51 protein-coding genes and 1 tRNA gene (1 of these 52 cut by a window edge) are annotated in these 56071 nt (G+C 70.4%); 21 read left to right on the top strand and 31 right to left on the bottom strand.

Annotated elements, in window-relative coordinates; translation table 11 throughout:
- The 25 genes from rfaE1 to BLR95_RS03205 form a co-directional block, all read right to left on the bottom strand.
- A protein-coding gene (rfaE1, locus tag BLR95_RS03325; RefSeq protein WP_281241282.1) for a D-glycero-beta-D-manno-heptose-7-phosphate kinase crosses the window boundary here: on the bottom strand, window positions 1–232 show its 5' portion. The gene continues 1232 nt to the left of window position 1, outside the view; only the first 232 of its 1464 coding nucleotides appear in the window; its start codon is at window positions 230–232; the stop codon falls past the left edge of the window.
- Window positions 225–1010 (bottom strand): ABC transporter permease, encoded by a 786-nt coding sequence (locus BLR95_RS03320; RefSeq protein ID WP_092615425.1) that lies wholly within the window; start codon window positions 1008–1010, stop codon window positions 225–227. Before BLR95_RS03320 ends, rfaE1 begins: the two co-directional genes overlap by 8 nt.
- Window positions 1007–2014 (bottom strand): ABC transporter ATP-binding protein, encoded by a 1008-nt coding sequence (locus BLR95_RS03315; protein ID WP_092615422.1) that lies wholly within the window; start codon window positions 2012–2014, stop codon window positions 1007–1009. Before BLR95_RS03315 ends, BLR95_RS03320 begins: the two co-directional genes overlap by 4 nt.
- 79 nt (window positions 2015–2093) lie before the next feature.
- A complete protein-coding gene (locus BLR95_RS03310; protein WP_092615419.1) occupies window positions 2094–3470 on the bottom strand; it encodes a cobyrinic acid a,c-diamide synthase CobB in 1377 nt (458 codons plus the stop codon).
- A gap of 8 nt (window positions 3471–3478) precedes the next feature.
- On the bottom strand, window positions 3479–4480 hold the full coding sequence (locus BLR95_RS03305) for a glycosyl transferase family protein (protein ID WP_245689224.1): 1002 nt from the start codon (window positions 4478–4480) through the stop codon (window positions 3479–3481).
- 24 nt (window positions 4481–4504) lie between these two features.
- Complete coding sequence (gene nrfD / locus BLR95_RS03300; RefSeq protein ID WP_092615413.1) at window positions 4505–5758, bottom strand: NrfD/PsrC family molybdoenzyme membrane anchor subunit; 1254 nt, start codon at window positions 5756–5758, stop codon at window positions 4505–4507.
- 6 nt (window positions 5759–5764) lie between these two features.
- Window positions 5765–6502, bottom strand: coding sequence for a sulfate reduction electron transfer complex DsrMKJOP subunit DsrO (gene dsrO / locus BLR95_RS03295; RefSeq protein WP_092615410.1), 738 nt, complete (start codon window positions 6500–6502; stop codon window positions 5765–5767).
- A complete protein-coding gene (locus tag BLR95_RS03290) occupies window positions 6499–6858 on the bottom strand; it encodes an Hdr-like menaquinol oxidoreductase cytochrome c subunit (RefSeq protein WP_143130920.1) in 360 nt (119 codons plus the stop codon). Before BLR95_RS03290 ends, dsrO begins: the two co-directional genes overlap by 4 nt.
- Before the next feature lie 230 nt (window positions 6859–7088).
- Window positions 7089–9065: an NAD(P)-binding protein gene (locus BLR95_RS03285; RefSeq protein ID WP_092615404.1), complete on the bottom strand. Its 1977-nt coding sequence runs from the start codon at window positions 9063–9065 to the stop codon at window positions 7089–7091.
- 23 nt (window positions 9066–9088) lie between these two features.
- Window positions 9089–10597, bottom strand: coding sequence for a sulfate reduction electron transfer complex DsrMKJOP subunit DsrK (gene dsrK / locus BLR95_RS03280; RefSeq protein WP_218119475.1), 1509 nt, complete (start codon window positions 10595–10597; stop codon window positions 9089–9091).
- Window positions 10598–10601: 4 nt separating this feature from the next.
- Window positions 10602–11327: a respiratory nitrate reductase subunit gamma gene (locus tag BLR95_RS03275; RefSeq protein WP_092615401.1), complete on the bottom strand. Its 726-nt coding sequence runs from the start codon at window positions 11325–11327 to the stop codon at window positions 10602–10604.
- 27 nt (window positions 11328–11354) lie between these two features.
- Window positions 11355–11687 (bottom strand): TusE/DsrC/DsvC family sulfur relay protein, encoded by a 333-nt coding sequence (locus BLR95_RS03270; protein ID WP_092615398.1) that lies wholly within the window; start codon window positions 11685–11687, stop codon window positions 11355–11357.
- Between the two features lie 40 nt (window positions 11688–11727).
- Window positions 11728–12036, bottom strand: a complete 309-nt coding sequence (gene tusB / locus BLR95_RS03265) for a sulfurtransferase complex subunit TusB (protein WP_092615395.1) — start codon at window positions 12034–12036, stop codon at window positions 11728–11730.
- Between the two features lie 32 nt (window positions 12037–12068).
- A complete protein-coding gene (gene tusC / locus BLR95_RS03260; RefSeq protein WP_092615392.1) occupies window positions 12069–12458 on the bottom strand; it encodes a sulfurtransferase complex subunit TusC in 390 nt (129 codons plus the stop codon).
- 11 nt (window positions 12459–12469) lie between these two features.
- Complete coding sequence (gene tusD / locus BLR95_RS03255; RefSeq protein WP_092615389.1) at window positions 12470–12829, bottom strand: sulfurtransferase complex subunit TusD; 360 nt, start codon at window positions 12827–12829, stop codon at window positions 12470–12472.
- Between the two features lie 71 nt (window positions 12830–12900).
- Entirely contained in the window at window positions 12901–13971 is a 1071-nt protein-coding gene (gene dsrB, locus BLR95_RS03250; protein ID WP_092615386.1) for a dissimilatory-type sulfite reductase subunit beta, read from the bottom strand.
- A gap of 73 nt (window positions 13972–14044) precedes the next feature.
- Window positions 14045–15343, bottom strand: a complete 1299-nt coding sequence (gene dsrA, locus BLR95_RS03245) for a dissimilatory-type sulfite reductase subunit alpha (RefSeq protein ID WP_218119474.1) — start codon at window positions 15341–15343, stop codon at window positions 14045–14047.
- 813 nt (window positions 15344–16156) lie between these two features.
- On the bottom strand, window positions 16157–17170 hold the full coding sequence (locus BLR95_RS03240; RefSeq protein WP_092615383.1) for a dipeptide ABC transporter ATP-binding protein: 1014 nt from the start codon (window positions 17168–17170) through the stop codon (window positions 16157–16159).
- Window positions 17167–18177, bottom strand: a complete 1011-nt coding sequence (locus BLR95_RS03235; protein WP_092615380.1) for an ABC transporter ATP-binding protein — start codon at window positions 18175–18177, stop codon at window positions 17167–17169. Before BLR95_RS03235 ends, BLR95_RS03240 begins: the two co-directional genes overlap by 4 nt.
- Before the next feature lie 17 nt (window positions 18178–18194).
- Complete coding sequence (locus tag BLR95_RS03230; RefSeq protein WP_092615377.1) at window positions 18195–19112, bottom strand: ABC transporter permease subunit; 918 nt, start codon at window positions 19110–19112, stop codon at window positions 18195–18197.
- A 14-nt stretch (window positions 19113–19126) separates the two neighbouring features.
- On the bottom strand, window positions 19127–20134 hold the full coding sequence (locus BLR95_RS03225; RefSeq protein ID WP_092615374.1) for an ABC transporter permease subunit: 1008 nt from the start codon (window positions 20132–20134) through the stop codon (window positions 19127–19129).
- Window positions 20135–20245: 111 nt separating this feature from the next.
- On the bottom strand, window positions 20246–21862 hold the full coding sequence (locus BLR95_RS03220) for an ABC transporter substrate-binding protein (RefSeq protein WP_092615371.1): 1617 nt from the start codon (window positions 21860–21862) through the stop codon (window positions 20246–20248).
- A 311-nt stretch (window positions 21863–22173) separates the two neighbouring features.
- Window positions 22174–24012: an asparagine synthase (glutamine-hydrolyzing) gene (gene asnB, locus BLR95_RS03215; protein WP_092615368.1), complete on the bottom strand. Its 1839-nt coding sequence runs from the start codon at window positions 24010–24012 to the stop codon at window positions 22174–22176.
- A gap of 57 nt (window positions 24013–24069) precedes the next feature.
- Complete coding sequence (locus BLR95_RS03210; protein ID WP_092615365.1) at window positions 24070–24468, bottom strand: hypothetical protein; 399 nt, start codon at window positions 24466–24468, stop codon at window positions 24070–24072.
- A gap of 66 nt (window positions 24469–24534) precedes the next feature.
- Window positions 24535–25254: an ABC transporter ATP-binding protein gene (locus BLR95_RS03205; protein WP_245689220.1), complete on the bottom strand. Its 720-nt coding sequence runs from the start codon at window positions 25252–25254 to the stop codon at window positions 24535–24537.
- A 70-nt stretch (window positions 25255–25324) separates the two neighbouring features.
- On the opposite strand from BLR95_RS03205, the gene BLR95_RS03200 reads away from it, so the two are divergent.
- Window positions 25325–30190, top strand: coding sequence for an NAD-glutamate dehydrogenase (locus tag BLR95_RS03200; protein WP_092615362.1), 4866 nt, complete (start codon window positions 25325–25327; stop codon window positions 30188–30190).
- Between the two features lie 171 nt (window positions 30191–30361).
- On the opposite strand, the gene BLR95_RS03195 is transcribed toward BLR95_RS03200, so the two are convergent.
- Window positions 30362–31126 carry a pyrimidine 5'-nucleotidase gene (locus BLR95_RS03195; RefSeq protein ID WP_092615359.1) on the bottom strand — a complete coding sequence of 255 codons (765 nt, stop codon included), beginning with the start codon at window positions 31124–31126 and terminating at the stop codon, window positions 30362–30364.
- A gap of 248 nt (window positions 31127–31374) precedes the next feature.
- Here BLR95_RS03195 and BLR95_RS03190 point away from each other — a divergent pair, with 248 nt between their 5' ends.
- From BLR95_RS03190 to BLR95_RS03155, 8 genes are all read left to right on the top strand, one after another.
- Window positions 31375–31590: a hypothetical protein gene (locus BLR95_RS03190; RefSeq protein ID WP_092615357.1), complete on the top strand. Its 216-nt coding sequence runs from the start codon at window positions 31375–31377 to the stop codon at window positions 31588–31590.
- A 274-nt stretch (window positions 31591–31864) separates the two neighbouring features.
- A complete protein-coding gene (locus tag BLR95_RS03185) occupies window positions 31865–32686 on the top strand; it encodes a class I SAM-dependent methyltransferase (RefSeq protein WP_176787578.1) in 822 nt (273 codons plus the stop codon).
- Between the two features lie 259 nt (window positions 32687–32945).
- Complete coding sequence (locus BLR95_RS03180; RefSeq protein WP_092615351.1) at window positions 32946–33449, top strand: peroxiredoxin; 504 nt, start codon at window positions 32946–32948, stop codon at window positions 33447–33449.
- Between the two features lie 157 nt (window positions 33450–33606).
- Window positions 33607–33876 (top strand): glutaredoxin 3, encoded by a 270-nt coding sequence (grxC, locus tag BLR95_RS03175; protein WP_092615349.1) that lies wholly within the window; start codon window positions 33607–33609, stop codon window positions 33874–33876.
- A gap of 50 nt (window positions 33877–33926) precedes the next feature.
- Window positions 33927–34811 (top strand): TIGR01459 family HAD-type hydrolase, encoded by an 885-nt coding sequence (locus tag BLR95_RS03170; protein WP_092615346.1) that lies wholly within the window; start codon window positions 33927–33929, stop codon window positions 34809–34811.
- Window positions 34812–34920: 109 nt separating this feature from the next.
- Window positions 34921–36201 (top strand): GGDEF domain-containing protein, encoded by a 1281-nt coding sequence (locus tag BLR95_RS03165; RefSeq protein ID WP_176787576.1) that lies wholly within the window; start codon window positions 34921–34923, stop codon window positions 36199–36201.
- A 121-nt stretch (window positions 36202–36322) separates the two neighbouring features.
- The gene (locus tag BLR95_RS03160; RefSeq protein WP_092615341.1) at window positions 36323–37756 is read left to right on the top strand and encodes a DUF3422 family protein; all 1434 of its coding nucleotides are present in this window, start codon (window positions 36323–36325) and stop codon (window positions 37754–37756) included.
- A gap of 123 nt (window positions 37757–37879) precedes the next feature.
- Window positions 37880–37956: transfer RNA gene (locus tag BLR95_RS03155), tRNA-Pro, on the top strand.
- A 58-nt stretch (window positions 37957–38014) separates the two neighbouring features.
- Here BLR95_RS03155 and BLR95_RS03150 read toward each other — a convergent pair.
- Complete coding sequence (locus BLR95_RS03150; RefSeq protein WP_092615338.1) at window positions 38015–39817, bottom strand: GmrSD restriction endonuclease domain-containing protein; 1803 nt, start codon at window positions 39815–39817, stop codon at window positions 38015–38017.
- A 240-nt stretch (window positions 39818–40057) separates the two neighbouring features.
- Here BLR95_RS03150 and BLR95_RS03145 point away from each other — a divergent pair, with 240 nt between their 5' ends.
- Both BLR95_RS03145 and BLR95_RS03140 read left to right on the top strand, forming a co-directional pair.
- Entirely contained in the window at window positions 40058–40738 is a 681-nt protein-coding gene (locus tag BLR95_RS03145) for a DUF1810 domain-containing protein (RefSeq protein ID WP_092615336.1), read from the top strand.
- Window positions 40739–40872: 134 nt separating this feature from the next.
- Window positions 40873–42111: a glycerophosphodiester phosphodiesterase family protein gene (locus BLR95_RS03140; protein WP_092615333.1), complete on the top strand. Its 1239-nt coding sequence runs from the start codon at window positions 40873–40875 to the stop codon at window positions 42109–42111.
- 238 nt (window positions 42112–42349) lie between these two features.
- On the opposite strand, the gene BLR95_RS03135 is transcribed toward BLR95_RS03140, so the two are convergent.
- Both BLR95_RS03135 and BLR95_RS03130 read right to left on the bottom strand, forming a co-directional pair.
- A complete protein-coding gene (locus BLR95_RS03135; RefSeq protein ID WP_092615330.1) occupies window positions 42350–44464 on the bottom strand; it encodes a hypothetical protein in 2115 nt (704 codons plus the stop codon).
- A 12-nt stretch (window positions 44465–44476) separates the two neighbouring features.
- The gene (locus tag BLR95_RS03130) at window positions 44477–45307 is read right to left on the bottom strand and encodes a ComF family protein (RefSeq protein WP_092615327.1); all 831 of its coding nucleotides are present in this window, start codon (window positions 45305–45307) and stop codon (window positions 44477–44479) included.
- Between the two features lie 85 nt (window positions 45308–45392).
- Here BLR95_RS03130 and BLR95_RS03125 point away from each other — a divergent pair, with 85 nt between their 5' ends.
- The 7 genes from BLR95_RS03125 to BLR95_RS03095 all read left to right on the top strand — a co-directional run bounded on the left by BLR95_RS03125 (window position 45393) and on the right by BLR95_RS03095 (window position 50608).
- Window positions 45393–46304, top strand: coding sequence for a methyltransferase domain-containing protein (locus BLR95_RS03125; protein ID WP_092615324.1), 912 nt, complete (start codon window positions 45393–45395; stop codon window positions 46302–46304).
- A gap of 7 nt (window positions 46305–46311) precedes the next feature.
- The gene (gene sfsA / locus BLR95_RS03120) at window positions 46312–47019 is read left to right on the top strand and encodes a DNA/RNA nuclease SfsA (protein ID WP_092615321.1); all 708 of its coding nucleotides are present in this window, start codon (window positions 46312–46314) and stop codon (window positions 47017–47019) included.
- A 131-nt stretch (window positions 47020–47150) separates the two neighbouring features.
- The gene (map, locus tag BLR95_RS03115) at window positions 47151–47903 is read left to right on the top strand and encodes a type I methionyl aminopeptidase (protein WP_092616437.1); all 753 of its coding nucleotides are present in this window, start codon (window positions 47151–47153) and stop codon (window positions 47901–47903) included.
- Between the two features lie 14 nt (window positions 47904–47917).
- The gene (gene radC / locus BLR95_RS03110; protein ID WP_092615318.1) at window positions 47918–48685 is read left to right on the top strand and encodes a RadC family protein; all 768 of its coding nucleotides are present in this window, start codon (window positions 47918–47920) and stop codon (window positions 48683–48685) included.
- A 117-nt stretch (window positions 48686–48802) separates the two neighbouring features.
- On the top strand, window positions 48803–49423 hold the full coding sequence (locus tag BLR95_RS03105) for a Maf family protein (protein WP_092615315.1): 621 nt from the start codon (window positions 48803–48805) through the stop codon (window positions 49421–49423).
- Entirely contained in the window at window positions 49410–50432 is a 1023-nt protein-coding gene (locus BLR95_RS03100) for a ribonuclease E/G (protein ID WP_176787574.1), read from the top strand. The genes BLR95_RS03105 and BLR95_RS03100 overlap by 14 nt, the downstream gene beginning before the upstream one ends.
- Complete coding sequence (locus BLR95_RS03095; protein WP_092615309.1) at window positions 50429–50608, top strand: DNA gyrase inhibitor YacG; 180 nt, start codon at window positions 50429–50431, stop codon at window positions 50606–50608. Before BLR95_RS03100 ends, BLR95_RS03095 begins: the two co-directional genes overlap by 4 nt.
- Before the next feature lie 214 nt (window positions 50609–50822).
- On the opposite strand, the gene purN is transcribed toward BLR95_RS03095, so the two are convergent.
- Both purN and purM read right to left on the bottom strand, forming a co-directional pair.
- Window positions 50823–51485, bottom strand: coding sequence for a phosphoribosylglycinamide formyltransferase (gene purN / locus BLR95_RS03090; protein WP_092615306.1), 663 nt, complete (start codon window positions 51483–51485; stop codon window positions 50823–50825).
- The gene (purM, locus tag BLR95_RS03085; protein WP_245689259.1) at window positions 51485–52594 is read right to left on the bottom strand and encodes a phosphoribosylformylglycinamidine cyclo-ligase; all 1110 of its coding nucleotides are present in this window, start codon (window positions 52592–52594) and stop codon (window positions 51485–51487) included. The genes purN and purM overlap by 1 nt, the downstream gene beginning before the upstream one ends.
- A gap of 145 nt (window positions 52595–52739) precedes the next feature.
- Between purM and BLR95_RS15975 the strand changes: the two genes are divergently transcribed.
- The 3 genes from BLR95_RS15975 to BLR95_RS03070 all read left to right on the top strand — a co-directional run bounded on the left by BLR95_RS15975 (window position 52740) and on the right by BLR95_RS03070 (window position 55710).
- Window positions 52740–53831 (top strand): DUF2066 domain-containing protein, encoded by a 1092-nt coding sequence (locus tag BLR95_RS15975; RefSeq protein ID WP_245689219.1) that lies wholly within the window; start codon window positions 52740–52742, stop codon window positions 53829–53831.
- 92 nt (window positions 53832–53923) lie between these two features.
- On the top strand, window positions 53924–55039 hold the full coding sequence (locus BLR95_RS03075) for an AI-2E family transporter (protein ID WP_092615300.1): 1116 nt from the start codon (window positions 53924–53926) through the stop codon (window positions 55037–55039).
- On the top strand, window positions 55036–55710 hold the full coding sequence (locus tag BLR95_RS03070; protein ID WP_092615297.1) for an HdaA/DnaA family protein: 675 nt from the start codon (window positions 55036–55038) through the stop codon (window positions 55708–55710). The genes BLR95_RS03075 and BLR95_RS03070 overlap by 4 nt, the downstream gene beginning before the upstream one ends.
- Window positions 55711–56071 lie beyond the last annotated feature (361 nt).

Here is a 56071-nt window from a genome sequence, read left to right as displayed (position 1 = left end):
GGAAGTGGGGCACGGCACCCAGGGCGGCCAGATTGCGGGCCACGTTGCCGGCTCCGCCCAGCATGGAGGTGCGCCGCTCGATGGCCAGCACGGGGATGGGCGCTTCCGGGCTGATTCGCCCGACCGAGCCGTAGACGAAGCGGTCCAGCATGAGGTCGCCGACGCAGACCACCGGCGCCCCGGCGAGGCGGCCGAGCAGCTCACCCAGATCGGCGGCGGGGGTGTCAGCCAAGGGGGGCGCCCTCCTCGCGCACCCCGACCCGCTGCGCCGAGGCGATCATGCCGGCGATCACCCAGGCGGCGGTGATGCCCAGGGCGGAGAGCACCCCGGGCTGGGCCAGGGCCTCGGCGGCGGGGGCATAGAAGCCGGCGCGCAGCAGGGTCATGGCGTGGGTGACCGGGTTCAGGGTGGTGATGACATCCAGCCAGCCGGGCAGGTTGCTGAGCGGGAACATGGCCCCGGAGAGGATCCACAACGGCATCAGGAAGATCATCATGAAGGCGTGAAAGCCCGAGGTCGAGCGCATCCCCCAGCCGAAGGCAAAGCCCAGGGTGGTGAAGCCCAGGCTGCACAGGATCATCGAGCCGATGACCAGGGCGCTGCCCGAGACGGTCAGCGGCAGGCCCAGGAAGGGGGCGGCGAGCAGCAGCAGGAAACTTTGGAACAGGGCGATGCCGGCGCTGCCCAGCACCTTGCCCAGCACGATGGCCAGGCGCGGCACCGGGGCCACCACCACGCCCTGCAAAAAGCCCTGGTCGCGGTCCTCGATGACGGTGATGACCGAGAACACCGAGGTGAACAGCATCATCATCATCAAAACGCCGGGGTAGAAGTACTCGAGGTAGGTCATCTCCGACAGCCCCGGCCCCTGGAAGCTGGGGGTGAAGCCCGAGCCCAGGAACAGCCAGAACAGCACCGGCTGGCCCAGGCTGCCGGCGACCCGGTGCGGCTGGCGCACGAAGCGGATGAACTCGCGCCGGGCCAGGGTGAGGATGGTCGAGGTCATCATGCGGCGCGCTCGTCTTGACTGGTCGGGGGGCTGTCCGGAGCGTCGGGCAGGCCCTTGCCGGTGACGTGGACGAAGACGTCCTCGAGGCTCGGCTCGCGCACCGCCACCCCGGCGATGCAATGGCGGTGGTTTTCCAGGATGGTCTTGATGAGGGCCACCGAGCGCCCGGGGGGCAGGTCTTCCAGGCGGATTTCCTCGCCGTAGACGCGCGGCGGGATGTCGGGCGCCGAGGCCGCCAGATCGCCGGCCAGGGCCTGAAGGTCGCAGCCCTCGGCCGGCTCGACGACGACCATTTCGCGCCCCACCCGGCTTTTCAGGTTGCGCGGGGTGTCGTGGGCGAGCAGGCGGCCATCGCACAGGATGGCCACGCTGTCGGCCTCGCCGGCCTCGGAAAAGACGTGGCTGGTCATCAGCACGGTCAGGCCGCGCTCTTCCTTCAGCGTGGTCAGGGCCTTGATGAAGGCGCGCCGGCTGGCCGGGTCGAGGCCGCTGGTCGGCTCGTCGAGCAGCAGCACGGAGGGCCGGGTCATCAGCACCTTGGCCAGCTCGACCTGCCGCATCAGCCCGCCGGAAAGGGTTTCGACGCGCTCGTTCAGGCGGTTTGCGAGGTCGGTCCAGGCCAGCGCCTCGTCGCGGCGGGCCTGCCGCTCGGCGCCCTTCAGGCCATAGAGGTCGGCGTGGATGGCCAGGTTCTCGGCGACGCTCAACTGGCGGTCCACGGCCGGGCTCTGGAAGACCACGCCGAGGTGGGCCCGCGCCGCCGCCGGGTCGGCCGCGATGTCGATGGGCTGGCCCTCGGGCAGGGTCAGCCACAGCTTGCCGGCGCTTGGCCGGGCCAGCCCGCAGAGCAGGCGGAACAGGGTCGACTTGCCGCTGCCGTTGGGCCCGGAGAGGACGCAGAACGCCCCGGCCGGCACCTCCATCGACAGCGCGTCCAGGGCCAGCCGCCCGGGCTGACCCCGGCGCCCGGTGTAACGGTGGGAGATATCCTCGATACGGATCATGAGGCGACCGACGCAGATTGGAATGGGCCCCATCCATGCCACGCTTCGCGGACGGCCACAAGGGAGGGGGCGGGAGCGCCTATCCCCGCCGGCTGCGGGCGAAGGCCACGAAGGCGTCGACCCAGCGCACCGGGCCGGCCTGGCGCAGGTGGCAGTAGGTGGCGGTGGTGTTGTGGACCACCAGGCCATCGTGGGCGCCGTCGATGCCGGTCCCGCGCGCCACCTCGAAGGCGAAGCGGGGGGTGAAGGTGGGGTCGATCTCGCGCAGGCTTGAGTGGTGGAACTCGTGAGCCGGGAGGCTGTCCGGCTCGGCGTCGGGGGCCAGCGGGCTCCACAGGGCCTGGGCGGTGGGGCGCAGGCGGGCCAGACCGTGCCCCTGGGGCCTGGGGTGCATCACCGCGCTGGCCGGGATGACGCCGGCCATGGGGAAGCGTTCGCCCTGCCAGACGATGTCGCGGCACAGCAGCATCAGGCCGCCGCATTCGGCATGGGTGGGCAGGCCGGCGGCGATGGCCCGCGCGATCTCCTGGCGCAGGGGGGCGTTGGCGGCGAGATGGGCGGCCTGGGTCTCGGGGAAACCGCCGGGCAGCACCAGGGCGTCGATGTCCGGCGGTAGGGCGGGGTCGCTCAGGGTGTCGACGGGCACCAACTCGGCCCCGGCGGCGGCGAAGGCGGCCGCGTCGTCGGGGTAGGTGAAGGCGAAGGCGGCATCGCGGGCGATGGCGATCCTGAGGTCGGGCGCCGGGCGGGGCGTCGCCGGTGGTGGCGCCGGCAGCGGCGGCGCGGGCCGCGCGAGCAGGGCGTCCAGGTCGACGCCGTCGCCGACCACCCGCCCGATGCGCGCGACGGTGGCGGCGGCCTCGGGCGCCTCGCTGGCCGGGATCAGGCCCAGGTGGCGTTCCTGCATGGCCAGCTCGGGGGCCTCGCGCACCGCGCCCAGCACCTTGAGGTCGGTGAAGTGCTCGATGGCGGCGATCAGCTTGCCTTCGTGGCGTGCCCCGCCGGTGCGGTTGAGGATCACCCCGGCGATGGGCAGGTCGGGCTCGAAGGCGCGGTAACCCATCAGCAGCGGGGCGATGCCCCGGGTCATGCCCCGGCAGTCGACGATGAGCACCACCGGGGCGGCCACGGCGCGGGCCAGCGCGGCGTTGCTGTCGCTGCCGTCCAGGGCCATGCCGTCGAACAGACCCTTGTTGCCCTCGATCAGGGATACCTGGGCCTCGGCGGCGTGGGTGGCGCACAGGGCGCCGATCTCACCCCGGCTCTGGGTGTTGAAGTCGAGGTTGAAGCAGGGCCGGCCGCTGGCCCGGGCGAGCCACAGGGGGTCGATGTAGTCCGGCCCCTTCTTGAAGGTCTGCACGACCAGCCCGCGCGCCGTCAGGGCGGCGGCCAGCCCCAGGCTGATGGTGGTCTTGCCCGAGCTCTTGTGGGCGGCCGACAGGAACAGGCGGGCCATGGCGGCGCTCAGGTGGTCTGGCCGGGCAGGGCGGGGGGCCGCTCGGCCCACAGGGTGCGGGCCAGGGCGTCGGCCTCGGCCGGCGAGTCGGCGCGGCCCAGCAGTTCCAGGGCGATGGCGGCGCTGCCGATGACGGCGGCCTCGCCCAGCGGGTTGGACTCCTGGCCGCGCCACAGGGCGGCCAGGCGGGCCGGGTCCATGTCCGCCTCGGGGCCCGGCGGGGGGCCGTCGAGCAGGGGCGGCCAGTCGGTCTCGAAGGTGGCGCCGTCGCTCAGGCGGTGCACGGTCTGGGTCTTGTGGGGGCGCCGTTCGGCCTCGCCGCCCTCGCCCTTGAAGATGGCCATCCGGGGCTGGCCGAGCAGCGCCGCCGCCTTCATGTGGACGGCGATGTAGGGCGGGTGGGAGACCGAGAGCATCTGCGCCCGGGCGCCCAGCGGGTTGAGCTTGCGGGCCACCGTGTGCAGCGGCGAGCGCAGGCCGAGCAGCGGCTTCAGGGCCATGATCTCGTCGAGCCGGGGGCTCAGGGCGGGCAGCGGCAGGTAGGCGAAGTTGTGGGCCGCCACCTGGGCGGCGGCGGCGTCCAGCGAGGCGGCCGGGGCGAGGCCGAGGGCGGGCAGGGCGTCGGCCACGTAGAGGCGGCCGGCGGTATGGCCGGCCGCGCCGTGCATCAGCACCTTCACCCCGTGGCTGGCCAGCAGCAGGGCGGCGAGCAGGAACCACGGCAACTGGCGCCCCTTGCCGGCGTAGGTGGGCCAGTCGAGATCGACCCGCACCGCGGCCAGGGGGCGGGCCAGGGTGGGGCGGATGCCTTCGACGAAGCCGGCCACCTCCTCCGGGGTTTCGGTCTTGACCCGAAGCAGGCACAGGAAGGCGCCGAGCTGCACCGGCTCCACCTCGCCGCGCATGACCATGCCCGCCGCCTGGGCGGTTTCCGCCTGGCTCAGGGGGCGCGACAGGTGCGGCCCCTTGCCGAGGGCGCGCACGAAGGGGGCAAAGGGATGCTCGTCCATCATTGGGCCTTGGCTGGCGGGAGGTCAGGTGGTGCCGGCCAGGGCCCCGTCCTGCTCATCCAGGGTGTCGGCCACATGGTCGGGATCGATGGCGGCGTCGGACAGGTCGGCCGGCAGGATGGGCAGGGCGGCGCAGCCGACCACGGCGACCACAAGCCCGATGGCCACCCCGGCGAGGCCGAGCAGAACCTCCCACGGGCTGGGCACATAGCTGGCCACTACGCCATCGGCGAAGGCCGAGGATACCTCGAAGCCGGGGAAGAGGACCAGGGGGGCGCTCTGCCCGCCGATGATCAACCCATAAACCTGGGTCAGCCCGCCGAGGATGAGCAGGACGGCGGCGGCACTCAGGGCGCGGCGGTTGCCGCCGAGGCGGGGGGCGAGCAGCAGATAGAGCGGCACCAGCCCGCCGAGCAGCACATGGCCGCCCCAGAACAGGGTGGTCAGGGGGCCGCCGTCGCGCAGCAGGAAGGCTTCGATGCCGTGGTGTTCGCTGGCATAGAGGTTGGTCAGGTGATGGACGGCGACGAAGTACAGCATGGCGCCGAGCACGATGCCCATCAGCCGTTGCAGGCGGCGCAGCACCACCCCGCCCAGGGGCCGCCCGCTGGCCCGGCAGACGGCCATCAGGAAGAGCACGAAGATGGCCTTGCCGTAGACCAGCGACATGGCGATGAACAGCGGCGCCAGGATGGCCGCGTCGTAGGCCTGCCGGGCGACCAGGAAGCCGAAGATGGCGCCGGTCCCGGTGGTCAGCACCAGCCGCCAGACAAAGGCCCCGTAGGCCGCCGGCTTGTAGACCCGGGCTCCGGCGCGGTCGATCATGGCCCACAGGTAGGCCCCGACCAGGACCAGGAAGCCGGTGTAGAGGAAGATGTTCCAGGCGAAGATGCTTTTGAAGTTGTAGTGGGTCATGGCCACGGTCAGCCGGTCGGGCCGGCCCAGGTCGAGCACCAGCACCGACAGGCCGCCGATCAACAGGGCCATGGCCAGCAGGGCGGACAGCCGGGCCAGGGGTTTGTACAGCGGGCGCTCGAAGACGGCGCCGATGGAGGCCACGTTGAGCGCCCCGGAGGCGGCGACGATGAGGAACACCGCGAAGACATGCGGCAGGCCCCAGACCACTTGGTTGGTCATGCCGGTGATGATGTGCCCCTCGTGATGCATCAGGTGGGCGGCGCCCAGGCCGCCGGCGATGGCCAGCCCGAGCAGGCCGAGCACCAGCCAGAAGCCCCGGGCGTGGCCGTTCAGCGGACGGTAGGGAACAGCGTGCGGCATGTCGGCTCAAAGCCCCTGGTAGTAGACGCCGGTATCGAGGCCCAGGTCGGCCCGGATGCGGTGGCCGCCGGCCTCGGCGAGGCGGCGGTTGAGGTCGCTGTTGGGGTCGGCCAGATCGCCGAAGACCATGGCCCCGCCGCCGTCCCTCTGGCAGGCGGCGACGCAGGCCGGCGGCTCCCCCCGGTCGATCCGGTGGACGCACAGATTGCAGCTTTCCACGCAGCCCTTGCCGCGCGGGTTGTGCGGCTTCTGGTCGGTCAGATCCTGGTGGACGAAGGATCGCGCCTTGTAGGGGCAGGCCATCATGCAGTAGCGGCAGCCGATGCACAGGTGCTTGTCGACCTGCACGATGTGGTCGGCCCGCTGCATCGAGGCGCCGGTCGGGCAGACATCGACGCACGGCGGCTTGGCGCAGTGCTGGCACATCACGGGCGGGGCGGTGGTGTGGCCGGTGTCGGGGTCGCGCAGGGTGACCTTGCGGATGTACTGGGCGTCGTGGGCCGGGTCGAAGTCGGGGTCGGTGGGCTGTTTCAGGCCCATTTCCCGGTTGCAGGCATCGACGCAGGCGGCACAGTCGACCTTGCAGGCCCGGGTGTCGACGAGCAGGGCCCAGCGGGTCGCCGGGTCGGCCGGCTGGCCGGGCGGGCGGGGGGCGAGGGCGTGCGCGACAGGACCGACGATCAGGGTCAGGCCGCCGCCCAGGGCGAGGCTTTTCAGAACGTCGCGGCGCGCGGGCTGGCTCATCGCGGGGCGTCCTCCGGGCGGCTGGCGTGGCACGAGAAGCAGTCCACGGTGACGGCGGCGAAGTCGTGGCATTCGCGGCAGAAGTGGCGCGGGTCCTCGGCCGTGACCACCTGCCCGTGGGTGTCGGTGACGGCGTGGCAGGACAGGCAGCGGGTCAGGCTTTCGGCCGGCTGGCGGATGCCGGCGCGGACCGCCTCGGTGCGCCGGTGGGTGAGCCGGTCCATGTGGGTGCGGCGCATCTCCCCGGGCGGGGCGAGGCACTCGGTGCCCGGGGCGGCGGCCGGCACCTGGGGGAACAGCTCGGCGGCGGCGGCCGGGGTGGCCAGCACCGGAAGGGCCAGCGCGAGCGCGAGCAACAGGGCGGCCAGCGCCAGGGCCGGTCGCCGCCTTTGGGGCCAGGCCGACAAAGCCGGTGTCCGCCCTTGATCCGATGGTCGGCAGCCTTCCGCTCCCCGGACCCCCGTCAAGGGCGCGAAGCGCCGGCTCCGCCGGGTGAACCCCTTGACGGGGGTCCGGGGAGCGGAACCAGGGTCGACAATCGGATCAAGGGCGGGCCATCGTCCCCGGTCCGTGCGCCCGCGCCCCCTCATTCCTCGCCCAGCCCCATCTGGATGTAGCCCGTCGGGCACACGTCGTGGCAGATGTGGCAGCCGACGCAGCGGTTGTAGTCGGTCTCCACATAGCGGCCCACCGCGCGCTCGGCCTTGCGTACCCGGTGCACCGCGTCCTGGGGGCAGAAGATCACGCAGTTGTCGCACTCGAAGCACAGGCCGCAGCTCATGCAGCGCTTGGCCTCGGCGATCGCCGCGTCGTCGCCCAGCGCCTTCAGGCGTTCGTCGAAGTGGCCGATCACGGCGGCCTCGTCGACCTGCATCTCGTCGCGGCGGTGGCGCTCGACGTCCGGGAAATGGCCCAGGAACAGCCCCTCGTGGGTGATGATCTCCTTGGCTGCCCGGTCCTCGAAGTTGTGCACCGCGAAGGTCGCCTCGTTGGTGCCGCGCACCGCCTCGGCCGGCGCCGGCTCGGGGGCCCGGCCCTGGGCGCGCAGCAGCGCCAGCAGGTTGAAATGGTGCACGTCCACCTTGGGCCGGCGGCCGGCCGGGGTGCCCGCCAGCATCCCGTCGATGGACTGGGCGGCGACCCGGCCATGCCCGACGGCGGTGGTCAGCAGGTGCGGGCGGACCACGTCGCCGCCGACGAAGTGCCTGTCGCGCCCCTTCACCCGATAGGTGCGGTCGGCGTCGATGAAGCCCTTGCCGTTGTCCAGCTCTTCCAGGCCCTCCATGTCGCCGCCCTGGCCGATGGCCGAGACGATCAGGTCGGCCTCCAACTCGAACTCGGTGCCCGCCACCGGCACCGGGCGCGTGCCGTCCATGGTGCATTCGCACAGCCTCAAGGCCCGGGCCCGGCCGTTCCCATCGTGCAGCACCGCCAGCGGCATGATGCCGCCGCGGATGCTGACCCCTTCGTGGGTGGCGTCGCGCACCTCGCGCTCGGCGGCGGTCATCTGCTCGACCGGGAACAGCGAGGTGAGCACCACCTCGGCCCCCTGGCGGCGCGCCGAGGTGGCCACATCATGGGCGGTCTGGCCGAGGATCACGTTCTCCGGACGGTCCTTCTCGTGGACCTCGGTGATGTGGCCCAGGCGGCGGGCCACCGAGGCGACGTCGATCGAGGTGTCGCCGCCGCCGACCACGATGATGCGCCGGCTGACATGCTTCAGGCGGCCTTGGTTGAAGGCGCGCAGGAAATCCACCCCGCTGATGCAGTTGGGGGTGTTGGCCCAGCCCTCGATGGGCAGCCCCCGGCCGCGCTGGGTGCCGATGCCCCAGAAGACGGCGTCGTACTCGGCCTCCAGGGTGGCGAGCGGGATGTCGCGGCCGATCCGCACCCCGGTCTTGGCCTCGATGCCATCCAGCGCCAGGATGCGCCCGATCTCGGCATCGAGCACCTGGCGCGGCGTGCGGTAGCCGGGAATGCCGTGGCGCATCCAGCCGCCCAGGGTTTCCTCGGCCTCGAAGATGGTCGCCGCGTGGCCCTTTTGGCGCAGATGGTAGGCCGCCGCCAGACCGGCCGGGCCACCGCCCACCACCGCCACCTTCTTCCCCGACAGGGGCGGCGGCTCGGGCAGCTTCAGGCCGTGCGCGATGGCCCAGTCGCCGACCATGTGCTCGACCGCGTTGATGCCGACGAAGTCGTCCACCTGGTTGCGGTTGCAGCCGTCCTCGCAGGGCGCCGGGCAGACCCGGCCCATGATCGCCGGGAAGGGGTTGGCGGCGACCATCTTGAGGAAGGCGTATTCCTGCCACGGCATGGGGCTGCCGTCGGCCCTGGCCGGCGGCTTCTCCAGGCCGCGCACCACCTGGAGCCAGCCCCGGATGTCGTGCCCCGAGGGGCAGCCGGCCTGGCACGGCGGGGTGCGGTGGACATAGGTCGGGCACTTGTGGGAGCTGTCGCCGACGAAGATCTGCTCGGTCCAGCGCTTGAAGGCGGTCTCGCCCTCCTTGAAGCGGCGCCAGCTGCGGCCCTGGGGTGGCGTGTCGGCGAGGGTCTGGCTGCTCATGGTGAGACGTCTCTCCCTGGGTTTCAGTCGGGGGCCGCGCCGAGCCGGATGGCCTGGCTGACCAGCCCGTGCACCGACTGGACCATCTCCATGTCCAGCCCGTACAGCGGCAGGACCTTGGCGAACTGGGTCTTGCAGATGGCGCAGATGGCGGCCATGTGGGTGACCCCCTGGGTCTCGACCACATGGTTCAGCGCGTTGACCCGGGGCAGGGCGCCCTTCATCCGCAGCTCCATCAGATCGTCGGTCAAAAGGCCGCCGCCGCCGCCGCAACAGAAGGTCCTGTCGTGGATGGTGCCGTCGGCCATGTCGACGAAGCGCGGCACGCTGGCCTGGATGACCGCCCGGGGCAGGGTGAACTGGCCGCCCGGTCCCTCGCCCATGCGCGAGGCCCGGGCCACGTTGCAGGAATCGTGGAAGGTGACCACCTTGCCGGCGTTGCCCTCGGGGTCGAGCCGGATGCCGCCCGTCTCGATGGCGGCGTTGGTCACTTCCAGGATGTGCTGCGGCACCGGCCAGCGCGGATCGAGGAAATCCCACGGCCCGGCCAGTTTGGTGAGAAAACTGTAGGCGACCCGCCAGGCATGGCCGCACTCGCCGAAGACGAGGCGTTTCACCCCCAGGTCGCGCGCCGCCTGATGGATGCGCTGGGCCACCTTGGCCATCTGATCGCGGCTGCCGATGAACATGGCGAAGTTGGCGGCTTCCGAGGCGTGGCTGGACAGCGTCCAGGACAGCCCCAACTGGTGGAACACCTTGGCGTAGCCGATCAGCCCGTCGACATGCGGCTCGGCGAAGAAATCGGCCGAGGGGGTGATCAGCAGCACGTCGGCCCCGGCCACGTCCAAGGGCAGCTTGACCGCCTGCCCGGTCTCCTCCTCGATGTCCTCTTCCAGGCCCTCCAGGGTGTCGGCCAGGGCCGGCTCGGGCAGGCCCAGGTTGTTGCCCACCTTGTGGACCTTGCCGAGGATCTCGTTGCAGTACTTCTGGCCCAGGCCGATGCGGTCCATCACCTCGCGCGCCGCCATGGAAATCTCGGCGGTGTCGATGCCGTAGGGGCAGAACACCGAACAGCGCCGGCACTGGCTGCACTGGTGGAAGTAGCTGTACCACTCCTCCAGCAGCCCTTCGGTGAGGTCGGCGGCGCCGACCAGCCCGGGGGCCAGCTTGCCGGCCGGGGTGAAGTGACGGCGGTAGACCCGACGCACCAGGTCCTGGCGGGCCACCGGCATGTTGTTGGGATCGCCGGTGCCCAGGAAGTAGTGGCACTTGTCGGCGCACGACCCGCACTTGACGCAGGAATCGAGATAGACCTTGAGGGCCCGCGAGGAGTCGACCAGCTCGCCCAGGGCCTGGATGGCCTTGGCCTGCCAGTCGTCCACCCGCTCGCCGGGGTAGCCCAGGGCCTCGTTGTGGGCCGGCTGGGCGACGTAGGGCTTGCTGTGCGCCATGGCCCCGGGGGCCAGCGGCGGCGGCTCGATCTCCGGGCGGTCGGACAGCGGCGGCGGGGTGAGGGCGGGACCACGGGCCATCGGCTCAGCCTCTCCCCTGGGCCGCCGGGAAGGCGCGTCGGTCGACCTGGTTGCGGCCCGGGCTGAAGAACACCCCCGGCGCATGCAGCAGCTTGCTGAACGGGAACACCGCCATCAGAAGGGCGACCAGCAGCAGGTGGCCAAGCAGCAGCGGATCAGCCGGCAGAGGCTGCCAGTCGAAGGTGACAAGGCCAAGGAAGAAGGCCTTCACCGCCACGATGTCGGTATGCACGGCGAACTTCATGGCCAGCCCGCTGGCCCCGATGGCGATCAGAAGCCCCAGCATCAGAAAGTCCGAGCCGCGGCTGATCGCCTTCACCCGGGGCAGCATCAGCCGCCGCCCGAGCAGGCCGAGCAGCCCCACCGCCATGGCCATGCCGCCGTAGATGCCGAACGGCTGCACCAACACCACCAGCTCCCACAGCGGCCCCAGGGTCCCTTCCGGCAGCAGGTAGCGCAGGTGGCGCAGGCTGACCAGCAGCAGCCCGACATGGAACAGCATGGCGAACAGCCACAACGCCTTCTGCGAGCGCCACAGGCTTTCGAACAGGGTCACCTCGCGGGCCATGCGCAGCACCACCCCGCCGCGCGTCATCGGCGCCGGGGTGGTGGGGATGGGCAGCGGCACCGGGGTGCGCCCCCAGCCGAGCAGCCGCGCCCCCAGCCCACCGACCAGGATCAGGGCGGTGGCGTAATAGAGCACGGCGAAGACGGGGCCGGGGGCGAACATGGCGAACGGTTCCCTGATCGCGGCCGCTCAGACGCAGCCGGTCGGCTTGGGCAGGCCGGCGATCTTGCAGGCCTGCTTGGCCGGGCCGTAGGGGAACAGCTCGTAGAGGTACTTGTTGTTGCCCTTCTCGGGGCCGAGCTTCTTGCCCACCGCCTTGGTCAGCACGCGCACGGCCGGGGCGATCTGGTATTCGTCGTAGTACTCGCGCAGGAAGTTGACCACCTCCCAGTGCTCCTCGGACATCTCGATGTCCTCGGTCTTGGCGATCATCTCGGCCAGTTCCTCGTTCCACTGGCTGAGGTCGGTCAGGTAGCCTTCCTCGTCGTGCTCGATTTCGCTGCCGTTCACCTGATAGGCCATGGGGGTTCTCCTTTTCTCTCTCGGAAAGGGCTCTGGGTGTTCAGAGCCAGCTGACAACGGTGGAACTGTCGGCCGCCAGATCGACGAAGCCATCATAGTCGACCACCTTGACGCCGGGCACCAGGGGCCGCCCGGCCAGCCCGCGGGCCGCCAGATCGGGCCCCAGCACGGCCAGCGAGAAGCGCCCGGCGGCGGCAGTCAGGGTGGGGGCGTGGCGGGTCCCGGCCAGGGCGGCGGTGACCCCGTCCTCAATCAGAAGGATGGTGCTGCCCTCGGCGGCGCGGGCCAGACAGGCGGTGAGCGCGTCGCGCTCGAAGGGCGACTTGTTGACGGTGTGAAGGGCGGGCATGGGGCGGGTTCCCTAAAGTCAGGCGGGGCGGATCAGGCGCTGAACACCACGTCCATGGTGTCGATCAGCTCGGTCATGGCGTCGCGGCCGATCACCTCCACGTCGACCAGCAGGTCGTCGGCGCTCAGGCCGCGTTCCTCCAGCGACTCCTGATCGACGTACAGCTTCTCGATGTCGTAGCCTTCCAGGGCCCGATAGGTCTTGGCGAAGTTCTTGATCTCCAGCGCCGAGGGGTCCTGCCCCTTGACGATCTGGAAGACCCCGTCATCGAGGAAGGCCAGGTGCACGTCCTGATCGAAGGCGGCCGAGATGAGGATCATCTCCAGCACTTCCAGGGCATAGATGGTGCCGTGCGGCGCCTTGCGGTTGACGAACATCAGCCGCTTGACGACGCCGCTTTCGAATTCGGTCTCGTCGTTCATCGGGGGGCCTCCTAGTCGCCGAAGGTCAGGGTGCGGTCGGCCTGGATGCCCACCTCGATGAGCTGCCCGAGGCCGGAGATGCGAAAGCCCTCGGCCAGCAGCTCGTCCTTGATGCCCCGGCGCAGCCCGGCGGCGACGCAGACCACCAGATCGACCCCGTGATCCCGGGCCAGCTCCGACCAGCGGCGGACCACGTTGCGGTCGTCGGCCTGCGGCTCGGACAGCCGGTTGGCGTTGTGCACGCCGTCGTAATAGAAGAACACCCGGGCCACCGTGTGGCCCTTGCCGATGGCCGCCTTGCAGAACTGATAGGCGCTGTCGGCGGCCTGATGGTTGAACGGCCCCTCGTTGACCAGAATGCCGAATTGCACGGCCTTGCCTCCCTCTCTCGCGTGCCATCGGCCCGCCGGCTCTTGCTGGCCGGTCGGGCGCAATTATCCCCTTAAAAGCGCACCTGCGCCGAGGTGTTCAGGCTGGCCCGGGCGCCGCGCCAAGTATCGATGTGGTACTTGGTGAAGGGCAGGCCGGTCTTCTCGAAGAAGCGCGGCCAGCCGATGCGCTCGACCCACTCGCCCATGCGTTCCCAGGGACGGGCGTCGGCCTGATAGGCGTACAGGATGGTCTTCACCACCTCGGCCGCCTCGGGCCAGCGCGGCGGGTTGTTGGGCAGCCCGGCGGCGACCAGCTTGTGGAACATCGGCCGCGAGCGGGTCGAGGAATGCTTGCCGCCCACCCAGATGGCCAGCTTGGTGTGCACCGGGTCGTTGATCTGCATGGGCGGGCAGGGCGGATAGCAGGCCCCGCAGCAGACGCACTTCTTCTCGTCCACCTCCAGGGTCGGCTTGCCGTTGACCAGGGCCGGGCGGATGGCGGCGACCGGGCAGCGGGCGACCACCGCCGGGCGCTCGCACATGTTGGAGACCAGCTCGTGGTTGATGCGCGGCGGCTTGGTGTGCTGCACGTTGATGGCGATGTCGCCCTGGCCGCCGCAGTTGATCTGGCAGCACGAGGTGGTGATCTTCACCTTGTTGGGCATGCGCTCGTGCAGGAACTCCTGGTGCAGCTCGTCCATCAGCGCCTTGACCACGCCCGAGGCATCGGTGCCCGGGATGTCGCAGTGCAGCCAGCCCTGGGTGTGGCTGATCATCGACACCGAGTTGCCGGTCCCGCCGACCGGGAAGCCGGCCTCGGCGAGGGCGCCGATCAGCGGGTCCACCTTGGCCGGGTCGGCGACCATGAACTCGATGTTGGAGCGCGCCGTGAAGCGCACATGGCCGTCGGCATAGGTGTCGGCGATGTCGCACAGGGTGCGCACCGTGTAGACGTCCATCTGGCGCTGGGTGCCGGCCTTGACGGTGTGGATGGTGTCGCCGCTTTTGGCGACATGGCGCAGCACGCCCGGGCGCGGCCGGTCGTGCCAGGCCCACTGGCCGTAGTTCTTGACCATCACCGGATGCATTTCCGGGAAGGGGTCGGGAACGCCGCTTTCGATCGGCTGGCGGGGCTGGGACATGTCTCTCTTCCTCGGCGGTCGGCGGGGGATGGCGGGGCGGGTGGCGGCTTGGCGGCCTGTTTTGGGCGGCCTGCTATTCCGCCGCCTGGGGCCCCTTGCGCTGGGTCCACTTCTCGGCCTCGGCCTCCCAGCCGTCGGTGCGCACGTAGGAGTTGGTGCGCGGGTGGGCGATCATGTTGGGGTCGATCTCAAGGCCGAGCCCCTCCAGGAAGTTGACCAGCCCGATGCGCTCGATCATCTCGCCGATGCGCTCGTGGTCGAGCGCGTTCTCGGCGAAGAAGTCGACCATGCGGGTGGCCAGATCGAGCAGGGCGGCGAAGTCCTCGTCGCTCTCGAGCCTCATGAAGGGCACCACCATGATGCCCATCAGGTCGCCGATCTTGAGCGTGCGCTTGCCGCCGACCAGGATGCTGGCACCCCGCTCGTCGCCCGGCGACAGGGCCTTGGTCAGCACGTTGATGCAGTGCATGCAGCGCACGCAGCTGTGGTTGTCCACGGTCAGGGTGTCGTCGTCCTTCAGCGACACCGCGTTGGTCGGGCACAGGGTGACCACCTGATCGATCATCCACTGGCGGCCGTGCTGGGCGAGGTAGGCCTTGATGCCCTCCTGGTCGATCTTGATGTCGTCGCGCCAGGTGCCGATGATCGCCATGTCCGAGCGGTGGATGGCGTTCACACAGTCGTTGGCGCAGCCGGAAAACTTGAACTTGAACTTGTAGGGCAGGCTGGGCCGGTGCATGTCGTCCAGCGTGCCGTTGATGATGGTGCGCAGGGCGCGCTGCTCGTCGTAGCAGCTCTGCTCGCAGCGCGCCGAGCCGACGCAGCTCATCGAGGTGCGGATGCCGGCCCCGGCGCCGCCCAGGTCGAAGCCCATCTCGTTGAAGGCGTCGAAGGCCGGCTGCACCTGCTCGGTGCTGGTGCCCTGAAACATGATGTCGCCCGACTGGCCGTGGAAGGCGATCAGGCCCGAGCCGTGTTCCTCCCACACGTCGCACAGCTTGCGCAGGGTCTCGGTGCGGTAGTGCATGCCCGCCGGGGGCTGGATGCGCAGGGTGTGGAATTCCTTGGATTCCGGGTACTTGTCGGCGACCTCGGAAAACCGCGGGATGACCCCGGCGCCGTAGCCGAAGACCCCCACCGTGCCCCCCTTCCAGTAGCCGGTGCGGGTCTGGTAGCTGTGCTCGAGCTGGCCCAGCAGCGACTTCATCATGTCGGCGTAGGGCTTGTCCTCGCTGGTGGCGAGGCGCTTCAGCCCGGTCACGAAGCTGGGCCAGGGGCCGTCCTCGAGCTGGTCGAGCAGCGGCGTGCTGGGCATCTCCTTGCGCGGCTTGTTCTGGGTCTTCGGGGCTTGGGCTTTCGGGTCCTGGGCCATCGGGGCCTCCTTCTCACCACCAGAGCGTTGTCGGACCCGGACAGCCCGGGCGCGCCTGTCTTGAAGCGCCGGCCTCAAGGCACCAGCAAGCCTGACGGTGAGAAGCACAAGGGACGAGCCTTGGCCCGATGCCGGCGCGCACGCCGCCACAGGCGGAGTCCGGGCCTTCGGCGAGGGCCTTTGGCGCCGGCCGAAGCCGGCGGTCTCGTCCGGACGAATCCGGTCCCTGGGGTCTTCCCCGTCCCCGGCGCGGTGGCGTCCGGGGGCTCCCTGGCGCCCGGGGGCGCTGATCGATGCCGCGACCCTTTGGCGGGTCGTCTGGTCGTTGTGGTCTTGGGCGCGGCCTTCGTCGGTGGGCCGCGTTTGTTTATGACAATACCATAATATAAGCGTTGGCTTAAAACCAAATAAATTTTCCGGCGCCCCCGGAAGCCGGCAACATTCAGATGTTGCGAGGTGTTCGCAGTGGCTTGTCAGGGCAAGGCCGTTGATTTCGCCCGAATTGCTGCGCCGCACGATAGTGTGCAGGCGCACGCGGGATTGGGAGTAATACTTAGATGCATTTCAAGCCGCCCCGACTCGGCAGCCTGCCGACTGAGCCTGGGGCGCCCAGCCAAGGGGGCGCTGCCCCCTTGGAACCCCCGCCGGGGGGACCAGGGACCCCCCCGGACCCCCGCCGTGACTTAAAACCCCACCCAGGGGGGCTTGCCCCCCTGGGTGGGGTTTTGACTCAAGGGTGGGGTCTGGGGAGGCCCCCGGCCTCCCCAGCGGGGGTTCCAAGGGGCAGCGCCCCCTTGGCCTGGCGCCCCAGGCTCAGCCGTCGCGGCCTTCCTCGACGGCGTGGCAGGCGGCGAGGCCGTGGCCGGGCACGTCGAGGGCGGCGGGGATTTCCTGGTGGCAGCGTTCGTTGGCCAGCGGGCAGCGGGGGTGGAAGGGGCAGCCCGGGGGCGGGTTGAGCGGCGAGGGCAGCTCGCCCGACAGGCGGATGCGTTGGCGGCGCTGGTCGGGATCGGCCGAGGGGGTGGCCGAGAGCAGGGCCCGGGTGTAGGGGTGGCGCGGGTTGCCGAACAGGGCGTCGCGCGGGGCGTGTTCCACCGGCCGGCCGAGGTACATCACCATCACCTCGTCGGCGATGTGGCGGACCACCGACAGGTCGTGGGAGATGAACAGGTAGGCCAGTTGCAGGCGCTCCTGCAGGTCGGCCAGGAGGTTCAGCACCTGGGCCTGGATGGAGACGTCGAGCGCCGACACCGGCTCGTCGAGCACCAGGATGCGCGGATCGAGCATCAAGGCCCGGGCGATGGCGATGCGCTGGCGCTGGCCGCCGGAGAACATGTGCGGGTAGCGGTCGAAGAACTCGCGGCGCAGGCCGACCTGATCCATGATCTCGACCACCCGCTGGCGGCGCTGGTCGGCCGTGAGGTCGGTGTTGATCTTCAGGGGCTCGGCCAGGATGTCGCCCACCCGCTGGCGCGGATTGAGCGAGCCGTAGGGGTCCTGGAAGACGATCTGCACGGTGCGCCTGAGGGCGGCGCGCTCGGCCTTGCCGGCCTTGGTCAGGTCGAGGCCATCGATGACCAGACGGCCCGAGGTGGGCGGCTCGATCATGGTCAAAAGGCGGGCCAGGGTCGACTTGCCGCAGCCCGATTCGCCGACCACCGCCAGGGTCCGCCCGGGGGTCAGGGTGAAGCTGGCGCCGTCCAGGGCGTGCACGGTGGCCGGCTTGCCGAACAGGCCCTGGCCGCGCACCTGGTAGTGGCGGGTCAACTCGCCTGCTTCGAGAACCGGCGCTTCAAGAACCGGTGCTTCAAGAACGGCATCACTCACGAGGCGGCCCTCTCGGCAAGATCGCGGCTGGCGGTCGGCTGGCCGGCGGCGTCCAGCGGGCCGTGGCAGCGCGCCGCCCGGCCCTGGGCGTCGGCCAGCAGGCGCGGCGGCTCGGCCCGGCAGAGGTCGCCGGCGAAGGCGCAGCGGGGGTGGAACAGGCAGCCCTTGGGGCGGTCGAACTGGCCGGGCACGACGCCGGGGATGGTCGGCAGGTGGCGCTCGGTGGCCCGCTCGGGCAGGGCCTTCAAAAGGGCGTGGGTGTAGGGGTGGCGGGGGGCGGCGAACAGGCTGTCCACCCGGTCGCGCTCGACCACCTGGCCGGCGTACTGGACGCTGACCGCGTCGGCGGTTTCGGCGACCACCGCCATGTCGTGGGTGATCAGCACCAGGGCCATCCCGGTCTTTTTCTGCAGGTCGAGCAACAGATCGAGAATCTGCGCCTGGATGGTGACGTCGAGCGCCGTGGTCGGCTCGTCGGCGATCAGAAGGCGCGGGTTGCAGGCGATCGCCATGGCGATCATCACCCGCTGGTTCATGCCCCCGGAAAGCTGGTGCGGAAAGGCCGACAGACGCTTTTCCGGGGCCGGGATGCCAACCAGCCCGAGCAGCTCGACGGCCCGGGCGCGGCGCTCGCTGGCGGTGCCGCCCAGGTGGGTCTTGAGGCTCTCGGTGATCTGGAAGCCGACCGTGAAGCAGGGGTTGAGGCTGGTCATCGGCTCCTGGAAGATCATCGCCAGATCCTTGCCGATGATCCGCCGTCGGGCCCTCGGCGACAGGGCCAGCATGTCCCAGCCGTCGAAGGTCAGGCTGTCGGCGCTGACCGTGGCGGTCCACGGCAGGAGGCCCATCAGGGCCAGCATGGCGACCGACTTGCCGGAGCCCGACTCGCCGACCACGGCCATCACCTGGCCGGCTTCAACGGCCAGATCGATGCCGTCCACGGCGCGGAAGGCGCCATGGGCCGTCTTGAACTCGACCGACAGGTTGTTGATCTCAAGCAGGGCCATGGGGCAGGCGGGCTCCTTCAGGTGCGCTTGAGTTTGGGGTCAAGGGCGTCGCGCAGGCCGTCGCCCATCAGGTTGAAGGCCAGCACGGTGACCAGGATGGCCAGCCCCGGGAAGGTCACCACCCACCAGGCGCGGGTGATGAACTCGCGCGCCTCGGCCAGCATGGTGCCCCATTCCGGGGTCGGGGGCTGGGCGCCCAGGCCCAGGAAGCCCAGCGCCGCGGCATCCAGGATGGCGGTCGAGAAGCTCAAGGTGGCCTGGACGATCAAGGGCGGCATGCAGTTGGGCAGGATGGTGATGACCATCAGGCGCAACGGTCCGGCGCCCACGGTGCGGCTGGCGGTGACGTAGTCCTGGGCCGCCACCGACAGCACCTGGGCCCGGGTCAGGCGCACGAAATGGGGCTGCAACACCACCGCGATGGCGATCATCGCGTTGACCAGCCCGGGGCCCAGGATGGCGACCAGGACCAGGGCCAGCAGCAGGCTGGGGAAGGCCAGGATGACGTCCATCACGCGCATGATGGCGGCTTCCACCCAGCCCCGGAAATAGCCCGCCATCAGGCCCAGCGAGATGCCCACGGTCAGCGAGATGGAAACCACGATGAGGCCGACGAACAGCGAGAAGCGGGCCCCGTGGATGAGCCGCGACATCAGGTCGCGCCCCACCGCGTCGGTGCCCAGGGGGAAGGCCCAGGTGCCGCCCTCCTGCCAGGCCGGCGGGATCAGAAGGTGGTCGCGGAACTGTTGGGTCGGGTCGTGCGGGGCGATCAGGTCGGCCCCGATGGCCATCAGGATCAGCAGCACGACCAGCACCAGACCGCCGACGGCGCCCCGGTTCTCGCTGAAATAGAACCAGAAGTCGGCCAGCGCCTGGCGGCGCGGCGGGGCGCCTTCGGTTTCGGCGGTGGCGGTGGTTTCGGCGGAAGCACTCATGATCGGCAGGTATCCTAACGGCGCCGGACACGCGGGTTGATCAGGCCGTAGAGCAGATCGACGGTCAGGTTGACCAGCATGACGATGGCCGCGATCAGCAGAAGGCCACCCTGGACCACCGAGTAGTCGCGGCGCGAGATGGAATCGACCATCCACTTGCCGATGCCGGGCCAGGAGAAAATGGTCTCGGTGAGGATCGCCCCGGCGAGCAGCACGCCGACCTGAAGGCCGATGGTGGTGACCACCGGGATCAGCGCGTTGCGCAGGGCGTGCAGGCCGATCACCCGGGCCGGCGGCAGGCCCTTGGCGCGGGCGGTGCGCACGTAGTCCTCGCCCAGCACCTCGAGCATGGCCGAGCGGGTCTGCCTTGCGATCACCGCCATGGGGATGGTGCCCAGCACCACCGTGGGCAGGATCAGGTGCGCGGCGGCCGAGCGGAAGGCGCCCTCCTGGCCCGACAGCAGGCTGTCGATCAGCATGAAACCGGTGACGTTGTCGAAGTAGTACATCACCGAGATGCGCCCCGAGACCGGGGTCAGCCCGAGCCAGCCGGAGAACACCATGATGGCCAGCAGGCCGAGCCAGAAGATGGGCATGGAATAGCCGGTCAGCGACACCGTCATCAGCGTCTGGTCGAACCACGAGCGCCGCTTCACCCCGGCCAGCACCCCGGCCGGCAGGCCCACGGCGACGGCAAAGACGATGGCGCACAGGCCCAGTTCCAGGGTGGCCGGGAACAGGGTCAGGAACTCATCGAGCACCGGCCGGCGGGTGACGAACGAGGTCCCCAGGTCGCCCGAGGCCAGATTGGTCAGGAACTTCAGGTACTGGTCCCACAGCGGCAGATCGAAGCCGTAGCGGGCCATCAGCTCGGCGTGGCGCTCGGGCGAGATGCTGCGCTCGCCGGCCAGAAGCTCGATGGGGTCGCCGGGCAACACCCGGATGAAGCCGAAGGCCACCACGCTGACCCCGAGGAAGGTGGGGATCAGCAGCAGCACGCGGCGCAACAGGAAGCTCAGCATGGGCACAGGCCGCTCTGGAGGCGAAGTAGAGGCGAAGGATCAAACACCGAAGGGAGGGCACGGCCGTGCCCTCCCCCCTGAACCGATGTGATACCTGGATGACAGGTCGGGTCAATCCTTAAGATCGACCCCGTAGAAAACATGCCCGCCGAACGGATCGATGCGGAAGTCCTCGACCTCGGCGCGCACCGGCTGGAAAACCACCGAGTGGGCGATGGTGGCCCACGGCGCCTGCTCCTTGAAGATCACCTGGGCCTCTTCGTAGAGCTTGGTGCGCTCGGCCTTGTCGGAGACCACCTTGGCCTTCTGGATGACCTCCTCGAAGGGCTTGTGGCAGAAGCGGGCGCGGTTCGAGCCGCCGACCGCGTCGCAGCCCAGCAGCACGGCCAGGAAGTTGTCGGGGTCGCCGTTGTCGCCGGTCCAGCCCAGCAGCACGGTGTCGTGCTCGCCGTCCTTCGAGCGCTTGAGGTACTCGCCCCATTCGAAGGAGACGATCTCGGCATCGACGCCGACCGCCTTCCAGTCGGCCTGGATCAGCTCGGCCATGCGCCGGGCGTTGGGGTTGTAGGGGCGCTGCACGGGCATCGCCCAGATGTTGGTTTCAAGGCCGCTCACCCCAGCCTCGGCCAGCATCGCCTTGGCCGCCTCGGGATCGTAGGGGTCGTCCTTGATGTCGTTGTTGTACGACCAGATGGTCGGCGGGATGGGGTTCTTGGCCACCTTGCCGGCGCCCTGGAACACCGCCTCGATGATGGCGTCCTTGTTGATCGCCATGTTCAGGGCCTTGCGGACCTTGGCCTGATCGAACGGCGGCTTTTCGGTGTTGTAGGCCAGATAGCCCACGTTCAGGCCTTCCTGGCTCATCAGGTTGATGGCCGGGTCGGCGTCCATCGATTCAAGGTCGGCCGGGTTGGGATAGGGCATGACGTGGCATTCGCCAGCCTTCAGCTTCTGGTAGCGCACCGAGGCGTCGGGCGTGATGGCGAACACCAGGTTGTCGATCGGCGCCTCGCCGGCCCAGTAGTCGGGGTGGGCCCGGAAGCGGATCACGGCGTCCTTCTGATAGGCCACGAACTGGAACGGCCCGGTGCCGATGGGCTGCTGGTCGAACATCTCCGGGGTGCCGGCATCGAGCATCGCCTGGGCGTACTCGGCCGACAGGATGGAGGCGAAGGGCATCGCCATGTTGGCGATGAACGGCGCCTCCGGCCGGTTGAGCACGAACTTCACGGTATGGTCGTCGACCTTCACGATGTCCTTCAGAAGGTCGGTCATGCTCATGGCGTTGAAGTACTCGTACGAGCCGCCCGAGACGTTGTAGTAGGGGTGGTCTTCCTTCCACTGGCGATTGAAGGTGAAGAGCACGTCGTCGGCGTTGAAGTCGCGGCTCGGCGTGAAGAAGCCGGTGGAATGGAACTTCACGCCGTCACGCAGATGGAAGGTGTATTCCAGGCCGTCGTCCGAGACCTCCCAGGACTCGGCCAGACCGGGCACCACCTCGGTGCTGCCGCGCTTGAAGTTGACCAGCCCGTCCATGACGTTGCGGGCCGAGGCGTCGAAGGTGGTGCCGGAGGTGAACAGCGAGGGCTGGAAGCCTTCCGGGCTGCCTTCCGAGCAGAAGACCAGGGTCTTGGCCTCGGCGGACGCCGGGGCCAGGGCGGCGCCGCCGGCGACCACGGCCAGCGAAAACGCCAGGCCCGCCGAAAGGGCACGTCGGGATGTCTTCATGTGAGACCTCTACGGTTGGTGGACGAAGGTCCGGCAAGGGACCGGGGAAGCGGGCGCCGCCCGCCGCGGGAGCGTGGTGGGGGACGCAGGCAGAAGGTTCCCCCTTCAAGGGCGCGCTGGCGGGTGGGTCTTGACGGTGCCCCCGATCCAGGGGCGCGCGCTCAAGAGCCGGGTGCCGAGGCGCGGCCGGGCTCGGCAAGGGCGGGTATGGCGGTCAGGCTTCCCGTGCCGGTATGGTGGCCCGGCTGTCATGAAGGGGCAACAGGAAAGCACCCTGCCGGGCCACCGAGAGGCGTACAACCCCGCAGTTCTTAAGGGTTAATCCGGTTGGGTTCGGGGCTTTGCGCACCCCCCAGGGTGCGCAGCCACTGGTCCAGGTTGATCAGGCGGAAGCTCTGGCGGCGGACCAGGGGATCGCCGTCCCGGAAGCGCTCGACCCAGCGGCCGAGGGCACCCGGGGCGGCGTAGGCGGCCAATGGGCCGCTCGGCAGATCGTCCAGGTAGCGGCCCAGCGCCTTGGGATCGGCGCACCAGTCGCCATAGGGCAGGGTCAGGCCAACCTTGCGCCGGTGCAGCAACTCGTGGGGCAAGAGCGGGCCGGCGATGCGCTTGAGCAGCGGCTTGGTCTCGCCGCCGGGCACGCGCAGGCTGTGCGGCAGGCGGTTCAGGCGCTTGGCCAGCGGCAGGTGGACGAAGGGCACCCGGGCCTCGACCGAGGCGGCCATCGACATCTTGTCCTGGCGCACCAAAAGGCTTTCCAGATAGCAGGTCTGGTCGACCGCCAGCAGGCGGTCGCGGAAGTCGGCGAAGCGGGCGCTGGCCGCCTCGCGGGCGCCGGGGACCGGGACCAGATCGGGGAAAGCCTTGAGCAGCGGCGCCGGATCGGCATAGACCGAGGCCCAGGCGGCCCCATCCCGCCCGGCCAGCCGGCGCATTCCCTTGAAGGGCCAGCGGTCGGGCAGCAGCCCCGCCGGCAGGCGCTGGCCCAGGGCCTCCTGGCGGGCCAGCTTGTGCCAGTCGCCATAGCGCGCATAGCCGCCGAAGAACTCGTCGGCCCCCTCGCCGGTCAGCACCACCTTGGTGCGCCGGGCGATGTGGTCGCACAGCTTCATCAGCAGCACGCAGCCGCCGTGCGGCACCGGGCCCTCCATGTGGCGCACGGCGCGGGGCAGGGCGTCGGCGAAGGCGACCCCGTCGAAGGCGATCTCGTGGCGTTCCAGGGCCAGCCGCCCGGCCACCTGATCGCGCCACGGGCGTTCGTTCTGCGGCAACTCGCCGAGGTCGATGGCGTAGGCGTGCAGGCCGCCCTTGTCGTGGCGTCGGGCGAGCGCCGCGATGAGGCTGGAATCGACCCCGCCGGACAGTTGCAGGGCATAGCCGACGTCGCTTTGCAGGTGGTCGGTCAGGCTGGCTTCCAGGGCCTCGGCCACCTCGGCCTCGGTGCGCTCGGGGTGGGCCGCTGGCTGGGCGGCCAGGGTGTCGAGCAGGTCGAACCAGCGGCGCCGGGTGACCGTGCCCAGATCGAGGTCGATGCTGAGCGCCGTGCCCGGGGGCAGCCGCTCGATGCCCTGAAGGTTCGACAGGCTGCCCGCCGCGAAGCCGAAGACCAGCAGCTCGGCCAGCGCCGCCGGGTCGGGCTCGGCCGGGCCGAAGCGCAGCAGCGGGCGCATCTCGCTGGCCACCGCCAGCCCGTCCTTGAGCGGGCGCACGTAGAGCGGCTTGATGCCCAGGCCGTCGCGGGCGACCAGGGCGCGGCGCAGCCGGTGGTCGATCAGCACGAAGGCGAACATGCCTTCCAGACGCTCCAGCACCGCGTCGCCCCAGTTGAGGTAGCCCATCAGCAGCACCTCGGTGTCGCCGTTGGTGCGGAAGCTGTGGCCGGCCGCCTCCAGTTCGGCGCGCAGGGCCTTGAAGTTGTAGATCTCGCCATTGAAGACCAGGGTGGCGACGCCGGCCGGGTCGCTCATCGGCTGGTCGGACCGGTGCCCGGGGTCGAGGATGGCCAGCCGGGTGTGGGCCAGGCCGTAGCCGCGGCCCGAGGCCAAGCCGGTGCCGTCCGGTCCGCGGTGGACCAGGTCGGCGGCCAGGGGGGCGAGATCGTCGTCGGTGAAGGGGCGGTCGGGCTGGAAGACGGCGGCAAGGCCACACATGGAAAGGGCAAGGCTCCGGTCAGGAAGGCGGTGGGTGGGTCGGTCGGCAACCCCGGATCAGTCGAGAACCCCGGAATAGAACAACATGCCGACCATGGCGGTGGCGTAGAACAGCCCGGCCAGACCGAGCAGGAAGAACAGGTTGCCGACCGTCGGCAGCGGGTAGCGGTGGCGCTCGGCCTGACGGCGGTGGGCGTCGCGCTTTTCCTCGCCGGCGATGACGGTCAGGTAGAAACGCCGGCCGGGCAGTGGCAGCGACAGCCGCAGGTCGACCGGGTGGCGGCGCCAGCCGCCGTCGATTCGGATGCGCGTCAGGCGGGCTTTCTGCTCGCCGGTCAGGATGTCCAGGACCTCGCCCGGCAACTGGGCGAGCAGGCTGTCCGGCGGCGGACCGGCCATCTCGGACGGGTGGGCGTCGCCGAGCGGCGTGTCGGCGGTGGCGGTGTGGGCGCTCATGGCGGGTCCTCCCGGGGCGATGGGCAACACCTCACCGGTCCATGACAGCGCCGCCCGGCCGCCCGGTCAACGGGAAAACCCGTCCCCGGTCCCCTCGACCACCCGCCCCCGGGCCAGACCGACCAGACGGTCGGCCAGCGTCTCGGCGAAGCCCCGGTGCTGTTCGGACAGCAGCAGGGCGACGCCGTCGGCCTTGATGGTGGCCAGGGCCGCGGCCATCTGATCGACGATCAGCGGGGCCAACCCCTCGGACGGCTCGTCGAGCAACAGCAGGCGCGGGTTGCCGGCCAGGGTGCGGGCGATGGCCAGCATCTGCTGCTCGCCGCCCGAAAGCAGCCCGGCGCGCTGCCGCCAGCGCCGGGCCAGGGGGGGGAACAGCTCGGCCAGCCGGGCGTCGTGCCAGTCGCCGCCGGCCGCCGGGGGACGTCCCGGCCGGCGGCCGACCTCGATGTTCTCGGCCACCGTCAGGCCGGCGAAGACGCGCCGCTCCTCGGGCACCCAGCCGATGCCGGCGGCGGCGATGCGGTGCGGTGGCTGGTGGGTCAACGCGCCGCCGTCCCAGGTCAGGCGACCGGCGGTGACACGGACCAGCCCCATCACCGCCAGCAGGGTGGTGGTCTTGCCGGCGCCGTTGGGGCCGAGCAGGGCCACCGCCTGGCCCGGACCCACTTCCAGCGAGACGTCGAACAGCACCGGCACGCCGTCGCGCTCGGCGGCGAGGCCCGATATCCCGAGGCCAGCCTCCGCAAGCGGCGGGGCGGCGGTCTTTAAAGTATTGAATGTCAAGGCGGGCGGCCCCAAGTGAACTCTACCGGTGGCCCATGGGAGGGGCCGTTTCGCCGATCGGTGGAGAATAATGAGCCCCCACGGCCCGGCCGACAAGGCCGACCTGATCGACAGCGTGGCCGCCCTGGCCACCCGACGCCTCGACCCCGAGCGGGCCGGCCCGGCCGCCGCCTTCGTGCGCCATGCCCTGGCCCATGCCCCGCCCGACGATCTGCTGGCCGACGACCCGGAAGACCTCTTCGCCGCCCTGATCGGCCTCAAGGGGCGCCTCGCCGAGCCGCGCCGTCCGGGCCGGCCGCTGGTCCGGGTGTTCAACCCGGGCCTGGAGGCCGACGGCTGGCAGAGCGAGCACACCGTCGTTGAGATCATCAACGACGACATGCCGTTCCTGGTCGATTCGGTGACCACCTGCCTGCTCGAGCACGACCTCACCGTGCACCGGCTGATCCATCCGGTGTTCCGGGTCGAGCGCGACCGGCGCGGCCAACTGACCGACCTCGGCCCGCCCACCGCCGAGGGTCAGGGCGCCGCCGAATCGGTGATGCAGGTGCTGGTCACCGCCCAGCCCGGCGACGCCACCCTGAAAGCCCTGGCCGAGGCCCTGGAAGAGGTGCTCGACGCGGTGCGCGCCGCGGTCGAGGACTGGCGCCCCATGCAGGAACGGCTGGCCAGCGTCGCCGCCGAGCTCTGCGCCCCCGACGCCGCCGAGGAGGAGGTGGCGGCGGGCCGCGAGTTCCTGAGCTGGCTGGGCGACAACCACTTCACCCTGCTCGGCCACCGCCGGCTGGACTTCACCCCCCAGGGCGCCAATGCCCTGGTGCGGGGTCTCGGCATCCTGCGTGCCGAGGCGCCGGCCGATGCCCTGCCGCTGTTCGATCAGCCGGCCCGCCTGGGCGACCTGACCCCCGGGGCGCGGGCCTTCCTGGCCAGCCCGGCGCCGCTGCTGGTGACCAAGACCGACCGCCGCTCGGTGGTCCATCGCGGGGTGCTGATGGACGCCATCGGGGTGAAGCGGTTCGATCCGGCCGGGCGGCTGGTCGGCCTCGACCTGTTCCTCGGCCTGTTCACCGCCGAGGCCTACATCAACAGCGCCCGCCGGGTGCCGGCCCTGGCCCGGCGCATCGCCCAGTTGATGGCGCGCACCGACTTCGCCCCGCGCGGCCACGACGGCAAGGCCCTGCTGGCCATCCTCGAGAACCTGCCGCGCGACGAGCTGTTCCAGAGCGACACCGAGCACTTGCTGAACACGGCGCTGGGTGTCCTGCACCTTCAGGAGCGCGCCCGCACCGCCCTGTTCGTGCGCCGCGATGCGTTCGAGCGCTTCGTCTCCTGTCTGGTCTACATCCCGCGCGACCGCTTCGACACGGCGCTTAGGCGCAGCCTGCAAGGGATTCTCGAGGACGCCTACGCCGGCCACACCCAGGCCTATTACACCCAGGTCGCCGACAGCCCGCTGGCCCGCCTGCACTTCCTCATCAAGACCCGCCCCGGCCACCTGCCGCCGGCCGACGGCGAGGAGGTGCAGCGGCGCATCGCCAACGCCACCCGCACCTGGGCCGACCACCTGCACGATGCCCTGCTCGCCGCCAAGGGCGAGGAAAAGGGGGTGCGCCTGCTACGCCGCTATGGCGAGGCCTTCCCCGGCTATTACCGCGAGCGCACGCCGCCGCAACTGGCGGTGCGCGACATCGAGCGCATCGAGCAGGTGCTGGCCGACGACAGCCTGGGCATGAACCTCTACCGCCCGGTCGAGGCCGGGCCCGGCGAGGCGCGCCTGAAGATCTACCATGCCCGCCGCGCGGTGCCGCTGTCGGACATCCTGCCGGTGCTCGAGAACATGGGCTTTCGGGTCATCGGCGAGGTGCCCTGCGAGGTCCGCCCGCGCCCCGACCCCGATGCGCCCCAGGACAACGACGCGGCGGTCTGGCTGCACGATTTCGACCTCGCCCTGGACCAGCCCGGCGAGATCGATCTGGCCGCCGTGCGCGACGACTTCATGGCCTGCCTCGATCAGGTGTGGCGCGGCGAGGTGGAGGACGATCCCTTCAACCGGCTGGTCGTCGGCGCCGGGCTGACCTGGCGCGAGGTGGTCATCCTGCGCGCCGGGGCCCGCTACCTGCGCCAGACCGCCTTTCCGTTCAGCCAGGAAACCATCGCCCACACCCTGGGCGCCCACCCGGCCATCGCCCGCAAGCTGGTCTGGCTGTTCCACGCCCGCCACGATCCGCAAGCCCGCGATCACGCCGAGCGGCGGGCCGGGGAGCTGCGCGGCCTGATCGAAAGCGGCCTCGATCAGGTGGCCAACGCCGACGACGACCGCATCCTGCGCGGTCTGCTCAACCTGATCGGCGCCACCCTGCGCACCAACTACTACCAGTTCGGGGCCGACGGGGCGGCCAAGCCCTACCTGTCGCTGAAGCTGGACAGCCGGGCGATCGACGATTTGCCCCGGCCGCGCCCGTGGGTCGAGGTGTTCGTCTACAGCCCGCGCACCGAGGGCATCCATCTGCGCGGCGGCAAGGTGGCCCGGGGCGGCATCCGCTGGTCCGACCGGCGCGAGGACTTCCGCACCGAGATCCTCGGCCTGATGAAGGCCCAGATGGTCAAGAACGCGGTCATCGTGCCGGTCGGCAGCAAGGGCGGCTTCGTGGTCAAGCGGCCGCCCGCCGAGCCGACCCGCGAGGCCCAGATGGCCGAGGGGGTGGCCTGCTACCGGCTGCTCATCCAGGGTCTGCTCGACGTCACCGACAACCTGTCCGGCGACACCGTGGTGCCGCCGCCGCGCGTCGTGCGCCACGACGGCGACGATCCCTATCTGGTGGTCGCCGCCGACAAGGGCACCGCCACCTTCAGCGACATCGCCAACGAGATCAGCCTGTCCTATGGCTTCTGGCTGGGCGACGCCTTTGCCTCGGGTGGCTCCAAGGGCTACGACCACAAGGCCATGGGGATCACCGCGCGCGGCGCCTGGGAATCGGTCAAGCGCCATTTCCGCGAGCTGGGCCACGACTGTCAGTCGGAAGACTTCACGGTGGCCGGGGTGGGCGACATGGCCGGCGACGTGTTCGGCAACGGCATGCTGCTGTCGCCGCACATCCGGCTCATCGCCGCCTTCAACCATCAGCACATCTTCCTCGACCCCAATCCCGACGCCGAGGCCAGCTTCGCCGAGCGGCGCCGCCTGTTCGAGCGTCCGCGCTCGGCGTGGAGCGACTACGACCCGGCGCGGATCAGTGCGGGCGGCGGGGTCTTCGAGCGTTCGGCCAAGCACATCCCGCTCAGCCCTGAGGCGCGCCATGCCCTCGGCCTGCCCGATGACGTGGAGCGGCTGACCCCGGCGGCGCTGATCCGGGCCATCCTCGCCGCCCCGGTCGATCTTTTGTGGTTCGGCGGCATCGGCACCTACATCAAGGCCGGCCACGAGGGCCACCCGGCGGCCGGCGACCGGGCCAACGACGCGGTGCGCCTGGACGCCCATCAGGTGCGGGCCCGGGTCATCGGCGAGGGGGCCAACCTGGGCATCACCCAGCCCGGGCGCATCGAGTTGGCCCGGGCCGGGGTGCGCCTGAACACCGATGCCATCGACAACTCGGCCGGGGTCGACTGCTCCGACCACGAGGTGAACATCAAGATCCTGCTCGACGGGCTGGTCGGCGCCGGCGAGTTGACCCTGAAACAGCGCGACGCCCTGCTGGTCCGCATGACCGACGAGGTGGCGCGTCTGGTCCTGCGCGACAACTACCTGCAGACCCAGGCCATCTCGCTGGTCGAGGCGCGCGGGGTGGAGGCCCTCGACCACCAGCACCGCCTGATGCGCATGCTGGAACGGGCGGGGCGGCTGGACCGCGCCCTGGAAGGGTTGCCCGACGACGAGACGGTGGGCGAGCGGATGACCGCCCGCCAGGGTCTGGTGCGGCCGGAAACCGCCGTGCTGATGCCCTATTCCAAGCTGTGGCTGTTCGACGAGATCCTCGACAGCGACCTGCCCGACGACGCCATGGTGGCCGAGGATCTGGTGCGCTACTTCCCCAGCGACCTGCGCCAGTCCTGGCGCGAGGCCATCCTGAAGCACCGCCTGCGGCGCGAGATCATCGCCACCCATGTGGCCAACTCGCTGATCAACCGGGTCGGCGGCACCTTCGTCACCCAGGTCATGGAAAAGACCGGGGCCACCCCGGCCGACATCGCCCGGGCCTACATCACCAGCCGCGAGGCGCTTTCGGTGCGCACCCTGTGGAGCGACATCGAGGCCCTCGACGCCAAGGTCGGCGCCGACCTGCAAAGCGACATGCTGCTCGAGATCAACCGGGTCCTGGAGCGGGTCACCGTGTGGATCCTGCGCAACGGGCCGCGCCCGCTGACCGGCGCCCTGGTCGACGACCTGGGCCGCGCGGTGGGCGAGATCGTCGGCTGCCTGAAGGACGTCTGCGGGCCCGAGGTGGCCGATCTGCTGACCGCCCGGGCCGACGAGCTGGGCCAGCGCGGCGCCCCGGAGGCGTTGGCCCGCCGGGTCGCCACCCTGATCGTCCAGGCCAGCGCCACCGACATCATGGGCCTGGCCGCCGGCCACGGCCGCCCGGTGCCCGAGGTGGCCCGCCTCTACTTCGCGCTCGGCAACCGCTTCCATCTGGGCTGGCTGCGCGCCCGGGCCGAGGATCTGGCCCACGGCACCCACTGGCAGAAGCTGGCCATGGGGGCGCTGATCGACGAACTCTACGTCCACCAGCGCGATCTTTCCGACCGCGTGCTGGCCACCCTGGGCCGCCGCCGCGCGCCGCGCGATCCCGCCAAGGCGATCAATGCCTGGACGGCCGACAATCAGGCCGGCGTCGAGCGGGCCGACCAACTGATCGCCGAGCTGAAGGCGGCCGGCAACGTCGATCTGGCCATGCTTACCGTGGCCAGCCGGCAGTTCGGGGCGCTGCGCGGTGGGTGACGCGGTTCCGGCGGCTGGCAAGGGGGCGCTGCCCCCTTGACCCCCGCCGGGGGGACCAGGGGTCCCCCCGGACCCCCGCCGTGACTTAAAAACCCACCAGGGGGCAAGCCCCCTGGTGGGTTTTTGACTCATGGTGGGGTCTGGGGAGGCCTCCGGCCTCCCCAGCGGGGTTCAAAGGGGCGGCGCCCCTTTGCCAGCCGCCTGGACCTCGTCAACCACCCGGGCCAGCCACGGCGCCAAGTCCCGCACCACATGCTGACAGTGGGACAGGTCGCCCTCCGGCGGCGGGCCGAAAGGATCGGGGGCGCCGCTGCGCACCCAGGCGGTGGCCATGCCCATCTCGTGGGCCGGCTTCAGGTTGAGGTGGGAATCCTCGGCGAACAGCGCCTCCCGGGGGTCGATGCCGTGGCGCCGGGTCATCTTCAGGTAGGTCTCGGGGACTGGCTTGGGCACATAGTCGGCGGCGATGATGTCGAAGATGGCCTCGAAATGGCGCTCCAGGCCCAGCTTCAGCAACACCGCCTCGGCGTGGCTCTGGCTGCCGTTGGTGAACACCAGCTTGCGCCCCTCCAGGCGCCCCAGCGCCGCGTCGAGGCGCGGATCGGCGATCAGGCAGGTGTGGTCGACGTCGTGCACGTAGTCCAGGAACTCGGCCGGCGCCACGTCGTGGTTCAGCATCAGGCCGCGCAGGGTGGTGCCGAAGCGGCGGAAGTAGTCCTTCTGCAAGGCGAAGGCCTCGGCCTCGGACAGCTTCAGGCGCTCGGAGATGAACCCCTTCATGCGCCGGTCGATCTGCGGGAACAGGCTGGAGGTGGCCGGGTACAGCGTGTTGTCCAGATCGAAGATCCACACCGTCACGTGGTCCAGGCCGGCCAGGCTCGGGGCCTGGCAGGTGAAAGCGGGCAGGGGTGGGGCAGTGGGGCTTGGCGCGGGCATGACCCGCCCTATATCGCCTTCCTGGGCGGTGGAGACAAGCCCGTGACAGATGATGGATTGGTGATGGCGGCTACGGAAAACCCTACCCGGATCGGGTGAAATGTCATGCGACGTCGGTTTGGGGGTTGGCAACGGACCAAATCCGTCCTATATCGTAAGGCGTGGGTTGGTGCTTCTTGCCCAACCCACGGTGGATGCGCCGCAACATTATGGTTTCCTAATAATTATTTGGTCGAGGAGGGGCTGACATGACATCCGCCGCCAATGCCGCCACGGTCCCGGACGCCCGGCCCGCCGCTGATCGCCCGGATGCCGATCTCTATGCCGGCAATCACGAACCCACCCTGAACGAGGTGCTGAACGACCCCATCGTGCGGCGCCGCATGGCCAGCGATGGCGTTGCCGTGGTCAGCGTGGAAGCGGTCATCCGCGAGGCCCGCCGCCGTCTGGCCGCCTCGGCCTGAGGCCGGCCGGGCGCGCCCCCGCCCCATCCCGTCACCGTCCCCTGTCGCGGCCCGTTTCCGGGCTGCCCCGGTCGCCTTCGGCAACCGACCCTTTTGAGTCTGGGGAGGCCGGAGGCCTCCCCAGCGGTCGCCTTCGGCAACCGCCCCTTTTGAGTCTGGGGAGGCCGGAGGCCTCCCCAGTGGCCGCCTTCTGTAACCGCGCCCCTTGAGAGGGGCGCGGCGTCGGCGCATGATGGGGACCATCCAGAGACGGTTCCAGGTTGGGGAGGGTTGGGTGACGTTGCTTCCGAGATTGTTGGCGGCCTATCGGGCGCGCGGCTACGAGATCGCCAGCGGCCTCAATCCGGCGCACTGGGACGGCTTCGATCTGGCCCCCTTCACCTGGCTGGTCAAGGACGGCCAAAGCGTCACCAACGGTCTGGGCATCGCCCTGGGCGAGGTGATCTTCCTTGAGCATCTTTTGGCCGCCTGGCCGGCCCGGCGCATCCTGGTCATCGGCAATTCGTTCGGCTGGAGCGCCCTGGCCCTGGGGCTGGCGGCGCCGCACGGGGCGCGTCTGGTCGCCCTGGACGCCGGGCTCGATCCGTTTTCCGAGGAAGGCCTCTCGCTGACCGAGGACATGGCCCACGAACTGGGGCTGCACGTGCGCGCCGTGAAGGGCTTTTCGCCCCAGGCGGTGCCGGCGCTGATGGCCGAGCACTTTCCCGATGGCCTCGACCTCGTGTTCGTCGATGGCCTGCATACCGTCGAGCAGGTGGAAAAGGACTGGCGGGCGGTGGCGCCCTTCCTGGCCCGCCCCGGGGCGGTGCTGTTCCACGATGTCAGGAATTGCGGCCTGGAACCCGGGATGGCGGCCGTCGGCGCGGCGGCCGGGCAGATGCCGCGCCTGCTTGAGGCCACCGCCTCGGGCATGGCCATCCTGGCCCACGACCTGCCGCCCGAGGCCGAGGCGGTGCTCGACGCCTACAGCCTGTCGGAGGGGGCGCGCGCCGCCGTGGAAGCGGGCCTGCGCTGGCGCAGGAACCGCCGCTGGGAACGCCTGAAACGCTCGATCCGCAAGCGGTGGCCGGGGCGGGACCAGAAGGCCGCCGGTTGACCTCCGCCGGCGTGTTGGTGTCCGTGATGGCGGGCTCGGATCGGTATTTCCGATTTTCCTGAGTGGAATTTTCAGTTAGAACCTTTCCAAGATGCTCACTAGGTTGTCTCTTGCAGGCGCGATGACGCACCGCAGCATGACCTTGGGCGTTGCCCGACGGATCAAGGCGGGGCTGAACAGGCGCCGACAGGTTTGACTTCCGGTTTGCCGACAGGTTCGCCAAACCTTCTATTCACCCAGGATTTCAGGAGGGAGTTTCATGAAAAAGCCCGGTGACAACGTGCCCAGCTGTACCTTTCGCGTCCGCAAGGACGGCGAGTGGGTCGATCTGACCACCGACGAGATCTTCAAGGGCAAGACGGTGGTTGTCTTCGCCCTGCCCGGGGCCTTCACCCCGACCTGCTCGTCGACCCATCTGCCGGGCTACATGGCCCGCAGCGAGGCCCTGAAGGCGGCCGGCGTGGACGACATCTACTGCCTGTCGGTCAACGACAGCTTCGTCATGAACGCCTGGGCCAAGGACCAGGGCGTGGACGACGAGGTGAAGATGATCCCCGACGGCAACGGCGAGTTCAGCGACGGCATGGGCCTGCTGGTCGACAAGGCGCAGCTGGGCTTCGGCAAGCGCTCCTGGCGCTATTCCATGCTGGTCAAGGACGGCGTCATCGAGCGCATGTTCGTCGAGGACATGAACGCCCCCGGCGACCCGTTCAAGGTCAGCGACGCCGACACCATGCTGGCCAACCTCAATCAGGCCGCCTGAACCGAACGGACCGGGCGGGTCGGCTTCCATGCGGCGGCTTGATCCGCCGGCCGACCTCGGTCCATAGTGCGCGCCGGCCGGGTCCTTGATGATGGGGCCCGGCCGCGTTGCGTTTCCACCTTATCCTCCATCCCAAACTTCCACTGGGCCCCCTGCCATGAGCCACACCCCCATCGACATCTACCTGCGCCCCACCTGCCCGTTCTGCTATCGGGCGGAGAAGCTGCTGAAGAAGAAGGGGCTCCAGTACCGCGTCCTCGACGTGACCGGCGACGACGCGCTGTTCGCCGAGATGGTCGAGCGGGCCAAGGGCGGGCGCACCGTGCCGCAGATCTTCGCCGGCGACCGCCACCTGGGCGGCTGCGACGAACTGATGGCCCTGGAGGCGGCCGGCGAGCTGGACGCCATCGTGCATTCGGCGGCCTGATCCCGGTCCCCCATCGGCCCCCTCCGGCCGGCCTCACAGACGGAGCCCCCATGTCCCGCGGTTCAGCCACCCTTCCCGTGTGCCCTGGCATCGGGGGCCTGCTTGACGGTTTCGACGGCCTCATCCTCGACCTGTGGGGGGTCATCCACGACGGCCACAACGCTTATCCGGACGCCGCCGCCACCCTGAAGGCGGTGCAGCGGTCCGGCCGGCGGGCGGTGATGCTGTCCAACGCGCCGCGCCGGGCCGGCGAACTGGTCCGCCAGTTGGCCGACTTCGGCATTCCCGAAGACCTCTATCACGCCGTGCTGTCGTCCGGCGAGGCGGTGTATCGCGAGCTGTCGGCGCCCACCGATGCGGCCTTCAAGGCCCTGGGTCGCCGGCTTTACCACCTGGGCCCGCCCCGCGACCGCAACCTGTTCGAGGACCTCGAGGGCTACCAGGAAGCGCCGCTGGAAACGGCCGATTTCATCCTCAACACCGGGCCGTGGTCGTTCGACGAGACGGTGGCCGACTACGAGGAGCGGTTGCAGGCCGGCGCGGCGCGCCGTCTGCCCATGGTCTGCGCCAACCCGGATCAGGTGGTGATCCGCGCCGGGCGGCCGGTGGTCTGTGCCGGCGCCCTGGCCCGCCGCTATCAGGAGTTGGACGGCCAGGTGATCTATCGCGGCAAGCCCGACCCGGCCATCTACGCCCAGTGTCTGGACCTTTTGGGGCTGCCGGCCGAGCGGGTGGCGGTGGTCGGCGACGCCTTCGAGACCGACGTCAAGGGCGCCCAGGCGGCCGGGCTGGCCGCCATCTGGTGCACCGGCGGCATCCACGCCGCCGAGTTGGGCATCAGTCACGGCACGTCGCCCGATCCCGCCAAGGCCCTCGCCCTGGCCGAGCGCTTCGACCTGTGGCCGCTGGCCGCCATCCCCGCCTTCCGCTGGTAGACTGGCGCCGGGCCTCAGGGATCGTTGCGGTTGAGTGGCCCCGGGGATGGTGCGATACTCCCCAGGCCGCTCCGCCCCCGCCCCGCTCCCCCCCGCCAGGTCCGCCTCCGTGTCCCATCCGCCCCTGCCACTGGCCGATGCAGAGGCCGTTCTGGCCAACATCCAGGACGGCGTGGTGGTGCTGTCCAACCAGCGCATCGTCTACGTCAATCCGACCATGGCGGCGATGGTCGGCCTGACCCCGGAGGACATGATCGGCATGGCCATGGACGCCATGATCGCTCCGGAGTGGCGGCAACTGGTCCGCGACCGCCACCGCCGCCGGCTGGCCGGCGAGGAGGTGCCCGACCGCTATCCCTTCGAGCTGGTCCACGCCAACGGCCGCGACCGGATTTCGGTGATACTGAGCATCGGCACCCCCATCCAGACCGACGGCGAGACCCGGGTGTTCGGCACCATCAAGGACATGAGCGTGCTGCAGCGGGCCCTGGACGAGGTGGCCGAGCGCGAGCGCGACCTGCAGAACATCATCGATTCCATCCCCGACATCTTCTTTCGCACCGACGTCAACGGCGTGGTCACCCGCGTTTCGCCCTCGGTCGAGGCCATTCTCGGCTATCCGCCGGCGGCGGTGCTCGGCCGGCCCCTGGCCGATTTCTACCTGGACCAGAGCGACCGCGACCGGGTGATGCGCACCGTGAAGGCCCAGGGCGGCAAGGTGAGCAACCTGGAAACCGCCATGCGCCATCGCTCCGGGCGCACCCTGTGGCTGTCCACCAACGCCTTTTTCCGGCGCGCCCTGCACGGCGAGGTGATCGGCATCGAGGGCATCGCCCGCGACATGACGGCGCGCAAGACCCTGGAGGATGAGTTGCGCCGCCTGGCCGTGCGCGATCCGCTGACCGGGCTGGCCAACCGGGCCCATCTGGCCGATTCGCTGGGCGCCGCCATCTCGCGGGCCCGGCGCATCGACAGCCAACTGGCGGTGCTGTTCATCGATCTGGACGGCTTCAAGCAGATCAACGACCAGCACGGCCACGCCGAGGGCGACCACCTGCTGCGCGAGGTCGCCCAGCGCCTGAGCCGGGCGGTGCGCGAAAGCGACCACTTGGCCCGCATCGGCGGCGACGAGTTCGTGGTGGTGGTCGAGGGGGTGGCCGAACGGGCCGCCGTCCAGCGGGTCGGCGATAAGATCATCGAGGCGATCCAGGCCCCGTTCAGCCTGGGCGGACAGGCGATCCACCTGGGGGCCACCGTCGGCGTGGCCTGCTTCCCGATCCACGCGCCGGACGGCAAGGCCTTGCTGCGGCTGGCCGATGCTGCCATGTATCGAGGCAAGCGGCAGGGCCGGGGGCAGGTGGTGTTCTTCTCGCCGACCAAGGACCTGTAAGGCCGGCCCGCCAGAACCGATTCATCAAAGCTCTTTCGCCAGGCTGGCCCGCCAACGCCGATCCATGCCCGCCGGCCACCCCGGCCGCCTCCCGTCCCATCCCACCATCAGGACCCTGTTGATGACCGACGCTCCGTCGCCGACCCCGGCGCCGACCCCGGCGCGCCCGCTGCCCGAGGACTATCCCCTGCGCCACCTCCTGGCCGGCGAGGTGCACGCCCGCCCCTTCCAGCAGTTGGCGGCGCCGGTGCGCGCCTCGCATCTGGCGCTGATCAGTGGCGAGCGCCCGGCCGCCGAGGACCGCGCCCGGCTGGCCGATCTGTGCCGGCTGTGCGCGGTCGAGCCGCCGGAACCGGACGCCCTGTTCTTCGTCGACGATTTCGCCACCGAAAGCGGCGGCTTCCGGCTGCGCTGGGAGCGCCACACCGAGTTCTCCACCTACACCTTCTACCGCTTCGATCCGCTGCCCGATAACGGCGAGCGCGCGCCGTTCGCCGAGACGGCGCTCGATCTGGTGCCGCCCGGCTGGCTGGCCGGCCTGCCCGGCGAGATGATCTCGGCCGTGCATCTGGTGCTGGAAGGCCCGGGGCGGACCAACCAAAGCGCCCTTCGGGTGTTTCCCGGCGGGCGCGCCGCCGGCAGCCTGGTCGGCGGCGGGGGCGGCTCGGTGTGGACCGATTTCCAACTCGGCCCGGACGGCTTCACCCGCATCCTGATGAGCTCGAAAACCATGACCCCGGGTCAGGCCGGGCGCCTGATGCAGCGCATGATGGAGATCGAGACCTATCGCATGCTGTCGCTGATCGCCCTGCCCCTGGCCAAGGACCTGTTGCCGCGCATCGCCTGCCTGGAGGCCGGGGTGGCCGAGGTCATCACCCGCCTCGCCGACAGCGACCGCCGGGGCAGCCGCGACACCGAGGCCGACCGCGCTCTGCTCGCCCGCCTCACCGGGCTCGCCGCCGAGGCCGAGGAAATGGCCTCGCAGGTGGGCTTCCGCTTCGCCGCCTCGGAGGCCTATCACCGCATCGTCACCCGGCGCATCGAGGACCTTCGCGAAACCCGCATCCCCGGCCTGCAGACGGTGGCCGAGTTCATGAACCGCCGCTTCGCCCCGGCCATGCACACCTGCCAGAGCACCGCCCAGCGCATGGAGGCGCTGTCGGAGCGTCTGACCCGGGCCGGCGCCATGCTGCGCACCCGGGTCGACATCGCCCTGGAGGAAGGCAACCGCGACCTGCTGGAAACCATGAGCCGCCGGGTCGCCGTGCAGATCCGCCTGCAGCAGACGGTCGAGGGATTGTCGGTGGTCGCCATCAGCTACTACCTGATGGGCCTTGTCGCCTACGCCCTGAAGGGCGCCGAGGCGGCCGGGCTGCTGCCCTTCAAGGCCGAGATCGGGGTGTTTGTCGGGCTGCCCGTGGTGGCCGGGCTGGTCTTTGTCGGGGTGCGCCGCCTGCGCCACGCGGTGACCGGCAAGGAGGACCCCATCCACGCCGCCGACTCGGGCCTTGCGGAAAGCCGGGCCGCCGAGCGCCGGGGCGGCAAAAAGGGCTGAGGGGGCACGCGAAAAAGCCCTTTCAGGTGCCCTTGCGTCGGCCGATCTTAGGCGCTATAAGCGGCCTCCCGGACGGGGTCCCGAAACCCGCCGGACCATGGCTTGGCCATGGCAAGCCCTTGGCGGAGTGTAGCTCAGCCTGGTAGAGCACTGTCTTCGGGAGGCAGGGGCCGGAGGTTCGAATCCTCTCACTCCGACCAACCCTTGAAAAAGCCGCGGGCAACCGCGGCTTTTTTTGTGGCTGGGGGGCGAGAAATCTCAGGGCTGGTCGTGTGTCGTGCCCTCAGGCTTCTTTCCCATTGCAGATTCTATAATTTTTAGGAGTTCTTCTTTTCGAGCGCTGTAGAAAGAATCAAAGTCATCGGCTCTCAAGGTGTCCGGTTGTATGTGATGAGACCGCAATATATCATTCATTTCTTCGTCTGATAGTGATACGTTTTTGTGTTTTTGTATGGCGTTCAGGTATGAAGATGGAGATTTGCCGCCTATCATCCTGTTCGCCTTGTAGGATATGGGTGTCTTGTTTATTATTGAGTTGTATAAAGACGGTTCTTTAGAATGCTCATTGCACCATTTGATTGGAAATATGTGGTGTATGTCCAGGTTTATTTCTTCCTGATCCAGGTCCTGTATGGTTGATTTCCAGAAGAAATCCTTGGCCCCTTCCCGCATGAGAAGGACATGCAGGCCTTTGTAGGCTGCGCTGACGCGCATTCGCAATGTGGTCAAGCGGTCGGGTTGGAACGCGGCGTCGCTGATCGTTCGTGGCGGTTCACCCGAGCTGTCGATCCAAGCCAGAAGTTCATCAAGATCGTTGGCAATCCGTGTCTCCACGGCGCCGCCATAGAGCTCACCAAGGATGCCACACCAGTACCATTGGCAGAGCTTGTCATGGATCCTTGGCTCCAGCCAACGCTCCTTCAAGTGCGTCAGGGCGGCGGCCAGGGGCACCACCTGGGTTCGATAGGGCAGGTCGCGAGATTTGAAAATGCACTCTTTTCTGAGGAACTTGGCGGCAAGCCCGAAGCCCTTTTCGACATCATCCGCCCATCTTTTGTAATCGGCCAAGGTGAGGGAAAGCAGGGCAGACCGCTTGGCGCTGACCGGGGAAACCGCTTTGCCGGTTTTGCCGGCGGCGATGTCTTGTTGCCGCTTCTCGTGGGTCCGAAGAAGGCTGATGGCTTGAAGGAAATCGGCTGGCTCAATGGTTTGGAGTACTGGCTCAGCCTTGAGGCGCTGCTGTCGGCCTTCGACATCCCGCAGATTGCTGCCGAACCAGTCGTCACGTAGATTGAAGTTCTCAGCGGCGAAGCTGGCGGTGACCAGTTCAAACACCGACAATGAAACGCCGCCCGTATTCACCTTCTCGAAAACCAGGCAGACGGCTTCCTTGCTTGTCGTCTTTCCAAGGGCGATGATCGGGAGTTGATAGCTGCGGAAGGCGTTTAGCACTTTCCGGCGGAACTCCATGTATCTTGGGAACTTTTCTGGTGCGTACTCCTGAAGGCTTTCCTCCCAGGAGTCTGAATTTAGTATCTGGTTGCATGGGAAGTGAAATTCTTCGCACTCTTTTTGCCTGTCTGACAAGTCCAGGTCAATTTTTCTTCCGAAGTTTGATTTAATTTTTCTATCAGGCTCTACGGAGACGAACGCATTTTCCAGTCTTTCATCGTCAAGCGCCGATTCGATGTCGATATAGTAGTGGCGCTCAATCGGATTTCCTTTCTCATCAAAAGTCTTGACGGGGCTTTCCAGAGCCAAGACTTGGGTCAGAGAGGTGAGGCGTTGCTGACCATCGAGGATCAGCCGTTCGGGGTCCGGGGTGCCGTTCGCAAATGTCACGTTTTCAATGGGGCGTACCTGAAACCGAACGTCGCCACCGGTTTCCAGGAGCATCACCGCACCAACGGGGAAGGAGCGCGCGACGCTGACTAGGAGTGACCGAACGTGGTGATCGTCCCATACCCAGCCCCTTTGGAAATCGGGGAGTTGCAGGTTACCTTCCGTTATCTCGCGGACGACCTCCGGTAAGGGTTTCTTGGTACTGTCGAACGTGCTCATCCCCCATTTCTCCTGCGAATCCATGTGAAAATTGTCTGGGTTGGGCGATTCAGGAATGAGGGTACGGTGGCGCTCCGGGGTGTGGCAACTATATGTTGCTCTTCGGATTTTTCTCAGGAATGGCTGAACGGAATTGGGCGGCAGCCGGAATTGCCCGCCCTCCTGGGCGCCGGATATGGGAAGAGAGCCAGCTTCCAGGTCAAATTCCTTGCTTCGGGGTTCTTTCCCCAGGAGTGCGCCATGCCCCCTCCCGACGACCCGCTGGCCCGCTTTGTCGCCGCCCAGGACGGCGTTTTCCAGAACGCCTTGGCCGAGCTGAAGGCCGGGCGCAAGCAAAGCCACTGGATGTGGTTCGTCTTTCCCCAACTGGCCGGGCTGGGGCGCAGCGCCACCTCGTATCACTTCGGCCTGCGCGGGCTTGACGAGGCGCGGGCCTATCTGGCCCATCCGCTGCTTGGCCAGCGCCTGCGCCAGTGCGTGGCGGCGCTGGCGCCCCACCACGGCCGTCCGGCGGCCCACATCTTCGGCTTTCCCGATCATCTCAAGCTGGCCTCCTGCCTGACCCTGTTCGAGGCCGCCGCCGACAGCGACCAGGACAGGGCCCGCTTCGCGGCGGCGCTGGAGGGGCTGTGCGACGGCCAGCGCGACGCCCGCACCCTGGCCATGATCGGGCCGCCCGGCGACGCCACGCCCGAGGCTGGCGCGGCCCGCATCGGCGCCGTGCGTGATCCGTCGCCGGCCGAACTGGTGGCGATGATCCGTAATTCGCCGCACCAGGCGGTGCGCCGAATCGTCTGCGAGCGCACCGGCGCCGTATGGTGCTGGCCGGCCGAGCGGGCCTCGCACGCCGAGGGGGCGCGGCTGGTCGGGGCGACCTATACCCAGCCGCCGGGTGGCGAGATCCTGACCCTCGACCCCTGAGGCCATGGCCGCCCGCCCGCACCTGTCATCCACATTTCGCGTATCGGTCATCCTTCTGGAACGTCGCGTCGGCAAACTGGCGGTTCTGTCCCACCTCGTCCGTTGGCGTTCCACCGACAAGGAGTTCCGTGAAGATGCGCCCCATCACCCGCTGCCTGACCGCCGGCGTCGGCCTCGCCGTGCTGGCCCTGGCCACCCCGCTTTCCCCCGCCCTGGCCGCCGATGACGCCCAGATCGGTCCGCGCCCGATGTTCCTGGTCGACGACCTGCCGGCCGGCAAGCTGAAGGACAAGCTGGCCGCCTGCACCGGTCCCTTCACGGCGCGTGACTTCTCCATCGGCCACCGTGGCGCGGCCATGCAGTTCCCCGAGCACACCCGCGAGAGCTACCTGGCGGCGGGCCGCCAGGGCGCCGGCATCATCGAGTGCGACGTCACCTTCACCAAGGACAAGCAGCTGGTCTGCCGCCACTCGCAATGCGATCTGGCGACCACCACCGACATCCTGGCCCGCCCCGAGCTGGCCGCCAAATGCTCGCAGCCGTTCACCCCGGCCGACCCGGCCAAGGGCACCAAGGCCTCGGCCACCTGCTGCACCAGCGACCTGACCCTGGACGAGTTCATGAGCCTGAACGGCAAGATGGACGCCGCCAACCCCGACGCCACCACGGCCGAGGCCTACATGGATGCCACCGCCGGCTGGCGCACCGACCTCTACAGCCCGGGCACGGTGGTGACCCACGCCCAGAGCATCGCCCTGATCGACGGCATGGGCCGCAAGTTCACCCCCGAGCTGAAGGGCCCCAGCGTCGACATGCCGTTCGACGGCGGCTACAGCCAGCACGACTACGCGGCCCAGATGATCGAGGAGTACAAGGCCGCCGGCATCGACCCCAAGCGGGTCTTCGCCCAGTCCTTCAACCTGGATGACGTGCTCTACTGGATCGAGACCTACCCCGAGTTCGGCAAACAGGCGGTCTACCTGGATGGCCGCTACGACATCGAAGGCTTCGATCCGATGGACGAAAAGACCTGGCAGCCCTCGATGCAGGAACTGGCCGACAAGGGCGTCAACTATCTCGCCCCGCCGCTGTACTTCCTGGTCACCGAGAAGGACGGCAAGATCGTCCCCTCGCCCTACGCCAAGGCGGCCAAGAAGGCCGGCCTGAAGCTGATCACCTGGACCCTGGAACGCTCCGGCCCGCTGGCCAGCGGTGGCGGCTGGTACTTCCAGTCGATCGAGAAGGTCACCGACCGCGACAGCGACACCCTCGACCTGCTGAACGTCCTGGCCCAGGACATCGGCGTGGTCGGCGTGTTCTCCGACTGGCCGGCCACCACCACCTTCTACGCCAACTGCATGAACCTCGACTGAGCCGGGGCGGGCAACGCCAAGGGGGCGCTGCCCCCTTGGAACCCCCGCCGGGGGGACCGGGGGTCCCCCCGGACCCCCGCCGCGACTTAAAGCCGTGAAGAGGGGGGTATCCGAGCGCGCGCGCTCGGATACCCCCCTCTTCACGGCTTTGACTCATGGTGGGGTCTGGGGAGGCCTTCCGGCCTCCCCAGCGGGGATTTCAAAGGGGCGGCGCCCCTTTGACCTTGCGCGCTCTGGCTCAGGCGCGTTCACGCAGCCAGGCCGTGAGCAGGGCGAGGGTGATCAGGGTCAGGGCCAGGGGGGCGGGCATCAGGGCTTGGTGGGTCAGGCCGGTGGTCTGGTGGGCGTCGCGGCGGGGCAGGGCCAGGGTGTCGGGGTTGGCGGTGGTGCGTCGCGGCGTGGGCAGGGTGGGGTTGGCCGCGTCGTCGCCCAGCCAGACGGTGGTGCCCCGGGTCGCCTCGACCAGCGGGGCGGCGGCCTGGGCGGTGGCGGTCAGTTGAGCGGTTTCCTTCAGCGCCTCCGGGGGTGGGGCGGCGAAGGCGAGGCGGGCTTCCGGCGGTCCGGCGGGATCGCGCACGGTGTACAGGCCCGGGGCCTCGGCGGGTTGGCTGGCGGTCGCCCGGCCGTCGCCCTGGTCGGTCAGGGCGAGGTGGCTTTCGCGGCCGTCCGGGGCGATGACGGTCAGCGGCCGGGCGGTGGGATCGCTCAGGGCGCGCCGGGTGACGGTCAGTCGGCCGCCGGCGATCTCGGCCGAGAGGGCGTTCTCGGCCAGGGCGGGTTCGCCCATCAGCCAGTGGGCGAGTCGGCGCACCAGCGGCTGGTGGGGGCCGCCGCCGTCGATGCCCTTGGCCCACAGCCAGCCGCTGTCCGACAGCAGCATGGCGACCCGACCCTTTTCCACATGGGCCAGTTGCAGCAACGGGGTGTCGGCGGGGCCGTGCATCAGGGTGACGCCGGCGCGCGGCCGGCCGGGCAGGTGGCGCACCCACTGGCCCCAATTGGGGGCGCCGGTGGTGGCCTCGGCGGCCAGGGCGGCGGTCACCGGGTGGCGGCGGCCGGTCCCGGTCAGGGCCGGACGGAAGGGGGCCTCGGCCACCTCGCCGGACAGTTCTACCGGCAGGATCGGTTGCAGGGGCAGGGCCGGCAGGCGGGCCAGTCCGGGCCCGGCGACCACCAGCAGGCCGCCGCCCTGGCGCACGTGGTCGGCCAGATTGCCCAGGTAGCGGTCGGGCACCCGGCTGCCCACCCCGGTGCGGTCGAGGATGACCAGATCGAAATCGGCCAGCCGGGCCTCGAACAGCTCGCGCACCGGGAAGGCGATCAGGGCCAGTTCGTCGAGCGGCGTGGCATCGTCCTTGTCGAGCGGCCGCAGGATGGTGAAGTGGACCAGATCGACCGCCGGGTCGGCCTTCAGCAGGGTGCGCCAGATGCGGGTGCCGGGGTGCGGCTGGCCGGAGACCAGCAGCACCCGCAGGCGCGGCCGCACCGCCTCGACGGTGGCGGCGACGCGGTTGTTGAGGGCCGACAGCTCGCCCTCGGCGGCGGGCAGGCGGGCGGCGAGCACGGTCGGGCCGGGGTGGTCGAGGGCGAGGCGGACCGGGCGGGGCTGGCCGGGGACGAGGTCCAGTTGGCGCGGCGGCTGGCCGGGCACCTCGACGGTCACCGCCACCGGCTGGGTGGGGGCGTCCGGGCCGTCCACCGCCAGTCCCAGGGACAGGCTGACCGTCTCGCCGACCAGTCCGTAGGCCGGGACGTCGGTCAGGGTCAGCCGGCGGTCGCGCTCGTCGGGGCGGCCGCTCAGCAGCAGGTGCAGGGGCGCCTCGCCCAGGCGGTCGGCGAGGCGATCGGTCAGGGCCGGGCCGGTGGCGGGGTCGTCCAGGTCGTGCAGCCGGCCGTCGGAAAGCACCAGCACGGCCGACAGGCGGTCGGCCGGGATGTCGTCCAGGGCGCCCTCCAGGGCCGGGCCGAGGTTGGTTCCGTCGCCCGCCTCGCCAAAGGTCACGAGGCGGGTTTCCAGGTCGGGCAGGGCGGCCAGCCGCTCAAGCAGGGCGGCGCGGGCGGCGGCGGTGACTTCGGGCCGGTTGGCCACCTGCTGGCTTGGGCTGGCGTCGACCAGCAGCAGGGCGATGTCGGGCAGCGGCTGGCGTTGCTCGACCAGCAGGCGCGGCTCGGCCAGGGCGAGCAGCAGGACCCCGGCGGCGACGGCCCGCCATCCACTGCCCCGGGCCCGTCGCCACAGGCCCAGTCCGAGCAGCCCGGCCGAGGCCAGGGCGAGCAGACCCAGCCCCCAGCCGCCCAGCGGCAGGGCGAGGGTGATCTCGACTCCCGGCGCGGCGTCGAAAACCAGAGTCATGTCCTCAGTCTATCATGGGTCGATCCACGGGGCATCGGGATCGAAGGTGTCGTCGGTCTTGCCATGTCCGGGCGGCGGCACGCGGGCCAGGGTCAGCACGTCGACCGAGGCCGCCCCGGCGCGCAGCAGGGCGCGGGTGGCGGCCTCGGCGGTGGCGCCGCTGGTCATCACGTCGTCGACCAGCAGCAGGCGGCGGCCGGCGACCAGTTCCGGCCGGCGCACGGCGAAGGCGTCGGCCACGTTCCGGCGGCGCTGGCGGCGGTCGGCGCCGCGCTGGGTCGGGGTGGGGCGGGTGCGGATCAGGGCGTCGCGCCAGGGCAGGCCGCCGCGCCGGGCGAGATGGGCGGCGAGCAGGGCGGCCTGGTTGTAGCCGCGCCGGAACAGTCGGCCGCGATGCAGCGGCACGGGGACGATCAGCTCGGCCTCGGCCAATGGTTCGGCCCCGGCGCGGGCCATCCAGGCGGCCAGGCCGGCGGCCAGCTCGGTGCGGTCGGCGTGCTTCAGGGCCAGCACCAGGCCCCGGCTGGCGGTGTCGTAGAGCAGGGCGGCGCGGGCCCGGCCCCAGGGCGGGCGGTGGAGTCGGCAATCCTCGCACAGGGCCTCGCCGCTGACAACTGGAGGCCAGGCCTCGGCGGGGCTGGCGAAGGGCAGGCCGCAGGCGGCGCACAGCGGCGGGGCGATCAGGGTCAGCTCGGCGAAGCAGGCGGCGCACAGGGTGTGCGGGCTGGCCACCGGGGCCCGGCAGGCCAGACAGCGCGGCGGCCACAGCAGGTCGAGCAGGCGGCCGGTGATCTGTCGGCCCAGGCGGCGGGCCGGGGAGTCGGGCAGGGGCGGGGCGGGCATGGTGGGATCATGGGGCGCCGGGCGGCGGGGGTCTGTCAAGGCGGCTCTCTTCCCCCCGCCGTCCGGGGATGCCATATAGGCCGCCATGAGCCCGCCCCGCCTGTTCGACCGCGCCCTGCTGCGCCACCGCCGCGACCGCGCCGCGCCGCGCCTGGAGATCGCCGGCGATCTGCTGGAAGCCGCCGCCGAGCGGCTGATCGACCGCCTGGACGACACCACCCGGCGCTTTCCCCGGGTGCTTGACCTGGGCTGCCATGATGGCCGCCTGGGGCGCCGGCTGATCGGCCGCCCCGGGGTCGAGCGGCTGGTCCAGTGTGACCTCTCGGCCGCCATGGCGGCGCGGGCGGCGGCCGCCGTGCCGGGGGCGCTGACCGTCATCGCCGACGAGGAAGCCCTGCCCTTCGCCCCGGAAAGCTTCGATCTGGTCATCTCCAGCCTGTCGCTGGGGCTGGTCAACGATCTGCCCGGCACCCTGGCCCAGGTGCGCCGCCTGCTGGCTCCGGACGGGTTGTTCCTGGCCGGGGTGCTGGGCGGGGCCACCCTGGGCGAGTTGCGGGCCGCCCTGGGCGAAGCGGAAATCGCCGAGGAGGGGGGCTTGAGCCCGCGCGTCCACCCGATGCTGGACGTGCGCGACGCCGGCGATCTGCTGGCCCGGGCCGGGCTTGCCCTGCCGGTGGCCGACCGCGAACCGGTCACCCTCAGCTATTCCTCGCCGCTCGCCCTGATGGCCGAGGCGCGCGCCCTGGGCCAGAGCAACCTTATGCATGAGCGCCGCCGCAGGCCGCTCCGGCGGGGCACCCTGGGGGCGGCACTCGCCGCCTATCAGGCGGCGCATGAAGACGACACCGGCCGGGTCACGGCGACCGTCGAATGGTTGACCCTGACCGCCTGGGCCCCCCACCCCGACCAGCCGCGCCCGGCGCCCCGGGGCAGCGGCCAGATGCCGCTGGCCGAGGCGCTGGAGGGCGCCGTCTGTCCCACCACCCCGCCGGAGTAGGTTGCCCATGCGTTTCGACACCCCCCTGCTGCCCGGCCGGCTGGTCCGCCGCTACAAGCGCTTCATGGCCGACGTGGTGCTGGAGGATGGCCGCGAGGTGACCGCCCACACCCCCAACTCGGGCTCGATGATGGGGGTCAGCGATCCGGGCAGCCGGGTCTGGCTGAGCCCGGCCGACTCCCCCACCCGCAAGCTGAAGTTCACCCTGGAAATCGTCGAGGCCGACGGCACCCTGGTCGGGGTCAACACCGGCCACCCCAACCGGCTGGTCGCCGAGGCGGCCGCCGAGGGCGCCATCCCGGAGTTGGCCGGCTATCCCGAAACCCGGCGCGAGGTGCGCTATGGCAAGAACAGCCGCATCGACGTGCTGCTGTCGGGGAGTGGCCGGCCGCCGTGCTATGTGGAGGTGAAGAACGTCACCCTGGCCCGCGGCACGGGGGAGGGGCGCGCCGCCCTGTTCCCCGACGCGGTCACGGCGCGCGGGGCCAAGCATCTGGCCGAGCTGGCCGACCGGGTGGCGGCCGGCGAGCGGGCGGTGATGGTCTATCTGGTGCAGCGCGACGACTGCCACCGCTTCCAGGTTGCCGAGGACATCGATCCGGCCTATCTGAGGGCCTTGACCGAGGCCCGGGCGGCCGGCGTCGAGGCCATCGCCTATGCATGCACGGTCAAACCCGATATGATCGTCCTTTCCCGACCGCTGCCCGTGGGCTGAGCCGTCGGGCCAGGGTATTCCCCGAGTTATTCCCCGAGTCGCTTCAGGAAAAAGGCAGTCAAGGCGTGCAGGACACCACCGCCCATCCCTCCGACCAGGTCATCCGTCACGACGCGGCGGCCTTTGAGGCGATGCGCCGGGCCGGACGGCTGGCCGCCGAGACGCTGGACTACATCGCCCCCGCCATCCGCCCCGGCATCACCACCGGCGAGATCGACCGGCTGTGCGCCGAGTTCATGGCGCGGCACGGCGCCAAGGCGGCGACCCTGGGCTACAAGGGCTTTCCGGCCTCCTGCTGCACCTCGGCCAACCATGTGGTGTGCCACGGCATCCCGGGCGACAAGGTGCTGAAGGATGGCGACATCATCAATGTCGACGTCACCCCCATCGTTGACGGCTGGCATGGCGACACCAGCCGCATGTTCTATGTCGGCAAGCCCAAGGTGAAGGCCAAGAAGCTGGTCGAGATCACCTACCAGGCGATGATGGCCGGCATCGAGATGATCCGCCCCGGGGTCACCCTGGGCGATCTCGGCCACACCATCCAGACCCTGGCCGAGGGGGCCCGCTATTCGGTGGTGCGCGACTTCTGCGGCCACGGCGTCGGGCGGGTCTTCCACTGCCCGCCCAGCGTGCTGCACTACGGCTTCCCGGGCGAGGGGCTGGTCCTTGAGCCGGGCATGATCTTCACCGTCGAGCCGATGATCAACGCCGGCGTCGCCGAAACCAAGATCCTGGAAGACGGCTGGACGGCGGTGACCCGCGACCGCTCGCTGTCGGCCCAGTTCGAGCACACCGTGGGGGTGACCGAGACCGGGGTCGAGATCTTCACCCTGTCGCCCAAGGGCTGGCACTGCCCGCCCTACCAGGACGCCGCCGCCTGAGCGGGGCGGACACCATGGGCGATGACGACCCGACCCCGGGCCGGCCCGGCCTGGCCGAACGGGACGCCGGTCGGCCGGCCCCCGATCCGGCGGCCGGGGAACGGTCCGGGCGGCCGCACTACACCGGCCACCGCCAGCGTCTGCGCCAACGCTTCCTGGATGGCGGCCCCGACGCCCTGCCCGACTACGAGCTGCTGGAACTGCTGCTGTTCCTGGCCCAGCCGCGCGGTGACGTGAAGCCCCTGGCCAAGGACCTGTTGGCCCGCTTCGGCAGCTTCGCCGAGGTGATCGCCGCCGCGCCGGCCGACCTGATGACCGTCAAGGGCCTCGGCGAGGCCGGGGTGGTGGCCCTCAAGACGGCCGAGGAATCGGCCCGCCGCCTGCTCCGCCGCGAGATCAGCGAGCGTCCGGTGATCGCCTCCTGGGAGGCCCTGATCGACTACTGCCACGCCGCCATGGCGCGGCGCGGCGAGGAGGAGTTCCGGGTCCTCTTCCTCGACCGCCGCCACCGCCTGATCGCCGACGAGGTGCAGCAGCGCGGCACGATCGACCACACCCCGCTGTACCCGCGCGAGGTCTGCAAGCGGGCCCTGGAGTTGCGCGCCTCGGCCCTGGTCCTGGTCCACAACCACCCCTCCGGCGACCCCACCCCCTCGGTGGCCGATGTCGACATGACGCGCGAGGTGAAGACGGTGGCCAAGGGCCTGGGCATGACCGTGCACGACCACCTCATCATCGCCCGCAGCGGCCACTGCTCGCTGGCCCAGATGGGCCTGCTCTGAGCGGCGCCGCTCCCCCGCCCCGGCGGGGCGCGTGGGTTTGCCCCGGCGGCGACCTTGAGTTTGCCCGGGGGGCGGGGTAGGTGTGGCGGCCATGACCAACACGAGAGTCCCCCTGCCGTGCCCGATCCACACTCCACCCCGCGCCTGATCCTGGCCTCGGCGTCGCCCCGGCGGCGCGACCTGTTGGCCCAGATCGGCCTGATCCCCGACGCCGTGATCCCGGCCGATGTGGACGAGACGCCGCTGCCCGGCGAGTTGCCACGCCCCCACGCGGCGCGTCTGGCCGAAGCCAAGGCGCGCGCCGTGGCCGCCCGGCCGGAGGCCGCCGGCGCCCTGGTCCTGGCCGCCGACACGGTGGTCGCCTGCGGCCGGCGCATCCTGCCCAAGGCCGAGGACGCGGCGACCGCCCGGCGCTGTCTTGAGATGCTCTCCGGGCGCCGGCACCGGGTCTTCGGCGGCCTCTGCGTGATCGCGCCGGACGGCACCTGCCGGGGCCGGGTGGTGCAGACGGTGGTCCGCTTCAAGGTGCTCGACGGGGCGGAGATCGCCGGCTATCTGGCCTCGGGCGAATGGCACGGCAAGGCCGGCGGCTACGCCCTTCAGGGCCGCGCGGCGGCGCTGGTCGCCGATGTTCTGGGCTCACCGTCCAACGTCATCGGCCTGTCGCTGTTCGACACCGCCCAGATGCTGGGCGGGCTGGGGGTGCGGCTGTGGCGGGGTGACGATGGCCGCCCTTAGCCTGGCGGTGCGCCGGCGCGTCGCCCAGGGCGGGAAAGAGGGCGGCGCCGACATCGGCCTCGGCGCGGCCGGCGGGCGGCTGCTGGAAACGGTGCCCTGGCGCCCGGCGCTGGGCGGCGTCGACAGCATCGTGGAAGCCCGCCTGGGCCCTCCCGTGCCGGGGGGCGGCGGGGTTTTTCTCGATCTGCCCGGCGGGCTTCAGGCGATGCTCAAACGCGAGGCCGAGGCGCCGCCGCTGCCCAGCCAGGGCAGCCGGATGCTGGTCCAGGTGCGGGCCTCGGCGCACGGCGACAAGCAGTGTCGGGTGGCCCGGTCGATCATCATAAGGGGGCGTGCCGCCACCCTGTCCATCGCCGCCGACGGCACCGCCACGGTGGACGGTCCGCCGGCCGAGGCCGACCTGTTGCGTCGCCGCTGGCAGGCCGCCGAGCCGGGCCGCGCCCCGGTGGTTCTGGTCCACCCGGCCGAGCAGCTGATCGCCGCCCACGCCGAGGAGCCCCTTGAGGTGCTGGTCGATGACGGGCCGCTGGCCACCCGTCTGCGCACCTGGGCCGAGGCCATCGGCGCCGCCGCCGAGGTGCGCCACCTGCCGACCGGCGATCCGCTGGTCGAGGCCGGTCTGGCCGAGCCGTGGGCCGAGCTGGCGGCGCCCCTGGTCGCCCTGCCCGGCGGCGGACGGCTGGCCATCGAGCCGACCGCCGCGCTGGTCGCCATCGACGTGGACAGCGCCGCCGATGCCCGGGGGCCGGCGGCGGTCAACCGGGCGGCGGCGGCGGAAATCCCCCGCCAATTGCGCCTGCGCCATCTGGCCGGGCGGGTGGTGATCGACTTCATCGGGGCCGGCCAGGGGCGCGCCGGCGGCCTGGGCGGCGCCCTCAAGACCCTGGAAAAGGGCCTTGCCGACGACCCGGCCCGGCCCCATCTCGCCGGCCGCACCCGGCTCGGACTGGTCGAGCTGACCCGGCCGCGCCGCCATCCCCCCCTCCATCCCCGGGGAGAGACCCCATGAGCCAGCCCCCGGAAGCGGTCCGCGTCGCCCCCAAGGCGTGCCCCCTGTGCGGCAAGCCGGTGGTGCCCAGATACCGTCCCTTCTGCTCGCAACGCTGCGCCGAGGTGGACCTCGGACACTGGCTGACCGAGACCTACCGCATCCCCGATGACTCCCTCGATCCCGACGAGGAGTGAGCGACGCGTCGGCAAGGCAAGGGGGCGCCGCCCCCTTGACCCCCGCCGGGGGGACCAGGGGCCCCCCCGGACCCCCGCCGTGACTTAAAACCCCACCGAGGGGGGCTTGCCCCCCTCGGTGGGGTTTTGACTCATGGTGGGGTCTGGGGAGGCCCCCCGGCCTCCCCAGCGGGGATCAAAGGGGCAGCGCCCCTTTGCCTTGCCGGCGTGTCCCTCACCCCACGGGGGGATTGAGGAAGGTGTCGGTGCGGGTCGGGGTGTCGGTCAGGTCGACCCGTTCGCCGCGCACCCGGGCGCGGCCCTCGGCGACCAGTCGCAAGGCCAGCGGGAACAGTTGGTGCTCCGCCTCCAGCACCCGGGCGCCCAGACTTTCCGCGGTGTCGTCGGGCAGCACGGCGACAGCGGCCTGGGCGATGATCGGGCCCTCGTCCATCGCCGGGCGCAGGAAGTGGACGGTGCAGCCGTGCACCCGCACCCCGGTCTCCAGGGCCCGCTCGTGGGTGTGCAGGCCCTTGAAGGCGGGCAACAGCGAGGGGTGGATGTTGATCAGCCGGTTTTCCCAGGAATCGACGAAGCGTTCGGTGAGCAGACGCAGGAAGCCGGCCAGACAGACCAACTCCACCTGGGCCGCCCGCAGGCGTTCGTCGAGGGCCTGATCGAAGGCCTCGCGGCTGTCGAAGGTGGTGTGGTCCAGCACCTCGGTGGGCACGCCGGCGGCGCGGGCCTTGTCCAGGGCCGGGGCGTTCGGGCGGTTGCTCAGTACCAGCACGACGCGGGCCGGGAAAGCGGGGTCGGCGGCGGCTTTCAGCAAGGCATCCATGTTGGAGCCCCGGCCGGAAACCAGGATGGCGACGCGGCGGCGGGTGTCGGGGGCCATCAGCGGATGCCCCAGGCGACGTCCAGGCCGGCCATCTCGACCCGCGGGGCATCGCCCGCCACCTCGACCACGCGGCCGATGGGGCGCGCCGCCTCGCCGTGGTCGGCCAGGGTGGCGAGACAGGCGTCCACCTGATCGGGCGCCACCACGGCGACCATGCCGATGCCGCAGTTGAAGGTGCGCGCCATCTCCGCCGGGGCGATGCCGCCGGCCTCTTTCAGCCACGCGAAGACCGGGGGCAGCGGGGCCAGGGACTCGACGTCCAGGCTGACCCCCAGGCCGTCGGGCAGGACCCGGGGGATGTTCTCGGGGAAGCCGCCGCCGGTGATGTGGGCCAGGGCCTTCACCTGACCGGCCCGCACGGCGGCCAGACAGGAGCGGACATAGATCCGGGTCGGCGTGAGCAGGGCCTCGCCGAGCGAGGTTTCGGGGGCGAAGGGGGCGGGGTCGGACAGCCCCAGGCCGGCCCGCTCGATGACCTTGCGGACCAGCGAGAAGCCGTTGGAATGGAGGCCGTCCGAGGCCAGCCCAAGGAGCACGTCGCCGGCCCTGACCGTGCTGCCGTCAAGCAGCCGGCCACGCTCCGCCGCGCCGACCGAGAAGCCGGCCAGATCGTAGTCGCCGGCCCCGTAGAGGCCGGGCATCTCCGCCGTCTCGCCGCCGATCAGGGCGCAGCCGGCCAGCTTGCAGCCCTCGGCGATGCCGCTCACCACCTGGCGCGCCGTCTCCACCTCGAGGCGCGAGGTGGCGTAGTAGTCGAGGAAGAACAACGGCTCGGCCCCCTGGACCACCAGATCGTTGACGCACATGGCGACCAGATCGATGCCCACGCCGGTATGCCGACCGGCGGCGATGGCCAGCTTCAGCTTGGTGCCCACGCCATCGGTGGCGGCGACCAGGATGGGGTCGGAAAAGCCCGCCCCGGCCAGATCGAACAGGCCGCCGAAGCCGCCCAGGTCGGCCTCGGCGCCGGGCCGGCGGGTGGCCCGGGTCAGCGGCTTGATGGCTTGCACCAGGGCGTTGCCTGCGTCAATGTTGACCCCCGCCTGCCGGTAGTCGAGACCGGCGGCGGTGGTGGCCTTTCGTGCGGAGTCTTCAGGGGTGGAAATGGTGGCCTCACCACGCAAAATGGGATCGGGAGTGCCCGCTTGGCCGGCGGCGCGCGTGGGCCGGCGGGCGGCGGCGAGAATAGCCCAACCCGGGGCGAATGCAACGGTTGGCCGGCGGGCGCTGAGCCTCCTGGCGGGGCTGGCCGTGGTCCTTGGCCTGCTGCTGGCATCCGGCGCGGCGCGGGCCAGCGGCGAGCTGTTCACGGTCGGCGGGATCACCGTCGATGTCACCGCCGATGACGTGGGCGAGGCCCGCCAGCGCGCCATCGCCGAGGGACAGGCCGAGGCCGCCCGGGTCCTGATGGCGCGCCTGACCCGGCCGGCCGACCATGAGCGCCTGCCGCTGCCCGAGCCCGGCGAGGTGGTCGACATGGTGCGCGACTTCTCCATCGCCGACGAGAAGACCTCGGATGTGCGTTATATCGCCGAGCTGACCGTCAGCTTCGATCCCGAGGCCATCGCGCAGCGCCTGCGCATGGCCGGGTTGCCCTTCGTCAAGGCGGCCAGCCCGCCGCTGCTGGTGGTGCCGCTGTACCAGCCGGGGCCCGATGCCGCCTGGGTCCTGTGGGACGAACCCACCCCCAACCCGTGGCGTCAGGCGTGGCTGGCCCAAAGCGCCGGGCGCGGCGGCTTCATTCCCCTGGTGGTGCCGTTCGGCGACCTGACCGATCTGGCCACCCTGAGCCCCGAACAGGCGGCGGCCGGCGAGGCCGAGGCCCTGGCCGCCCTGGCCGAACGCTACGAGGCCAGTCAGGTGCTGATCGCCCGCGCCCAGGCGGCCGGCGGGGCGCTGATCGCCCGCGCCGAGGGGCCGCGCTTCCTGGCCGGGCCGGTGAGCACCGAACGGCCGCTCGGCGACGACCCCGCCCAGGCCATGGAAGACGTCGCCGGCGTCCTGATCGGGCAGCTGGCCGCCGCCTGGAAGGCGCGCAACCTGATCGATCCGGCCCAGGGCAACCAGTTGACCGCGCTGGCCCAGGTCGACGGCTTCGAGGAATGGCTGACCCTGCGCCAGCGGCTCGACGCCATGGCCCGGGTCGATTATGTCCAGCTTCAGGCGCTGACTCCCGACCGGGCCCAACTCACCCTGTACTATCGGGGCGAGCCCATGGACCTGACCCAGGCCATGCGGCAGAACGACCTCGACCTGATGAAGGATGGCGACTACTGGATCCTGGCCACCCGCGAGCGGGCCGAGGCGCGGACCCTGAACGCCACACCGCCGGCCGCCAACTGACCCCGTCCCGCCTTGGGGGGGGAGTCCGCCAGGGTGACTTGGCGGAGGGCCGGGGGCCGGCCAACGCTGTTTGACCAAGCAAGTGGGGAGCCATGAGCCCGGCGCGACAGGCCCAGTTCTGGTTGGTGGGAACGGGGCTTTTCCTGTTCCTGATCTATGTCATGAGTTCGGTCCTGCTGCCCTTCGTGGCCGGGGCGGCGGTGGCCTATTTCCTCGATCCGGTGGCCGACTGGCTGGAGCGTCGTCGGCTGTCGCGGCTGGCCGCGACGGTGGTCATCACGCTGGGCTTCGTGGTCGTGCTGGTGGTCCTGCTGGTGTTTCTGGTCCCGGTGCTCCAGGCCCAGGTGGTGCGCTTCGTCGAGGGGCTGCCCGATTACGTGGAAGCCCTCCAGACCCGCCTGGAGCCGCTGTTCCGCGACGTTCTGGCCCGTCTGCCGGCGGCCGAGGTGGCGCGCTGGCAGGAGTCGGCCGGCGAGCACCTGGGCAGCGCCGTGAACTGGCTGGGCAAGGTGCTGGGCCGGGTTTTGAGCGGCGGCGTGGCGTTGCTCAATCTGGTCTCGCTGCTGGTCATCACGCCGGTGGTGGCCTTCTACCTGCTGCGCGACTGGGACCGCATGGTGGCGGTCATCGACGATTGGCTGCCGCGGGCCCACGCCGAGACCATCCGCGCCCAGTTCCGGGCCATCGACACCACCCTGGCCGGTTTCGTGCGCGGTCAGGCGACGGTCTGTCTGGCGCTTGGCGTGTTCTACGCCGTGGGGCTGTCGCTGGCCGGGCTGGAACTGGGGCTGGTGGTCGGCCTGGGAGCCGGGCTGATCAGCTTCGTGCCCTATCTGGGCAGTCTGCTCGGCGGCGCGGTCAGCCTCGGGCTGGCCATCGCCCAGTGGGGCGAGATCGTGCCGGTGGCCATCGTGGCGGCCATTTTCGCCACCGGGCAGGCGGTCGAGGGCAACTTCCTGACCCCCAAGCTGGTCGGCGACAAGGTCGGCCTGCACCCGGTGTGGGTGATGTTCGCCCTGCTCGCCGGGGGCAGCCTGTTCGGCTTTGTCGGGGTGCTGCTGGCGGTGCCGGTGGCGGCGGTGATCGGCGTGCTGGCCCGCTTTTCGCTGAACCAGTACATGGCCAGCCCGCTCTATCTGGGCGGGCGGCGGGCCGAGCCGCAGCCCGATGCGGACCCGCCCACGGACCCCTCGGCCGGCCCGTCATGACCCCGGCGCCACGGCAACTGCCGCTCGACCTGCCCCATCGGCCGGCCCTGGATCGGGCCGATTTCCTGGTCGCCCCGGCCAACCGGGCGGCCCTGGCGTGGCTCGACCGCTGGCCCGACTGGCCCGGGCCGGCGCTGGTGGTGGTCGGCCCGCCGGGCTCGGGCAAGAGCCATCTGGCGGCGGTTTTCGCGGCCCGCAGCGGGGCCGTCATGCTGGCCCCCAAGGACCTGCCCGGGGCCGATCCGCTGGCCCTGGCCGAGGTCGGGGCGGTGGTGCTCGACGACGCCGACCGGGTGGACCCGCCGCGCCCCCTGCTGCATCTGTGGAACCTTCTGCGCGAGGCCGGCGGCCACCTGCTGCTGATCGCCAGCCGGCCCCCGGCCCGCTGGGGGGTGGGGCTGCGCGATCTCGATTCGCGCCTGCGCACGGCCCCGGTGGCGACCATCGAGCCGCCCGACGACGCCCTCTTCGCCGCCGTGCTGGTGAAGCTGTTCGCCGACCGCCAGTTGGCCCTGGATCCGGCCGCCGTCCGCTATCTGGTCGGCCACATGGAGCGCAGCTTCGCCGCCGCCCGCCGGCTGGCCGAGACGGCCGACCGGCTGGCCCTGGCCGAAAAGCGCCCGATCACCCTGCCCCTGCTGCGCCGGGCGCTGGAGCCCGGGTTGGGCTAGAGCAGATCGCGCCCAATCTGAATCGCCAAGCGAGTCAGATTGGTCGCGTGAATCTGCTCTCGATTCAATGATTTATACCAAGCGGCGATGAGAGGAACTCATCGCCGGTTGGCATGAAAGGGGCTTTGCCCCTTTGAAACCCCACCGGGGGACCAAGGTGGTCCCCCGGACCCCCTCCATTCATTCATTGATCGCCGAGCGAGCCCGGATTTCCGCACGCAGGCCAAGGCCGGCCTGCAAGCGAACCATTGGGAGGGCGATCCGAGGGTCACGTCCCGTTGCGTGGTGTAGGAGCTGTGGTTAAGGGGTCCGCCGCCGCGCCCGCCAGGGAGCCGGCGGCGGCGGGCCGCTTATCCACAGC

This window comes from Roseospirillum parvum (assembly GCF_900100455.1).
Taxonomy (GTDB): domain Bacteria; phylum Pseudomonadota; class Alphaproteobacteria; order Rhodospirillales; family Rhodospirillaceae; genus Roseospirillum; species Roseospirillum parvum.
This window is presented reverse-complemented; position numbering and strand designations above follow the sequence as displayed.

Excerpts from the sequence above, each read along its gene's own strand:
- BLR95_RS03125 (WP_092615324.1), top strand. The coding sequence starts at position 45,393 with ATGAGCCCGCCCCGCCTGTTCGACCGCGCCCTGCTGCGCCACCGCCGC.
- dsrO (WP_092615410.1), bottom strand. The coding sequence starts at position 6,502 with ATGAGCCAGCCCGCGCGCCGCGACGTTCTGAAAAGCCTCGCCCTGGGC.
- dsrB (WP_092615386.1), bottom strand. The coding sequence starts at position 13,971 with ATGTCCCAGCCCCGCCAGCCGATCGAAAGCGGCGTTCCCGACCCCTTC.
- BLR95_RS03285 (WP_092615404.1), bottom strand. The coding sequence starts at position 9,065 with ATGAGCAGCCAGACCCTCGCCGACACGCCACCCCAGGGCCGCAGCTGG.
- BLR95_RS03210 (WP_092615365.1), bottom strand. The coding sequence starts at position 24,468 with ATGAGCGCCCACACCGCCACCGCCGACACGCCGCTCGGCGACGCCCAC.
- BLR95_RS03130 (WP_092615327.1), bottom strand. The coding sequence starts at position 45,307 with ATGCCCGCCCCGCCCCTGCCCGACTCCCCGGCCCGCCGCCTGGGCCGA.
- BLR95_RS03145 (WP_092615336.1), top strand. The coding sequence starts at position 40,058 with ATGCCCCCTCCCGACGACCCGCTGGCCCGCTTTGTCGCCGCCCAGGAC.
- tusC (WP_092615392.1), bottom strand. The coding sequence starts at position 12,458 with ATGAACGACGAGACCGAATTCGAAAGCGGCGTCGTCAAGCGGCTGATG.
- BLR95_RS03140 (WP_092615333.1), top strand. The coding sequence starts at position 40,873 with ATGCGCCCCATCACCCGCTGCCTGACCGCCGGCGTCGGCCTCGCCGTG.
- BLR95_RS03230 (WP_092615377.1), bottom strand. The coding sequence starts at position 19,112 with ATGAGTGCTTCCGCCGAAACCACCGCCACCGCCGAAACCGAAGGCGCC.
- dsrK (WP_218119475.1), bottom strand. The coding sequence starts at position 10,597 with ATGGCCCGTGGTCCCGCCCTCACCCCGCCGCCGCTGTCCGACCGCCCG.
- BLR95_RS03135 (WP_092615330.1), bottom strand. The coding sequence starts at position 44,464 with ATGACTCTGGTTTTCGACGCCGCGCCGGGAGTCGAGATCACCCTCGCC.
- purN (WP_092615306.1), bottom strand. The coding sequence starts at position 51,485 with ATGGCCCCCGACACCCGCCGCCGCGTCGCCATCCTGGTTTCCGGCCGG.
- BLR95_RS03180 (WP_092615351.1), top strand. The coding sequence starts at position 32,946 with ATGAAAAAGCCCGGTGACAACGTGCCCAGCTGTACCTTTCGCGTCCGC.
- BLR95_RS03270 (WP_092615398.1), bottom strand. The coding sequence starts at position 11,687 with ATGGCCTATCAGGTGAACGGCAGCGAAATCGAGCACGACGAGGAAGGC.
- BLR95_RS03070 (WP_092615297.1), top strand. The coding sequence starts at position 55,036 with ATGACCCCGGCGCCACGGCAACTGCCGCTCGACCTGCCCCATCGGCCG.
- BLR95_RS03220 (WP_092615371.1), bottom strand. The coding sequence starts at position 21,862 with ATGAAGACATCCCGACGTGCCCTTTCGGCGGGCCTGGCGTTTTCGCTG.
- BLR95_RS03095 (WP_092615309.1), top strand. The coding sequence starts at position 50,429 with ATGAGCCAGCCCCCGGAAGCGGTCCGCGTCGCCCCCAAGGCGTGCCCC.
- BLR95_RS03310 (WP_092615419.1), bottom strand. The coding sequence starts at position 3,470 with ATGGCCCGCCTGTTCCTGTCGGCCGCCCACAAGAGCTCGGGCAAGACC.
- BLR95_RS03315 (WP_092615422.1), bottom strand. The coding sequence starts at position 2,014 with ATGATCCGTATCGAGGATATCTCCCACCGTTACACCGGGCGCCGGGGT.
- BLR95_RS03235 (WP_092615380.1), bottom strand. The coding sequence starts at position 18,177 with ATGGCCCTGCTTGAGATCAACAACCTGTCGGTCGAGTTCAAGACGGCC.
- tusB (WP_092615395.1), bottom strand. The coding sequence starts at position 12,036 with ATGCCCGCCCTTCACACCGTCAACAAGTCGCCCTTCGAGCGCGACGCG.
- grxC (WP_092615349.1), top strand. The coding sequence starts at position 33,607 with ATGAGCCACACCCCCATCGACATCTACCTGCGCCCCACCTGCCCGTTC.
- nrfD (WP_092615413.1), bottom strand. The coding sequence starts at position 5,758 with ATGCCGCACGCTGTTCCCTACCGTCCGCTGAACGGCCACGCCCGGGGC.
- BLR95_RS03100 (WP_176787574.1), top strand. The coding sequence starts at position 49,410 with ATGGCCGCCCTTAGCCTGGCGGTGCGCCGGCGCGTCGCCCAGGGCGGG.
- BLR95_RS03200 (WP_092615362.1), top strand. The coding sequence starts at position 25,325 with ATGAGCCCCCACGGCCCGGCCGACAAGGCCGACCTGATCGACAGCGTG.
- BLR95_RS03275 (WP_092615401.1), bottom strand. The coding sequence starts at position 11,327 with ATGTTCGCCCCCGGCCCCGTCTTCGCCGTGCTCTATTACGCCACCGCC.
- dsrA (WP_218119474.1), bottom strand. The coding sequence starts at position 15,343 with ATGGCCCAGGACCCGAAAGCCCAAGCCCCGAAGACCCAGAACAAGCCG.
- BLR95_RS03320 (WP_092615425.1), bottom strand. The coding sequence starts at position 1,010 with ATGATGACCTCGACCATCCTCACCCTGGCCCGGCGCGAGTTCATCCGC.
- BLR95_RS03195 (WP_092615359.1), bottom strand. The coding sequence starts at position 31,126 with ATGCCCGCGCCAAGCCCCACTGCCCCACCCCTGCCCGCTTTCACCTGC.
- BLR95_RS03225 (WP_092615374.1), bottom strand. The coding sequence starts at position 20,134 with ATGCTGAGCTTCCTGTTGCGCCGCGTGCTGCTGCTGATCCCCACCTTC.
- BLR95_RS03150 (WP_092615338.1), bottom strand. The coding sequence starts at position 39,817 with ATGAGCACGTTCGACAGTACCAAGAAACCCTTACCGGAGGTCGTCCGC.
- sfsA (WP_092615321.1), top strand. The coding sequence starts at position 46,312 with ATGCGTTTCGACACCCCCCTGCTGCCCGGCCGGCTGGTCCGCCGCTAC.
- radC (WP_092615318.1), top strand. The coding sequence starts at position 47,918 with ATGGGCGATGACGACCCGACCCCGGGCCGGCCCGGCCTGGCCGAACGG.
- BLR95_RS03190 (WP_092615357.1), top strand. The coding sequence starts at position 31,375 with ATGACATCCGCCGCCAATGCCGCCACGGTCCCGGACGCCCGGCCCGCC.
- BLR95_RS03075 (WP_092615300.1), top strand. The coding sequence starts at position 53,924 with ATGAGCCCGGCGCGACAGGCCCAGTTCTGGTTGGTGGGAACGGGGCTT.
- BLR95_RS03170 (WP_092615346.1), top strand. The coding sequence starts at position 33,927 with ATGTCCCGCGGTTCAGCCACCCTTCCCGTGTGCCCTGGCATCGGGGGC.
- map (WP_092616437.1), top strand. The coding sequence starts at position 47,151 with ATGCGCCGGGCCGGACGGCTGGCCGCCGAGACGCTGGACTACATCGCC.
- BLR95_RS03305 (WP_245689224.1), bottom strand. The coding sequence starts at position 4,480 with ATGGACGAGCATCCCTTTGCCCCCTTCGTGCGCGCCCTCGGCAAGGGG.
- asnB (WP_092615368.1), bottom strand. The coding sequence starts at position 24,012 with ATGTGTGGCCTTGCCGCCGTCTTCCAGCCCGACCGCCCCTTCACCGAC.
- BLR95_RS03160 (WP_092615341.1), top strand. The coding sequence starts at position 36,323 with ATGACCGACGCTCCGTCGCCGACCCCGGCGCCGACCCCGGCGCGCCCG.